This window comes from Bartonella sp. AP40SXNS (assembly GCF_042195825.1).
GTDB lineage: Bacteria > Pseudomonadota > Alphaproteobacteria > Rhizobiales > Rhizobiaceae > Bartonella.
Window position 1 is genome coordinate 57672 of sequence record NZ_JBHIPB010000007.1, and the last position, 57671, is coordinate 115342.

Below are 57671 nucleotides of genomic sequence, written 5' to 3' on the forward strand. Positions count from 1 at the left end.
CCTGCATTTGATGATGTTAAAGAAATGTTGCGTACACAGCTGATAAAAAAGCGCTATCAAGAACTGATTGTTGATTTACGTAGCAAGATAGATGTGAAATACCCTGATCCTAATGTTACAAAAATCATGGAATCGCTTCATCAAAATGGGACGCTGCTTCCCGATGAGACGTCCGATGAAGAAGATACGGAATAGCTAGGAAAATAAGTAGATAGCCTCTTTAATAGATAATTTGCTAGGTTGGTTTTGTTCAAAAAATCTAGCAGTTTTCTATGAGAGGTTATTGATCTGCAATCATTTCATTTTTTTATAGAAAGCATATTGTGGTTTTGAAAGTCTCTCCTTTGTCGCCTCAAAAGATCCAGGAGCTTTCTCCATTATCTGGTGTACGGATATCAACAGTTGAAGCTGGGATTAAATATAAAGGTCGTACAGATCTTCTTTTGATTATATTCGATGAGCCAGCGAGTGTGGCAGGCGTTTTTACACGTTCTAAATGTCCATCTGCTCCTGTAGAGCATTGTCGCGCATCGCTTCCTCATGGGGTTGCTAGAGCTGTTGTTGTAAATTCTGGAAATGCAAATGCTTTTACAGGAAGCAAAGGAAAGCACACAACGAATGAAATAATATATGCAGCAGCGAACGCTTTAAAGGTTAGAGAAGATGAAGTTTTTATAGCTTCCACAGGTGTTATTGGTGAGCCAATGGATGCCTCGGGTATTGTCAATCTTTTACCAAGTATGACAGAGACAGCAGAAGAGGGAAATTGGTTGGAAGCTGCGAAAGCCATAATGACAACGGACACATTTCCAAAACTTGCGACGCGCACTTTTGACTGTGGGGGAGAGTGTGTTACCATTAATGGAATTGCAAAGGGTGCTGGTATGATTGCACCCGATATGGCGACAATGCTGTCATTTGTAGTTAGTGATGCTACTATTTCTTCGGATGCACTCCAATCCATGTTATCAGAGGCAGTTGAGGGTTCTTTTAATTCAATTACTGTTGATAGTGATACCTCAACTTCAGATACGCTTATGTTGTTTGCGACAGGAAAAGAACATTTTCCCTGCATTAGATGTAAAACAGATCCGCGTTATGAAGTGTTCTCAAAGCACTTGAGTGCACTTTTGCACGAGCTCGCATTACAAGTTGTTTGTGATGGTGAAGGTGCTCGTCATTTAATTGAGGTTAATGTAATTGGTGCTACAACAAACGATGCTGCAAAAACGATTGCTTTGTCAATTGCAAATTCACCACTTGTAAAAACGGCTATTGCCGGTGAAGATGCGAATTGGGGACGGGTGGTTATGGCCGTTGGGAAGGCTGGTGTTGAAGTCGATCGTGATCTATTGATGATTTGGTTTGGTGAGCATCGTGTGGCGATCAATGGCGAACGAGATCCTGAATATTGTGAAGAGACAATAGGTACTTATATGCAAGGTAAGCACATCACAATTCGTGTTGATATCGGTTTGGGTAATGGTACAGCGACAGTTTGGTCTTGCGATTTAACAAAAGAGTACGTTATGATCAACAGCAATTATAGAAGTTAATGGATGCATTTTATATTTAACAGCTTATTATTTTTCAGAAAAAATGAAGGATGTAAGTTCTTTTAAGAGCAGGAGGGGTATGATAGATAAAGACAGTTATCTTTATGATCCCTATTGGCGAGTAATATGTATATAAAAAGTTCCATTCTTCTTGTTGTTGCATGCGCATTGTTCGATCAGAATAATCGTGTTTTGCTAACTAAGCGTCCTGAAGGAAAATCACTAGCTGGTTTATGGGAGTTTCCTGGTGGCAAGGTTGAGCAAGGTGAAACTCCGGAAGCATCATTGATTCGTGAACTAGAGGAAGAGCTTGGTATTTATGTTCAACCAAATAATTTACACCCTTTAACATTTGCAAGTCATAGCTATAAAACATTTCATCTCTTAATGCCATTGTATCTTTGTAACCATTATGAGGGCGTTGCACAAGGACGAGAAGGGCAAAATTTAGAATGGGTTTTTATTAATGATCTTGATAAATACCCTATGCCTGATGCTGATAAACCATTGGTTCAGGTATTGAAAAATCACCTTCTTTGATGTGTTATAAGCAGGGAATATTGTTTAAATATAAACCAATATATTGAGTTATAATGATAATATAATTTTTTATGTTGCATGGGGAAGTCCAGAGTCGTAAAAAATTTTCTCATTTCAAAACTGTCTTATTTTAAATTAATCAAAATCATTCTTTTTCATGTTCCAAGCGGGGCGGGGCATGTTAAAATTATTTAAGAAAGAAATAAAATACGTGCTGAAAGAACACTCTCCACTAGCCAAGGGTTATCGCAACATTGAGAATTAGCAAAGTATATAATGATGCCTTTGCACGCTTTATAAGCATAAAAATGGTGGTAGATAATGGATTTATACTTTTCGCGATTATCATTGAGAGATTGTCTTGGATGCACTGAGAGATATTAGGAGTATTTATTTCATAGGATATCAATAATAGAAAAAATTCAAAAAATGCTTTAAAAAAGAACGCTTTGTGTTTATTATTAGAGATTGTTTTACATGACCAAAATCCTAATTATCATATGTAATACATATATTATATAATAACGTATTGTTTTGTAATCATAAGTTTTATTTTTCTTGATGTTATACGATTTCCCAATCAAAAAAATGTTCAATAACGTACGAATAAAAAGAGTGGTATGTAATTTAAAAAATAATTTTAAAAAAATAAAACATACGGTTAATGAATGATTAAATATAAAAGAAAACATGAAAATAAGACTTCTTAGAGAACTATATATCATACATATCTATGGTATGAGAGATGGAGAAAAAGCTACCTAGGTAAGTATATAAATAAGGAATATATTATTTTTGTATATTTAAAAAAACATAAAACTGAATAGAAAAGAAATAATAAATCTGCGTAGTAATCTTTATTTTCATTTTTTTATAATACGCTTATTTCTTTATTGACTTGTAATAAAGGTATTTGAAACAGTGAAATATGATAATATTAAGAACTCTTATTTAAGTTATGTAATACGATTTATAATTGACTATATGATATTTTAATGAAAGTTCTTCAGTAAGACGGTCGATTAGTTTTCTCAGTATTTAAAGATAGGCGAATATTGATAAAGATTTCTAAATGAATATGGATTTTAAGAAAAGATCAAAAATGTTGCTTTTGATTAAGAGGAGCGCGTTCTTTACGTAATGTAGAGCGGCATTGTGCTGCGTATTCACGAGCTTGTTTAAAAGAGGCATTTCGCAATGCTCCAAAACCCGTTTCGTGCCGCACTAGTGAATGGTATAACGTTAAAGCTCCCATGGAAATATGGAAATAATGTAAAATCTATTGAGCATACTATCTTTACGCTTACGAAGGAGTAAGTTGGTCCCAATGTTATTATGATAGCTCTTGGCATTTGAGAACCTTCATAAGGGATATTTTTACTTATACATCAATTTTGCTTGTGATGAACAAGCAAGCGATTTTGATTGATTCAACATAAAAACCGATTTGAAATGAGAGAATTTTACGATATTTAGAATGCTTGACACAGAGTAAATAATGGATAATTATCCTTATAAATCAATCTATTGTATAATAAAAAACATTCAATTAATTTTTTATAGGAGGCATGTATTAAATTTCTTGAATTGGGCGACGTTTTGCGATGGGATATTGATTTTTTTTAGCGATACGCGTAATTGCTTCTTCCAATGGCTCGATCATAACGTCCATAGAAAAACCATTAGCGTGAATAATATTTTCATGATCAACCATAATAGCCACATGACCTTTCCAAAAAACCAAATCGCCTCGTTGAAGTTTATCAGTGTCTGTAAGAAGCTTACCTATAGTTTCTTGCTGCATATCGGTGTCTCGTAAAACTATTTGATCGGTCATCATCATAGAGAGCTGAATGAGTCCCGAACAATCAATTCCAAAACCGCTGACACCACCCCAAAGATAAGGTGTATGAATAAAGGTTTCTGCAACAGTAACATAATCTTCGTATACACGTCCAATGGGGCTGAGATGGCTCGTAATGATAGCTGTTCCATTTTCAAGAATAGAATACGTTGTATCACAGACTTCAATTTCATCAACAACACTGACTTTGCTTCCCATAGATAAAGGGGAGCTTATCGGTCCACGTAAGTCAGCGTGTAAATATTTAAATGTGCGTGGTACTGAAACCACATGCGTTTGTTTTATGGTTGATGAACAAAGAACTTTTGTATCAATATAACCGACATAACCATCCTTGAGTGATTGCCCCCACGACATCGTTTCCCCTTGTTCAAAAATGAGAAGCTCTTCTCCGAATAAGCATTCTGTTTGTCTTTCACTGTTTTTACTATTTTCTTTAAAAAGTCCGGCGACCGCGGTATTAACACGTCTTTTTTTACCTTGAACAAAGCGCTGAGCTGTAATTTCTGTTTCAAGACGTTGATCTGCTAGATCATCTCTGAATGCATAAAGCCTTGGGTCTTTAGAGATCATTTTTTTGCTTTCCATTTTTGGGCATCTCACCTTTAAGAAGACTCACGAAAACTGTCTTGGTAAGATTTTTATCTTCCAATAAAACCAAGAACACAGTGTAAGACCAATTATTCTTTAAGCTGCAAAATTGTCCATTTTTGTGGATATTTGTGTCAAAACTCATTTTTAAAAATATTATAAAGGGCACGGATAGTTTGTGCTGATCCACCAATAGGGTATCCTGGTTTTTCTTTTGGAACCCATCCATAAAGGTCAAAATGCGCAAAATGTTCAGTTTTTTCAACAAAAGAATTAAGAAATAAAGCAGCGATTATAGAGCCAGCAAAGCTATTTCCAGTTACATTGTTAAGGTCAGCAATTGGTGATGATAACATCTCTTGATAAGGTTTCCAAAGGGGCATTTGCCAAAGAGGATCAAAAACAGCGTGAGCAGATTCAGAAATTTGTTGTGCCCATAGTGAATCATTACAATAAAATGCCGGAAGATCTGGTCCTAATGCTATACGGGCTGCTCCTGTTAAAGTAGCCATGCAAAGCATGAATTGTGGACTTTCTTCATCACCATAGGCGAGTGCATCAGCAAGGACAAGTCGCCCTTCAGCATCTGTATTGCCCACTTCAACACTTAAGCCTTTACGACTTTTAAGAATATCACCTGGTCGGTAAGCATTGGCAGAAATTGCATTTTCTACGGCTGGAATCAAAACACGGAGACGGAAAGGCAATTTTGCATCTATGATAAGTTTAGCCAATCCCAAAACGTTTGCTCCACCCCCCATATCTTTTTTCATAAGCAACATGTTATTGGCTGATTTAATATCGAGTCCTCCAGTATCAAAAGTTACGCCTTTGCCCACCAACGTTATTTTAGGATGATGTTCTTGGCCCCAGAGTAACTCAATCAGTCGTGGTGGAGTACTGCCTGCTCGTCCTACGGCATGAATCATCGGAAAGTTATGGGTTAAGAGATCATCTCCACAAATACTTTGGACATGAGCACCATAAATTTTTCCTAGTTGTCGTACTTCTTTTTCGAGAGTATCAGGGTTCATATCATTGGCTGGAATATTAATGAGATCACGGACAAAGAAGACAGCTTCATAAATTCGTTGGAGTTCATTAAGATCAATTGCCTCATTGACATGGATAGATAAAGATTTGAAAGAAGAATTTTGACGATAGCGATTAAATTGATAACTGCCGAATGCCAATCCAAGATAGGTATTTATTTCATCAGAGGTTGTACCTTCTAAATGCCATTGACCAGCAGGAAGTTTTTGAGCAAGAACTCCTGTGATAAAAGGATCGTTACCATTGCCAATTCCAAATAAAACTTTTTTTAAATGCCCCGTTTCGTGAGGAATAAAGAGTATTTGTCCTGCTTTACCAGTAAAGTCATTAACTTTTATCCATGCTGTTGTTGACGCATCAAGTGATAAGTTGGCAAGAGTTCTTTGGTTTACCAAGATGATAGGGCAACTGTTATCGATACGCGTTGAGGTAAAATGAATGGGGTGGTGGTGCATAGTTATGAGATCCTTATAGTCGTCTAAGTGCGACATATTCGACCAAATGATTTTTTCCCTTTCGTAGAATGAGATTGGACCTTGGTCGTGTTGGCAATATATTTTCTTGTAAATTTTTTAAATTAATCGTTTGCCAAAGATCCTCAGCAATTTTTGAGGCTTCTTTTTCATTGAGGTGGGCATAACGATGAAAATAGGATTCAGGATTTTGGAAAGCTGTTTTACGCAAACGTTTAAAACGTTCCAAATACCAGTGACGAATGACTTCTGTTTCAGCATCGACATAAATTGAAAAATCAAAAAAATCAGATACGAAAGGAATGGCTTTCCCATCTTTAGGAAGATCACTGACCTGTAATACATTAATACCTTCAACAATTAAAATATCAGGATGGTCAATGGCAATTGTCTGGTTTTCTAGAACATCATAGGTCATATGTGAGTAAAGCGGAGCACGAATATTTCCGACACCTGCTTTTATAGCAGAAAGAAAGCATAGCAATTTTTTAATGTCATAAGAATCAGGAAATCCTTTACGATTCATACGATTTTTTTGCTGTAAGATTGCGTTAGGATAGAGAAAACCATCCGTTGTGATCAGATCAACTTTAAGACTAGATGTCCAACGTTTCAATAGTTCTTGAAGAATGCGAGCAGTGGTTGATTTTCCTACTGCTACAGAACCAGCAATTCCAATAATAAAAGGCGTTTTCCTCATCTCTTCTTGATGGAGAAACTTCTGACGTTTGTGAAAAAGTTCCTGTACGGCTTCAACATGGCATGATAACAAACGCGATAAAGAAAGATAAATGCGTTGAACTTCCTCAAGATCGATAGGATCATCCATAGAGCGTAAACGCTTAATTTCATCAAAAGTCAAAGTAAGAGGTGTATCTGCACGAAACTCTGACCATTGTTGTGCAGTAAAGACACGGTAGGGTGAATATCGGTCAGAAACGGATTTGACCAGATTATCTTTCTGATTAATTTTTTGTATAGTCGTATCAATCATTTGTATTGGTCGAGAATTTTTTTGCCGCAGCAATCGATTAAGAACGGACATGTGAACGGCTTTGTATTCAAGTAAATTTTGTTTTTCATGCTCTCTTCTTCAAGATAATAGGTCATTTTTTGTTAGCTTATCGTCCAGTCATTCCAATCTACACGGATTTGTTCCAATGAATACCCTTGCGCCAAAAAAGCCCATAAAAGTAGACGCGCTTTTACGGCTGATAAATAACCAGACATGAGCGCACCAGAAGCAATCATATCGATTTCTGAGCCTTTATAGCCATAAGTTATACGAGTTGTGGAGCCATTACAACAACGACTAGCAATAATGATTGGTATTTTTTGTGCATATTGTTGTACGAGGTCTGCTTCTTGAAAACTACAGTGTCCTGCACCAAAACCTGCAATAACAAGCCCAGCATAATACCCACTTTCGAGGCAGAGTTTCATTAATTGTGCATCAGAAGATAAAGAGGAATAGAGGAGTGCAATTTGATGATCATGGTTTTGGGGAAAATCAAACGTTTTTGGGAAAAATTTTCGATCATTGAAATAAATAAGTTTTTCCTCTAAAATAGTTCCTAAAACACCTGCAAGACCTGATTGAAATGTTTCGACTTTGACGGTATGGCTTTTATAGAGCCAATAAGGTGAATGAATTGTATCATTGATGACAACGAGAACGCCTCTGTTACGACTTTGTGGGGCTGCCGCAACATGAGTGGCTGCTAAAATATTAGCTGGGCCATCGGCTCCTGCTTCATGAGGCATGCGCATAGCACCGGTTATGATGAGAGGTTCAGCTTCTTTCCAATAAAGAGAAAGAAAAAAAGCTGTTTCTTCCAGAGTATCAGTCCCTTGTGTTAAAACAATACCTTCTGCACCAGCGTTTATTTGTTGTTTTGCCCACTTAATTATTTCAAAAAGCATTTGAAACGATAAAGATCCACTTGGTATTTGCATTAATGTTTGTGCATGAATATCAGCAACGTTATTTAAAGCAGGAACACTTTTTATGAGGTTATCTGAAGTTAAAGTCGGTTGCATGTGACCAAAACTATCAGCCGTCATTGCAATTGTTCCACCTAAGGTCCCTATGGCTATTTTTTTCATAATTTTCCTCTAAAAAGCACAAACTGTTTATATAAAGCTATTTAGCAGTAATTTGCATTGACAACAATGATATCATTTTTCCATTTTCAACAAATTGAGTTATGCTGAATCATTGTGTTTTGCTGTATATGTTCTTAAATAGGACAATAGTAATTGAGTTTTACATTGTATGAAAAGAAATCAATATTAAAAAGTAAAGTTAATATTAAGGAGTTTCCTTATGACAGAACATAAGCCAGACATAATGTATGGTACAACAATTATTACGGTACGAAAAGGTGGAAAAGTCGTGATGGCCGGTGATGGTCAGGTTTCTCTTGGACAGACAATTATGAAAGGCAATGCACGTAAAGTGCGTCGTCTTGGAAAGAACGGAGTGGTTATTGCTGGTTTTGCAGGTGCTACGGCAGATGCTTTTACATTACTGGAGAGATTGGAAACAAAGCTTGAACAATATCCTGATCAGCTTATGCGTGCCTGTGTAGAACTTGCAAAAGATTGGAGAACAGATCGCTATTTGCGTCGTCTCGAAGCAATGATGCTCGTGGCTGATAAGAAAGTAACTTTGGCTCTAACAGGGCTTGGTGATGTTTTAGAACCAGAAGATGGGGTTATGGCAATTGGCTCTGGAGGAAATTTTGCGCTTTCGGCAGCGCGTGCACTCATGGATTTGGATTTGGATGCAGAAACTATTGCTCGTAAAGCTATGGCTATTGCCGCTAAAATTTGTGTTTACACCAATGATCATTTTACGATTGAAACATTGGATGCAGAATTATCTTCTTTAGAGAAAGCTATTTAAATGTGTGTTGTATTTTCCCCTCGTGAGACTGTTTCTGAACTTGATCGTTTTATTATTGGCCAAAATGATGCCAAACGCTCTGTAGCTATTGCACTGCGCAATCGGTGGCGTAGGCAACAGCTTGATGAGCCGATGCGTGAAGAAGTTATGCCAAAAAATATTTTAATGATAGGGCCAACAGGTGTTGGTAAAACTGGTATTGCACGTCGATTAGCAAAACTTTCTGGAGCACCCTTCGTTAAAGTAGAAGCGACTAAATTTACTGAAGTTGGTTATGTGGGACGTGATGTTGAGCAAATTATTCGAGATCTTGTTGAAATTGCCATTTCTCTTGTGCGTGAAAAGAAACGGGATGAAATAAAAGAAAAGGCCCACGTGAATGCTGAAGAGCGTGTTTTAGACGCCCTTGTTGGTAAAACAGCAAGTCCTACTACTCGTGATAGTTTTCGTAAAAAATTGCGTGAAGGTGAATTGGATGAAAAAGAGATTGAAATTGAAGTCGCCGATAATAATAGCAGTAGTGCTTCAACCTTTGATATTCCTGGTATGCCTGGGGCGCAAATGGGTATTATGAATTTATCAGATATTTTGGGAAAAATGGGCAGTCGTACAAAAGTCCGTAAGACAACAGTAAGAGATGCTTTTAAGCCGCTCATTGATGATGAATCTGAAAAACTCCTTGATCAGGAGCAAATTATTCAAGAGGCGCTTCGTGTTGCTGAAAATGACGGTATTGTTTTTATCGACGAGATTGATAAAATTGCAACCAGGGATGGTGGAGCAAGTGTTGCGGTTTCGCGTGAGGGCGTTCAACGGGATCTTTTGCCTTTGGTTGAAGGAACAACAATTTCTACAAAATATGGGCAAATAAAAACCGATCATATTCTTTTTATTGCCTCAGGTGCATTTCATGTTTCCAAGCCATCTGATTTATTACCGGAACTTCAAGGACGTTTGCCCATCCGTGTGGAGCTCAACCCTTTAACAAGGGAAGATTTACGACGCATTCTAACGGAACCAGAAGCTAGTTTGATTAAACAATATATCGCTCTTATGGCAACGGAAGAGGTTCATTTGGAAATTACAGATGATGCAATTGATGCTTTAGCAGATATTGCTGTAGATTTAAACGCAAGGATTGAAAATATAGGGGCACGTCGTTTGCAAACAGTGATGGAGCGCGTTTTGGATGAAATTTCTTTCACCGCGCCTGATAAAGCTGGAACAACATTTACAATTGATGCTGCTTACGTGAGAAAATCTATTGGCGAGCTTGCTGCTGATATCGATCTTTCACGTTTTATTCTTTGAAAGTTATTGCTTGTTCTGTTTATCTGCGTGCTTCGATAATTTTGAAACCATGGGGTTGTTCGTGTATCAACACTGTGCGGAAAATATTTTTTAATAATGTTTCATAAGGCAGGTGGCGGTTTGCAACAAAAAGCAGACTGCCGCTTGGCTTTAAGCACTTTGCAGCATTTATAATAAAATTTTTTCCTAATGAAACATCTGTTGTTTGTTGTGTGTGAAACGGTGGATTTGAAATGATTGTGTCATATAGATTTGTGATAGGTTCATGTACAAGGTCATGCCAATAAAAATGAATTGGAAAAGGAGTTGTTATGGATTTAAGGTGCTGTTTTGCTGCTCTCAAAGCATTGTAGTCTGCTTCATAAAGGTCGAGAGCAGTGAGTTTTTCACTTCTTTCAAGCGCAACGTGAGAAAGATAACCCCATCCAGCACCAAAATCAGCTGTTTTTCCAGAAATAACTTTGAGCATATAAGAAGCAAGCGCAGCAGATCCTGGATCAATACGACCGTGTGAGAACATACCAGAAGTAGTTTGAAATTTACCAAAAGTAAGCGGTGGTGAGCGCAATTGTACAATATTCTGTTTCTCTATTTGTGGAGGAACTTGCAGCCAAAATACCAGACCATGATTTTTAGACAGTTTATTGGTGATGGGGACAATATTTTTGACCCATTTCATCATTGAAGCAGCACCAGCAGTTTTATTCCCACTGATCACAACCCATCCATTGGGTTTAACGCATTCTAATAAATCAAGAAAACAATTTTGATTAAAACCACGATATTTGCTCAAATGTAAAAATGCACCATCATAGTTGAAAGTTTTATCTATTTGAGGAGAGCAGTGAAATTGAGTATCGACAAATTTTAAAAAATCTGGTCGCCAAGGCGTAATAATTTTTAAATTTTGCGCCCATTTTTGAGCCGGAACTTCTGTTAAACCGAAACTCAGCCAACATTGGCTTGGATCTGGATACGGGAGTTCATGATTTTCAAAAGGCAAAAATAATAACACATAGGGCTCTTTCAAAGAAAAATGCCATTCCAATATTGGGATGGCATTTCATGATTGATAAGAAGAAAGGCTTACTCTTCTTTTTTCTTACGGCGGCGCTTATTTTCAGGTTGTTTTTTTTCATCCACGCACTTTTCTTCATTCATCGCTTTATCACCGGTGATTTCCTTTCCGGTTGTTTGATCAACGACCTTCATTGATAACCGAACTTTTCCACGCTCATCAAAGCCCATTAACTTAACCCAAACTTTGTCGCCTTCCTTAATAATATCGGTTGTTTTGGCGACGCGTTCTGATGCAAGTTGAGAGATATGAACGAGTCCATCACGAGAACCAAAGAAGTTTATAAATGCACCAAATTCTGCAGTTTTTACAACTGTTCCTTGGTAGATAGCACCAACTTCAGGTTCATCAACAATAGAATGGATCCAGCGTTTTGCCGCTTCAATGGTTTTAGCATCAGCAGAAGCAATTTTAATGGTACCATCATCTTCAATATTAATTTTTGCTCCTGTTTGTTCCACGATTTCCCGAATAACTTTACCACCAGAGCCGATAACATCACGGATTTTATCGACAGAAATATTCATAACTTCGATTCTCGGAGAAAATTCACTCAGCTCAGCACGTGCACTGGTTAAAGCTTTCGCCATCTCATTAAGGATATGGATTCGGCCACCTTTGGCTTGTTCAAGCGCAATTTTCATAATCTCTTCGGTAATACCATCAATTTTGATATCCATTTGCAAGGCAGTAATACCATTTTCTGTTCCTGCGACTTTAAAATCCATATCTCCAAGATGATCTTCATCTCCTAAAATATCAGAAAGAACAGCAAAGCGTTCTCCTTCTTTAATCAAGCCCATAGCAATACCAGCAACAGGGCGTGCTAGAGGAACACCAGCATCCATGAGAGCAAGTGACGTTCCACAAACTGTTGCCATAGAAGAAGATCCATTGGATTCAGTAATTTCTGAGACAGCACGAATGGTATAAGGAAAAGATTCTTTATTTGGCAACATGGGGTGAATTGCTCTCCATGCCAATTTGCCATGTCCAATTTCACGACGACCAGGAGAACCAAGGCGTCCTGTTTCACCCACGGAAAATGGTGGAAAATTATAATGGAGGAGGAATGTTTCCTTATACATACCCGTTAAAGAATCAACATATTGTTCATCTTCACCAGTTCCCAATGTTGCAACGACAATAGCTTGTGTTTCTCCGCGGGTAAAGAGTGCGGATCCATGTGTGCGGGGTAAAATACTTACTTCTGATTGGATAGGGCGCACGGTAGAAAGATTGCGTCCATCAATACGCTTTTGGGTATCAAGAATGTTTCCACGAACAATTTTTGCTTGCAACTGTTTAAATACGGTTGCAATTTGATCTGCACTAAATTGACAGTCTTTTTCTGTTTCTGGCATAAATTTATTGAGGATTTCTGTTTTTAGTGCATCAATTGCAGCATAACGTTCTTGCTTATCAGTAATTGTGTAAGCCTTTCGTATATCCTGTTCTGCCATTTTCTGCACCGCTTTTTCAAGTTCAGAAAGATCTTCAGGAACAAAATCACGAGGATCTTTTGCAGCAACTTCAGCAAGCTTTATAATAGCATCAAGGACAGGTTGAAGGCCTTTGTGACCAAACATCACAGCTCCCAACATGATATCTTCCGGTAATTCTTGTGCTTCTGATTCAACCATCAAAACAGCACTTTCTGTTCCAGCAACAACAAGATCAAGTTTTGATTCAGGCATTTCATCGATATGAGGATTAAGAACATATTGTCCATTACAATAGCCAACGCGGGCACCGGCTATAGGCCCCATGAAAGGAACACCTGACAGGGTCAATGCGGCAGAAGATGCAATCATTGCAAGGATATCGGGATTGTTTTCGAGATCATGCTGTATAACGGAAACAATAACTTGTGTATCATTTTTATATCCCTCAACGAAAAGGGGACGAATTGGGCGATCAATCAAACGTGAAACCAAAGTTTCATTTTCACTTGGTCGACTTTCACGTTTTAAATAGCCCCCAGGTATTCGACCAACAGCATAGGATTTTTCTTGATAATTAACGGTGAGTGGAAAAAAGTCCTGGTCTGGTTTTGGGATTTTGGCTGATACAACGGTAGCTAAGACAATCGTTTCTCCATAGGTGGCAATCACTGCACCATCAGCTTGACGCGCTATTTTCCCTGTTTCAAGGGTGAGCGGACGCCCGGCCCATTCAATTTCTATCTTGTGCGTTTTAAACATTTTTTATCCTTAATGACCAGTGTTTAAATCTTTGATTGCTCACATTCTGGTTTCGCGTAGCATACTTCCAAGATCTGGGATGGACAACATACTTTTTATCTTTGTTGCAAGAAAAAAGAAGTAAACTGCTTAAATGCGAAACGATGAGCAGTTCTATCCCATAATAACTTATCAGTTTTTAAAATTTTTAATTAAAAGCAACACGTTGAAAAAATGGATGTTTTTTAAATACCACTTCCATTTTTCTTTTAGCGACGCAAACCTAACTTCTTTATAAGTGTCTGATAACGATTTTGGTCAACTCCTTTAAGATAATCAAGAAGACGCCGACGTTGAGATACCATCTTCAAAAGACCACGACGAGAATGATTATCTTTTTTGTGAGATTTAAAGTGGTTTGTTAAATTAGAAATACGTTCAGAAAGTACAGCAATTTGTACTTCTGGTGATCCTGTATCACCAACTTTATTTGCGTATTCTGCGACAAGAGCTTGTTTACGTTCAGCTGTAATCGACATCGTATTATCCTTTCCAAAAACGAAGAAACATAAGGCCACCCATAGCCGAGATGTCGTTCAGCAAGGGTCTGTGAGAAAACAGGAAAAGTCGAAGACTCTTACCTATTTTCGTTCTTATATAGGAAAGAAGGTTAAAATACTAGTCCTTAACAGCATTTTGAAGTCTTTCTTTAAATAAAAGCTTTTGTTTTGAAATATTGATTTAAATAGAGTTTTATGAGAAGTTTTTTAAAGAATTATGCATCCTTTTGATACAAAGATTATGAGCGTGTATGTGGTAACAAAAGTGATAAATACCGATTTGGAGGAAAAAGATGCAGAGCATTTCAACATTAAAACTTTTTCGTAATTCGGTATTTCGAAATTTATGGTCATCTACTCTTATTTCTAATTTAGGGGGGCTGATACAGGCTGTTGGAGCAGGGTGGTTAATGGCCTTGATTAGTTCTTCGCATTCCATGGTTGGGCTAGTTCAAAGTGCCACAACATTACCACTTGTTATGTTTTCTTTGATGGCAGGGGCCTTAGCTGATAATTTTAATCGGCGTCAAATTATGTTGTGTGCGCAGATTATGATGATGGTCATATCCATGAGTTTATCTATTTTAGCCTATATGGGATTTCTAACACCTTGGCTTTTGTTATGTTTTACGTTTTTGATTGGATGTGGTACAGCTTTTTATAATCCTTCTTGGCAAGCAACGATAGGAGATATTGTGAGCAGGGAAAATATTCCTGCTGCTGTTAGTTTGAATAGTGTCGGCTTTAATTTGATGCGGAGTGTTGGTCCTGCGATTGGTGGTGCCATCATTGCAACTTTGGGGGCATCTGCTGCTTTTTTGTTTAATGCTATAAGCTATATTCCTCTTATTGGTGCGTTGTTTTTCTGGAAGTCGAATTATGAAAACAACTCATTGCCACGAGAAAGGCTGTTAGGAGCTGTCTCAGATGGTTTGCGTTATGTTGCGATGTCACCTAATCTCTTAAGTATTATGGTTCGAGCGTTCCTTTTTGGTATAGGAGCAATTTCTATTTTAGCACTTTTGCCAATTGTTGCGCATAAAGTTCTCGGAGGAAATGCCCTTCTTTATGGTACGTTGCTGGGTTGTTTTGGGTTAGGAGCCATGACAGCAGGTATTATTAATGAATTTGTACGGCATCATTTTCGTTCAGAAACAATTATTGCAAGTGCATTTATTGGTTTTGCCTTTTCTTGCTTTTTATTGGGAATAAGCCGTTCACTGATTATAAGCCATATCGCTTTATTTCCTGCAGGTTTATGTTGGGTTTTGGCATTATCGTTGTTTAATACATCTGTACAACTCTCCACACCACGCTGGGTTGTAGCTCGTTCTTTAGCACTTTATCAAACGGCATCTTATGGGGGGATGGCTATTGGAAGTGCAATCTGGGGAGTTTTGGCTGATGGTTATTCTCCAACAATTGCTTTGAGCATTTGTTCTCTATTCTTGATTTTAGGTGCTCTTGCGGGGGTAAAGTTTAGAATTCAAGAAATTCCTCAGATAGATTTAAATCCTCTTGATCATTTTAGAGAGCCGGAATTATTACTCGACCTCAAAGCAAGAAGTGGCCCGATCATGATAATGATTGATTATCAAATTCATGAAAATGATCTCGAAGAGTTTCTTAAAGTGATGACGCGTCGACGCCATATTCGGTTACGTGATGGTGCGCGTCAGTGGGTTCTTTTACGAGATCTTGAAAGACCTGAATATTGGACAGAGGCTTATCATATGCCAACATGGGTAGATTATTTACGCCATAATCATCGTCGCACAAAAGCGGATGCAGAAGTCAATAAGCGTCTGCGTCATTTAAATTGTGCTCCTAACGGTATAAGAGTGCACCGTATGATTGAACGCCAAACAATACCTCAAGCCAATGAGATGCTTTTAAAAGTTTCCTCTGATCATCTCCCTTAGGGTTAAAACAGTTTTTTTGTAAAATATTAAATTATGTTAATATTATTTTGATCAATTTTTTTGCATAAGTGCAACAACAAAAAAACGGGTATTACAATAGTTAATATATTGACTTATAAATGACTAATTATCATTTTTTATGGTAAATAATAGTCTTGAAAAATTTAAGTTTTTCTCATTTCAAATCTGTTTATCTCACTTTATATTGCATCAATCAAAACCATTTTCTTGTACGTCACAAGTAACAGTGGGTATGATAGAAAAAGGAGGATTTCTAATAAACTATTTCGAGTACCAAGGTTTATTACGACACTTTAAATTAGAAAATAGAATGATGATACCGGCTTATATTTTTATTAAGCGTAAAGATGGGGCCATGCGCAATGAATTTTATATATTTTACGAGCGTTGTTGTGAAATAGGTTCGAATGCATTGAGAAATGTTTCTTAAAAAAGTATGTGAATAAGCAGCACAACAATTTTTATTTTAGGCGTCCTATTTTGAGTGAGAAATAATCATATTAAAAGAGCGAGAAAAATAAAAACGTAAGACAAAGCGTAATCCCTATTATTTAAAAATTAGAGTCGAATGAAAGGGATAATAGTAAGATGAAAAATAGCTTGTTTTTGCTTGCATATTTTTTCAAAATGAAGCTATTTTATCCTTTTAAATATTACTCAACCAGATATATCTTTACTCATATCTGGAATAGAAGGTTGAAACTGTTTACAAAATACCAACCATTTTAATCTTTCTTTCAAAAATGTTACAGTATTAGGGTTGAATATTGCTTTATAAGCAAGAGAAGAAATATAGTATTATCAGATAAATAAAGTCATGAAATAAAAAATATACCAACCATGGAATGAAGAGATATACCAGCTTTTTATTCGATACAAAAAACAACGATAAGCGAGTCCCTAGCTTGACAATTTCTTATTCTTTACAGATATTTTTACAAAACCTTTGCGTGCTTTCGTGATGATTAGAATAATCGATTATAAGCATAATGATGTCATTTTTAGGTGGTCAACGATCAATTTTTATTGGATAGATAGTTGGAAGGGATTATCCTTACAATGTGTTTAAATCCTAAGGTTTGAGTTTTTCTATTCGAAACAATTCTTTTCGCCAAAAAGAGATTATGGAGGTGTGTACTGTAATGATCAAATGAGTGATTTAACATGATATAGATTCTTGAGTTTTTAAGGTTGGATGCAATGCATATGATTCCAACACATTGATTATAAGAATAAATAACTGTTTTTTATATTGAATGTAAAAGTCTAGATATCTTAGGATTATTTCATTTTAAATGTGTTTAGGTTGAATCCATCCAAATCATTCGCTGATTCATTACAAACGGAGGTTAATGTGTAAGTAAAAAGAGATTGAAAAAGGGATATAACATGCCGCTTATGAATCTTTTTAAATGCAAGGACTGTTGTGACATTAGGGGGGACAAAGTGTATGATGGTGTTGGCTTGTATCGTTAACTTAATTTTTGATGTGAATAAGAAAAATGGAGACAATGAAAAGCAAAACATTTTCTTTATTTGAGAGAGAAAAATGATTTTTCCGCAAAAGGGGGAAAGAATCGATTAAATTGTAAAAATCCGCTTTGCTTTAAATAGACCTTTGTCGAGGGTGCCGATAGCAAGAAGTTGTTCCTTATAGAGGACACAAATTTCATCTTCATCAAGAGGTACTTTGTGATGACACAAGGGTATAGAATGCCCCTTCATAACTCTTTGTGCTTGGGTTTCATTAAGGGTATAATGAAAGAGGCAATCCAATGCAGCGCTCGTTTCAATTAAGAGCCCATCAAGTGTTGTGAATTTTTTTTCAAAAGAACGATTATTTTCCTCTGTAGTGTTTTTATTTGGCGGAATGGCTGCTTTTAGTTCCTCCCATGTAATGAGATCTTCTTCATCAAAAGGTGCGACGGCAATACGTCTTAAATCAGCAATATGCCCATAGCAACCGAGATCACGTCCCATATCGCGTGCTAAAGAGCGCACATAAGTTCCTTTTCCGCAGGTTATTTCAAAGGCAGAATGCTCTTTGGTAGGCATTTCTAATAACTTGAAAGTTTCTATTTCCACTTCACGGGGCGGAATTTCAACAACTTCCCCTTCACGCGCTAAATCATAGGCACGATTTCCGGCAATTTTGATTGCTGAAAACTGTGGAGGTGTTTGCAAAATAATACCTGTATATTGAGGAAGAAGAGCAAGTATTTCTTCTCGAGTTGGACGTTTGAGAGATGTTTTGGTTATTTCTCCTTCTAGATCATCTGTTGAGCGCTCTTGCCCCCAAGCAATATGAAAACGGTAAGTTTTTTTGCCTTGCATCACGTAAGGGACGGTTTTGGTTGCTTCGCCCAATGCAATGGGAAGGAGACCAGAAGCAAGAGGATCAAGTGTACCCGCATGTCCTGCCTTTTGAGCATGGAAGAGCCATTTGATTTGTGAAACAGCTTCTGTTGATTTCATTCCTTTTGGTTTATCAAATATGACCCAGCCAGAAACAGGACGCCCTTTTTTCTTATGTTGCCGCGCCATATCTTTAATCCTCATCTGTATCACTATGGTGAAGATCGCGTGCAACCTCAGGCGAGCGAAGGAGGGCATCAATTTTTGAAAAATTATCAAAACTATTATCAAGTCGGAAACGCAGTTCTGGCATATATTTCATTTGTCGCAACGCATGACTGATTTCTCCACGGAGAAAACGACTACGTTTATTGAGGGTATCAACAACATCGGTATGAGAAGCATTTTTAAGAGTGCTGAGAGGTGATACAAAGCAAGTAGCAATTTTTAAATCTGGTGACATGCGTACTTCAGAGACAGAAATAACAATATCTTTTAAGATATCATCAAGCAAAATATCACGCTGTAATATATGCGCTATTGCATGACGTACTTGCTCTGCTACTCTAAGTTGCCGTTGTGATGGCCCTGCATTTTTCATCAAAGTTTTATCCTTGCTACAAGATCTCTTTTTTGACCATTTAGATAAGGAAAAAGAGATATTGCGTATAAAACCTAATAACTTTTCTCATTTCACAACAGAGTAAAGTTATTGGATTATTTTATAATGTGCGATTAATATGTTCGATACGGAAGGTCTCAATGATGTCTCCTGCACGCATGTCTTCATAATTTTCAAAGGCTATTCCACATTCTTGACCACTTTGCACTTCATTGACTTCATCCTTAAAGCGTTTGAGTGTTTTCAGCTTTCCTTCGTGAATAACGATATTATCGCGGATAAGGCGAACACCGGCTCCTCGTTCTATTTTACCTTCTGTAACGCGACAGCCTGCAACTTTTCCAATTTTTGTAATGTTAAAGACTTCTAGAATTTCAGCATTACCAAGGAATGTTTCACGCTGTTCTGGTGAGAGTAATCCAGACATAGCAGCCTTGATATCATCAACAAGATCGTAAATGATGTTATAATAACGAATTTCAATTCCTTGTGTTTTAGCAAAATCACGTGCTTGCTTATTGGCTCGAACATTAAAGCCAATTACAGCAGAGTTAGAAGCTTCCGCAAGAGAAATATCACTTTCGGTAATTCCTCCAGCACCAGAATGTACAATACGCGCACGAACTTCGTCATTTCCGAGTTTTTCCAATGCTGAAGCGATTGCTTCAATTGATCCTTGCACATCCCCTTTTATAATAAGAGAAAATTCCTTAACACCAGTCGTTTGCAATTTTGTCATCATCTGTTCAAGAGAACCACGTGAACCAGTTTGCCGCGCAACAGCTTTATCACGTGCTAATCGTTGACGATATTCAGAAATTTCACGTGCTTTTGCTTCATGTGTGACAACAGCAAAACGGTCTCCGGCTTGTGGTGTTCCTTGCATGCCTAAAATTTCAATTGGTGTAGAGGGAACAGCTTCTTTGACATGGCGGCCATGGTCGTCAATCAAAGCACGCACACGACCCCATTCATTTCCGGCAACGATAATATCAGAAGGGTGTAATGTACCTTTTTGAACAAGAACTGTTGCAACAGACCCACGTCCGCGATCCAATTTGGCTTCAATGATAACGCCCTCTGCAGTTCGTTGAGGATCTGCTTTCAGATCAAGCATTTCAGCCTGAAGAAGGATAGCTTCGAGAAGTTTATCAAGATTTTGACCAGTTTTAGCAGAAACTTCAACGTCCAAAGTTTCTCCACCCATAGTTTCAACAAACACTTCATGTTGTAGAAGTTCTGTACGCACTTTTTGTGCATTCGCAGCTGGTTTATCAATTTTGTTGATAGCAACAATGATAGGGACACCAGCAGCTTTCGCATGATTGATTGATTCAATCGTTTGAGGCATAACACTATCATCAGCGGCTACAACGAGAACAGCAATATCAGTAACACGCGCTCCGCGTGCACGCATAGCCGTAAATGCAGCATGCCCTGGTGTATCAATAAAGGTAATTTTTTGACCGTTTTGTTCTACTTGATAGGCACCAATATGCTGCGTAATACCTCCTGCTTCGCCAGAAACAACATTTGCTTTACGAATAGCATCCAAAAGAGAAGTTTTTCCGTGGTCAACATGGCCCATAATGGTTACAACAGGGGGGCGTTGCTGCATGTTTTGAGGATTATCTGTTATATTAAAGATACCTTCTTCTACGTCAGATTCTAAAACACGTTTAACAGTATGGCCAAATTCAACAGCGATGAGTTCGGCAACATCTGCATCAATAACATCGCCCGGTTTCATCATTTGTCCTTGTTTCATCAAGAATTTAATCACATCAACAGAACGCTCAGTCATACGTTGTGCGAGCTCTTGAATGGTAATCGTTTCAGGAAGAACAACTTCGCGAGAAATTTTTTCTCTTGGTTCTTGATTTTGTGCACGCTTAAACTTTTCCTGTCTACGCCGCATTGCAGCCATTGAGCGCCCACGTGCGCTTCCTTCTTCATCCAGTGCACTATTCAGAGTTAGCTTTCCGCGTCTCCGCTCATCAGCTCCTTTGACAACTTTGGGTATACGTATGTCTGACTTAGCAGGATTAGCACGTCGACTATGCCGTTCTTCCTCTTTATTGTCATCTATTTTGCGTTTTTCAACCACGGTTGTATGTTTAGGTGCAATAGGAATATCTGTCTGTTCAATGAGAGGGGGAACAGGTGGAATCTGTACTGGCGATATTTCTTCTTCTTGTTGGAGATGTATTTCTTTTTCTTTAATTTCTTGCTGTAAAATTTCTTCACGCTCTTTAGCGCGCCTTGCTTCTTCTTCGGCTTGTTCTCGCGTTATTCTTTCTTGGATATGTGCTTCTTCTAATGCGCGAAGTCTTGCTTCCATTTCAGCCGATGAAAGATTGCTTTTGGCTACAGATTCTTGAGGCTTTTTTTCCTCAAAACGTGGTTTAGAGCGCTGAGAAGCCACATGCGGCTTTGTAATGGGCTGTAGGGTTTCAGATTTTTCATCAGGTCGCGTAATTTTACGCCGTTTGGTTTCGACAACGACAGCCTTCGTACGGCCATGACTAAAATTTTGTTTAACCGTACTCGTTTCCAAGACAGACCTCTTGAGAGTTAGTGTCTTCTTGACGGTTGTTTTGTCGTTGTTATTTTCACTCATTGTACTTCCTTCACGGCTTGTGCCGTCATCTCACTAGACTTACTATGCTTGTCGTCACGATAGCTGATCAATTTACATGTTGTTTTGAGAAATCCTCCAGCAGCTTTTGTGTCCAGTAAGGCCGCGTGCATTACAGGATTAGAGCCAAAAGCCACTCGCATTTCATCACTTGTAAATAAAGATATGGTTTTTATAGTCCGATTTGTTTGTTGTTGTATTGAATGGATGGCCTGTGCAATTTTTCGTTTCCCATCTTCTGTTGTTTCTTTAGCATGAAGTACAAGAATAACTTTACCAGAGCGGATAGCAGCGTCAACCTTTGTTGCTCCCATAACAATTGCTCCCGCTTTTCGCGCCATGGAAAGGCTTGAAAGAGCGGCTTTTAGTAAAAGCGTATCAACAACATGCACAAGATTTGGTGCAACTTCAACATCTGTTTTAAAATTTCTATGAAAAGCTTTTTGTTTGATTGCTTTCTCAATAACAGCGTGATGGGCAGAAATCCAAACGCCACGCCCTGGTAAATTCGCTTTAAGATCAGGAACAATTTGGTTATTGGGACCAATAACAAAACGGATCAGTGTTTGTACTGAAGCATTTTTTCTGGTTACAATGCAAGTCCGTTCATTCATTTAAAGTGTATCCACATCCAAATCATCTGTTTTTTCATTTTCTGCAGAATTTTCATCTTCTACAGGACTTTCTGTAACAAGATCAGCTTGGTCTATCCAGCCTGCTTGTACACGTGCGGCTAAAACCATAGCTTCTGCATCTGCGCGTGTAATGTCAAAAGGGGTTAAAATACCAGAAAAATTCTGTGTTTGACCTTCTTTACGTTCTCTCCAACCAGCTAAATCATCAACGGCATAGCCAGCAAAGTCTTCTATCGTTTTTACACCATCCTCACCTACAGCAACCAACATAGCACTTGTCATTCCAGGAAGTGTTCGCAATTCGTCAGAAACTCCGAGTTTTTTACGTTTTTCGTCGAGCTCTTTTTCTTGCCGATCAAGATATTCGCGGGCACGACTTTGGATTTCATTAGCAGTTTCATGGTCAAAACCATCAATAGAAGCAATTTCTTCAAGATCAATATAGGCGATTTCTTCAATAGAAGAGAAACCCTCTGATGCCATAACCTGTCCGATCATTTCGTCAACCTCTAAGGCCTCCATAAACAATTTACTCCGTTCAGTAAATTCTTTTTGACGATTCTCAGATTCTTCTTTTTCCGTTAAAATATCAATGTTCCATCCTGTTAGTTGCGAAGCCAAGCGAACATTTTGCCCACGTCGTCCAATAGCAAGGCTAAGTTGATCATCTGGCACAATAACTTCAATCCGTTCAGCATCTTCATCAAGGATGATTTTAGAAACTTCAGCAGGTTGCAGTGCATTAACGACAAATGTTGCCGCATCAGGCGACCAAGGAATAATATCAATTTTTTCGCCTTGTAATTCAGCAACAACAGCTTGTACACGACTTCCTCGCATTCCAACGCATGCTCCAACAGGATCAATGGAACCATCGCGTGAAACAACGGCGATTTTAGCCCGTGAGCCTGGATCACGAGCAACAGATTTGATTTCTATAATACCATCATAAATTTCAGGTACTTCCATAGTGAAAAGTTTTACCATAAATTGGGGATGGGTGCGTGAAAGGAAAATTTGCGGCCCACGCGTTTCACGGTGTACATCATTGACAAAAGCACGAATGCGATCTCCATAGCGGAATGATTCACGAGGAATTAATTCATCACGGCGCACAATAGCTTCACCGCGCCCTAGATCAACGATGACGTTACCATATTCCACACGCTTAACTGTACCAGAAATAATTTCACCAACTTTATTTTTGAATTCTTCATATTGCTGATCACGCTCTGCATCGCGTACTTTTTGTACAATAACCTGTTTAGCAGATTGTGCTGCGATACGTCCAAAATCCATAGGAGGTAAAAGATCAGCAAAAAAATCACCAATTTTTGCTTCTGCTTGACGTTTGAGAGCATCAGACAAAGTAATTTCCGTTGTATAGTCTTCAACGACATCAACGATTTTAAGCAGGCGCTGTAATTTAATTTCACCTGTTTTAGAATTGATTTCAGCACGAATATTGGTTTCTTGACCATAACGAGAACGTGCTGCTTTTTGAATAGCATCAGCCATCGCAGAAATGACAATTTCACGGTCGATTGACTTTTCACGTGCAACAGCATCTGCAATTTGCAGAATCTCAAGCCTGTTAGCGCTTGTAGCCATCAATTTTCTCCTTCTTTGTGCCACACGATGGGTATTTCCCAGTGATATTATTTTTTGAAATTGAGCGTCTGTATAGAGTCGTTAGCGTTCTCTTCGGCAATGAATTGTTGACTTAAATCTTTATTTTGTTTCAATGCATCGCGAATAAGCTCATCGGTAAGCACTAAATGCGCATTTATAATATCACAAAAGGAAATAGGGGTATACATGGCTTCTCCATAAGCAGCTTTATCAGTGTTTAAAATAAATCCATCTTGCGTGATATTTGTAAGTGTCCCGCGAAATTTTCGGCGCCCATCAATTGTTATTTTGGTTTCAATTTTTGCAAGATGACCTTGCCAATGAAAAAAATCAGATTTTCTTACCAATGGACGATCAATTCCAGGGGATGAGATTTCTAAATGATATTTGCGTTCAATAACATTTTGTACATCAAGGAGGGGAGAAACAGTTCGACTAACCGTTTCACAATCTTCTATGGTCATAGAACCATCGGCACGTTCAACCATAATTTGAAGTGTTAAACCATTTTGACCAAGAAGTTTCACGCGAACCAAACGAAAACCTAAAGGTTTAAGTAGTGGTATGACAAGAGCAGCAACCTGTGCTTCGATACCATCTTCTTCAAACAGGCGCGGTTCGTCAAGATTGCTTATTTTTTCAACTTCATTCATAAATTTTATCCAAGTTGGTTTCATCAGTTTTATGATATTAAAAAAGAGCGGGTCCAACGGCCCACTCTTCATCATAAGACCAAGAATTTAACTATTGATACTCTTAAATTCAAAATTTTTCAAGTTGTTTATGAGAAAAGCGCTTGATCATTTATTTCTTGATAAAGGTAAGATAGGCAGGCGTTCGTCCTTCGCGGAGAGCTTTTGCTTCATAGCGGGTTTCGCTCCATAGTGGATAAGGGAGTTTCCAGTCTTGAGGGCTTTCTGCTTTCCATTCAAAGTGATCATGTTGTGCACAATGGTACAAAGTCCAGTTTACATAACTGTCTATATCGCTAGCAAAGCGAAAAAATTTTCCTATTTTAAGAACACGAGAAAAACGGTTAAGATTTTTTATATTGATGAAGCGTCGTTTCCAGTGTTTCTTTTTCGGCCAAGGATCAGGATAGAAGAGGTCTATTCCATCAAGCGAATTATCAGGGAGCCAATCCAGAAGGCGTGTAGCATCATCATTATAGAGGCGAAGACGATTTTGATGGTTTTGATGCTGTTCAAGAGACGACAATATTTTTGCCATGCCATTGATAAAGGGCTCGACACCGATAAAACCGGTTTTTGGAAAATATGCCATTTCATGAAGTAAATGTTCACCTCCACCAAAACCGATTTCAAGTCGAACTTCTCTTACTTTGCTTGAAAATAAAGATGTAAGGTTTAAGGGAGGAGGGACATTTAAATCAATATTCAAACTGGGGAGAAGCATTTGTATACGTGTAAGCTGATTGTTTCGAAGTTGTTTTCCTTGTCGGCGTCCAAAAAATGCTTCACTCTTACGTATATTATGTTTAATCATGGGATTTGGATCATTGTTTGAAGCGTTTTCACGAGATCAGTTTTTTCCCATGAAAACGAACCATCGTGTTTTGGTTTACGACCAAAGTGACCATAGGCAGCTGTTTTTGCATAAATAGGTTTATTGAGGTCAAGATGTTTTCGAATGCCGGTAGGTGAAAGGTCCATTATTTTGCGGATGGCTTCTTCAATAACCTTTTCATCGACTTTTCCTGTTCCATGAAGATTAAGATAAATAGATAAAGGTTGTGCAATACCAATTGCATAGGAGAGTTGAATGGTGCATCTTTCTGCTAAATGAGCAGCAACAATATTTTTAGCCAGATAGCGTGCCGCATAGGCAGCAGAACGATCAACTTTTGTTGTATCTTTTCCTGAAAAAGCACCGCCTCCATGGGGTGCTGCACCTCCGTAAGTATCCACAATAATTTTGCGTCCCGTTAATCCGGCATCACTTTGAGGACCACCAATGACAAATTTTCCTGTTGGGTTTATATACCAACTACATTGAGCTGAAATGGGAATGTCATGTAAAGCTTGGCGAATGTAAGGTTCAACCACTGTACGCACTTTATTGGAATCCCAACTTTCATCAAGGTGCTGCGTTGAAAGAACAATGGATGTGACCTCTATCGGTTTTCCATTTTTATAACGTATGGTTATTTGGCTTTTAGCATCTGGTCCTAATTTTCCAGTTTCTCCCTCTCCTTTATGACGGGCTGCGGCAAGAAGTTTGAGAATTTTATGCGCATAATAAATTGGCGCAGGCATGAGATCAGGTGTTTCACGGCAAGCATATCCAAACATGATGCCTTGATCACCTGCTCCTTCTTCACCATGCCGATCCGTAGCATTATCAACCCCTCTTGCTATATCAGCTGATTGTGGGCGCAAAAGAACATCAATTTTAACAGTTTTCCAATGGAATCCTGCTTGTTCATAGCCAATGGTACGAATAGCACGGCGCGCTGCTGTACGAAAACGTGTAGGATTAATGAGTGGAAAGCCAGTCTTATCATAGATGAATTCTTTATTTTTATCTTTTTTTAATAGCGTATCGGGAACACGCACTTCACCAGCGATAACAACACGGTTGACACTGACGAGAGTTTCACATGCAACGCGTACTAACCATGGATCAGTACCAGTCTTTTCAGCTTCTTTATAGATCATATCAACGATTTCATCGGAAATACGATCACAAATTTTATCAGGATGTCCTTCCGATACCGATTCGCTCGTAAAAAGATAATCTTGATGCGGCATAGGAACTCCTTCAAAAAAGAAAACCAACGATTTAATCAATTGCTTACTAAAGTCGTCACCATTTGCTAATTCTACAGCAAATAGCCAATGCAAATGTATATGAATAAAAGAGAAAAGATATAATTTTAATTTATAACTTATTTGTCAAATCTTCCTCAGAAAGTGCTTTTGCCAAGTCAATAATTTTTCGACGCACTTTAGCATCAGATATATTTGTAAAAGCGCGCATGAGCTGAATCCCTTCGCTGCTAGAACAAAAGTCTATAAAATTGTGTTCACTTTCAGCAAAACCTTCTACTTGTTGGGAGGTAAGTCCTTTATCAAAAAAGTAAGAAACAGGAACATCCATAATTTCCGCTATCGCTTGAAGACGGCTGGCACCAATACGGTTTGTTCCTTTTTCATATTTTTGGATTTGCTGAAAAGTAATTCCTAATTTCTCACCTAGTTTCTCTTGAGTGAGTCCTAAAATATTACGACGTAAACGGATACGAGTTCCAACATAGATATCTATAGGGTCAGGTTTTTTTCTAGTTTCGGTCATAATGCAACTCTTTATTTCCAGCATTTTTCTTCTAAACCAACATCATATTTATGCGCAGTTGATTTATCATATAATTAAAACAATATGTAATATTTTTTCCCAATATTACTGGTACACGCAACATAATACCGTACAAAGGGCACTTGAATCATTTAAGCTGTTTTGTAAAACCAAAACCAATACGACACAATAGCATAAGGATGAATAAGGTAAAAGTAGAGAAAGTTCTGTATTCATTGCTTCCTATAGGGGTAATGGATGATGGAATTCGTGAATCAATAATGCCCACAGCATTTTGTCGAAGAGCTACAACGATTCGTCCATAAGAATCAATAACAGCTGATATGCCATTATTGGCTGCCCGTATGAGGGGAATTCCCAGTTCAACGGCACGAAGCTGTGCTTGTTGAAGATGTTGATAGGGTCCAGGTGTTACACCAAACCATGCATCATTTGTAATATTAATAATTGCTTGAGGCGGGGAGCCTTTGAAAGTCATTTCATGGGGAAATATTGCTTCATAACAAATCAAGGGTAGATAAGAAAATCCGTTTGGCATTGTAACAATTTTGCGCACACTTGCAGCACTATATCCACCAATATTATCGGCAAGGGTGCGCAATCCAATTTTTTTCAATAAATTCTGATAAGGAAGATACTCACCAAAAGGAACCAAATGAAGTTTATCGGAAGTATTTAAAATATTACCTTGAGCATTAATGACTGCAATTGTATTAAAATATTGTGTTTGGGAATGAGGTAGATCATTGCTGGCGCGTATTGCTCCAACAATAGCCCATTGTTTAGGTTTTAAAAGAGAGGCGATGTGCATTGTGATAGATGATTGATCATAGAGAAGGTAAGGAACGGAAGCTTCAGGCCATACGATAAAATCGGGTTCTGAATTTTGATCGGTTGTTGGTGTTGCACTTAGCTTCATATGCGCTTCCAACATAGCTTCTCGTGTATTATCACGCAATTTTATATTTTGTTGGATGGACGGTTGAACAATGCGCACCCAATAAGCACTTTTTTGATCTTCAGCTGTGTCTTCTATAGTATGAAGACGATAAAACCCAAAACCACAGTGAATGAAGATAAGTGATAAGCAAAGAGAAAGTGCCACTTTCTTTTTTTCATCTGTGAGTAAAACAGTTGGCAAACTGTAGGCTAAGACAGCAAGAATATTCATTCCGTAAAGTCCCACGATTGCATCAGATTGCATGAACATTGGGGTTGGCATGGCTGTATAGCCAAGAGAGTTCCATGGAAATCCTGTGAATAAAAACGCACGCAACCACTCGGACAATCCTAATGCAAAGGCTAAAACAAAAAAGCGTGCTATTCCTTTTGTCCATAATAAACCGACAATGAAACCAGAAAAAAACCAATAAAGAGAAAGGTAGAGTGGAGGGACTAAAATGGCTAATGGGACGGCCCAACCAAAAGAATCTGGATCTGTTAACAAAGCATTGCATAGCCACCAAAGGCCGCAAATAAAATAACTAAAACCAAAGGTTCCACAGCTTAAAGCGTAAGTAAAAAAATGTTTTTTATTATTTTTGGTGGCTTGTATTGAGTCCAGTAAAACAATAAAGAGAGGGAAAGTTAAAAAGCAAAGAGGTGTTAAATAAAAGGGTGGAAGTGCAAAAGAAGTAAGAGCACCACACAGAAATATCCATGCTTGGCGTTTCCAGCCTGTAACAGAGAATAAAAAAACAATGAAATTGTGTAAAAACGCTGAACTATTCTTTAGGGATGGCATTGTTTTCAAGATTCTCATTTTTTGGAATGCGAAAAATGCGCAACCGTTTAATCCGGCGTTTATCAGCTTCTAAAATACGAAATCTATAGCCAGGTACAGCTTCAACAATTTCACCTTTGGCAGGAATGCGATCAAGAATGGAGACGATCAAACCACCAATAGTATCAACTTCATCACCATATTCCCCTACGATAAAATCAGGACCAAGAGCTTTCTCCACATCTTCTAGTTCAGTTCTTGCATCAACGAGCCATTTATTATTGGGTTCACGTACGATAGCATTGTCGACATTATCATGTTCATCTTCGATATCCCCAACGACTAACTCAACAATATCTTCCATTGAAACGAGACCATCTGTTCCTCCATGTTCATCAATAACTAAAGCCATTTGAGTTCGTGTAGTTTGCATCCGTGTTAATAATTTGCTTGCAAGCATAGAACTGGGAACAAAGAGAACTGTTCGGATCAAGTCCAATTCACCGATTGGAGTATGTAAGTCTGTATGGTTTAATTGAAGAAAATCGGATTTTTGTTCGGTTTTTGTTGGATTGATAATAAAGCGAATCATATAGTTAAGAATATCGCGGATATGGATCATGCCGCGCGGATCATCTAAAGTTTCAGCATAAACGGGTATGCGAGAATGACCAATTTTTGCAAAACATTTAAGGGTTTCTCCAAGTGAAGTGTTTATTTCTAATGCTTCGATTTCAGAACGAGGTATCATAACATCATCCACGCGTGCTTCACGTAAACGTAAAATGTTATGCAGCATAGTACGTTCTTCAGGCGAGAAGGGGGCGGTATCTTTTTCATTGTTAGTCGTGAGGGCAACGGTAAGATCATCGCGCAGTGACGTAGGTGCACAATTACGACCACGTAAGAATGAAAATAAATGATTCATCAGAGAATATTTTTCTGTATGATTCGTCTGTTGAGAAGATTTTTTTTCATTGTTAGAAGATGTTTGACTATTATTTTGTGTATTTATTTTGTTGTCCATGGTTTTGAAATCTTCTAAACTTTCTTTCTTATAATAGATAAATAAGAGGCTTTAAATGGTATGCTTGTAATATTAATTTTAAAAGTTAAATTTTATCATTGATAGACAATTATGCGTAAGGATCTCTTATGGAAAGCTTTTGAAGAATTTCTCTTTCGAGCTTTTCCATTTTATATGCTTCATCATCAGTTTCATGGTCATAACCAAGCAGATGCAAGATACCATGAACAATCATATGTGTTAAATGGTCTTGAAATGTTTTTCCTTCTTTCTCTGCTTCGAAAACAACAGTTTCTCGGGCAATAATAATATCACCGAGCATGGGACCAGGTCGATTTCCAGCCTTAAGTGGAAAAGCAGGAAAGGATAATACATTAGTAGATTTGTTTTTGTTGCGCCATTGTGCATTGATTTGTGCCATATGTTCATCATTCGTAAAAAGCAAGCTAATCTCGCTTACAACATTTGCCAATGAAACATGATGCATAGTTGTCATTAATGCTTTTTCAGTGATATTATAAAGCATTTTCTCATCATTCCACCCTGCGCTTTTAATCATTATATCAATAATAATCATGATGAATCAAATTCATTTTTTAATGCATCGCATGCGAATGATTTTTTTTATTTTGTATTTCTGAATCACGATCATAAGCACCAACGATAGCAGCAACAAGTGGATGGCGTACAACATCTTTTTCATCAAAATGCACAATTGCGATACTTTCTACATTTGAAAGAATGCGAATTGCTTCAATGAGACCTGATTTTTGCCCTATAGGCAAATCAATTTGGCTTACGTCACCGGTAACAATCATACGCGTTCCTTCTCCAAGACGTGTGAGAAACATCTTCATTTGCATGGGTGTAGTATTTTGTGCCTCATCAAGAATAACAGCGGCATGGGCAAGTGTTCGTCCGCGCATAAAGGCGAGAGGAGCAATTTCTATGACACCAGAGGCTAAAATGCGTTCTATTTTTTCAGCGGGCATCATATCATAAAGAGCATCATAAAGTGGTCGTAAATATGGGTCGACTTTTTCTTTGAGGTCACCGGGAAGAAAACCAAGATGTTCTCCAGCTTCAACAGCCGGACGTGAGAGAATAATTCGCTCAATGATACCGCGTTCTAGAAGCATTGCAGCATGAGCAACAGCAAGATACGTTTTTCCTGTTCCTGCTGGTCCTATACCAAACACAAGTTCAGTATGCTCCATAGCGCTTATGTAAGCGTCTTGTGTTGGAGTTCTTGCATGAATTATTTTTTTATGGGTACTCAACCTTGCTGGTATACGTTTCGTTGCAGATTTGTGTGCTATTGTGTCTTCTTTCTGCTTCTTTGGTATATTTGCCATAGAAATCGCTCCTTTTATATCTGATAAAGTGAGCTCTTGATGTGTTTTGGCTCGTTCATAAAGCTGCTGCAATACATATTGCGCACGTTTTATAACAGAAATATTTCCACGGATTAAGACTTCATTACCACGCGGATGAATACTAAGTTCGAGTTTTTTTTCGATATAAGCGAGATTTTCGTCAAATTTACCAAAAACTGCTTTTGCATATTTATTATTTTCGAAAATCAAAACAACTTGGCTCAGATCTGAAGCGCTTGTTTGTTTCAAGGTATCAGCCTTTTCAAGGGACGTATTTACTTTTTCTTTAATACGCTTTATTTTTTCGGTTGAAGTTTTCAGTCTATTCTCCATATCTACATAAATATTGCACATTTTGTTAAGTAAACTTTATAAAGACAATTTTTTACAAAAAGTGCACGCTTTAGATGTAATCGTTTTCTTTTAAAATAAAAGAGTTTTCCAAAATATTTATTGTGAACAAGGTGTTAGAGGCATGTTTATCTATTTGTCACTTCACCAACAAAACTGTTTGAGCTTGCATTTTTAATATGAATTTCTATCACGCTACCTGTAGAGGCTTCTGTATCGACGACAACAGGTAAAAGCCAAGGGGAACGTCCTACCATTTGCCCTGAGTGACGTCCAGGTTTTTCGATGAGAACGTTCGTTTTTTGACCAATTTTAGAACGCAAAAACGCATTTTGTTGCTCAAGGAGAAGGATTTGTAAATGTTGAAGTCGGGCATCTTTTACAGATTCATCAACATGATTTTTCATTGTGGCTCCCACTGTTCCAGGACGGGGGGAATATTTAAAAGAATAAGCTGAACTGTATTGCACTTGTTGAATAAGTTTAATGGTTTCTTCAAAATCTTCATCTGTTTCGCCTGGAAATCCTACAATAAAATCACCTGAAAAGGCAATATCGGGTCGTGCAGTCCGAATTTTTTCGATAAGATGAAGATAATGAGAACTTTTGTGTTGGCGATTCATGGCTTTTAAGATGCGATCTGAACCTGATTGAACAGGCAGATGGAGGTAAGGCATTAACATATCAAGATCTCGATGTGCGGCAATAAGGCTATCATCCATATCACGCGGGTGGCTGGTTGTGTAACGCAAACGCTTTAAACCATCGAGTTTTGCAAGATGATAAAGAAGATCGCCAAGACGCCAAGTTTTGCCATCAGCACTTTGTCCATGCCAACCATTGACATTTTGTCCAAGCAGCGTAATCTCTTTAACACCTGCTTCAATAAGCTGGCGGGCTTCTTCAGTAATTTGCTCGACAGACCGTGATATTTCAGCACCGCGTGTGTACGGAACAACACAAAAAGTGCAAAATTTGTCGCACCCTTCTTGTACTGTTAAAAATGCGCTCACACCTCGTTTTCTTACTGCATGTTTATTATGGGGCGGCAAATGAGCAAATTTATCTTCAACAGCATAGTCTGTTTCGATAATTTTTTTCCCTTGTTTGGCTTTTTCTAACAATTCTGGCAGGCGATGATACATTTGTGGACCAATAACAAGATCCACTGTTGGAGCACGGCGCAAGATTTCACTTCCCTCAGCTTGTGCAACACAACCTGTTACACCAACCATAAGGGGTTTATCAGGTGTGCGCTCTTGACGCATAACGCGCAAACGACCGAGATCAGAATAAAGTTTTTCTGCTGCTTTTTCACGAATATGACAGGTATTAACAAGAATAAGATCGGCATCATTGGGAATTTGTGTTGTCACATAGCCTTGCGAACTGAGACTATCAGTCATCCGTTGGCTATCATAAACATTCATTTGACATCCATAAGTTTTGATAAAAACCTTTTTAGGAGCAACAGGAGATGTATTTTTAGGATTTACTTTATTCATAGTGCTTGTCTAAATGTTTTTTACACAAATCTCAATCTATTTGCTTAAAAGTTTTTTGCATGATAATTGCATCACCACGACCATTTTTTGACGCGTAATAGGCAAGACGTTCAGAAATTTTTTGAAATTCAAAGCGTTGATAAAGGTTCAAAGCAGAAAGATTTGTGGCTTCTACTTCCAAGAATAATTTTATGGCGCCCTTGTCGTGAAGATAGTGAACTGTGCTTTCGATAAGAAAGGTACCAATTCCTTTTTGACGATAATGAGGATGAACAGCAATTGTGATGATTTCTGCTTCATCAAGGATGAGACGGCATAGGCAAAAGCCTAAAATTTGATCAGAGTGATCAATGAGAAAAGCTTTGTATCCGAAGATAGAGTGATCTGTTAAGAAATTATCAAAAGCTTGTTTTTCCCAAGAAGGGGTAAAACAATGCTGATGAATTTGATGAAGAGCAGCACTATCATGAACTTGTAGCGGAGCAATTCCAAAATTCTTTTTTGTCAATGAAAATTTGGACATTATTTTTTTCGTGGTAAAGCAAAATCGGTTTGTTGTTTTGCATCAGCACTGCGTAGATAGAGTGGGCGAGGTGAATTTTGTGGTTGTTTGTTTGCAGCAAGATAAGCATAGTTTACAATATCGGCCGCTTCGCAGGGGATTTTTTCTAGGACAATTTTTTCGTATATTTTATGGTTTTTAACATGTTCCACAACGACATCAGCAGCTGGGCCAGTCAGGCGGGTTTTTTTTGGCAAATCTTCGAGGATATTTTCCATTGTTTTTAATCCCGGTTCTCCCAAAGGTTTGAGATTATTATGAAAATTTTGATGATAGAACATCCCTCTCCCTGCTTCAATGACAACAGTAATTGCCGATGCTGTACTTTTATTGTTTATGACTTGTGCTGCTAACGCTTCAAGAGCACTCACTCCAACAGCTTGTATTTCAAGTGCTAATGCCAAAGCGCGTGCTGTTGCAACACCGACACGTACACCAGTAAATGACCCAGGTCCAATATTGACAGCAATACGCTCAACTTGATCAAGCGTCATATTGGCTTGTGTCATTATTTGTGTAATCTGCTCAATAAGTTTTTCAGCATGTCCTTTGTTCATGCGCTCATTGATACGCGCAATAACAGATTTATGACGAATAAGCGCAACAGCACAATAAATCGAAGCAGTATCTATAGCAAGGATAAGCATAAAAATATTTTAGTTGAATAAAACGATAAATAAAAGTCCTGCTGTATTTTTAATCTTTTCATTATCGTATATTTCATTTGTAAGAAAGTTACTAGTGCCAATAAGCAACAATATCTTTTTATGGGATAGAACGAGATGTTGATGTGATTCTTATTGGTTTTTGTTATCAATGAATTGATTTTATAATAATAGTTTATTATTGCCATGTTCAATAATATCCTTGGATATTGTAAGATTTTTTCATTTCAAACTCATAAATTAAAATCTTTTTCTTACACGGCATGAAAGAGAGTTGGCGTGTGGATAAAACTATTGAAGAAAAGAGTAAAATTTCTCTCATAAACCATTTAAATGCAAGAGCTATTGCAACATTGGGAGTTAGCAAGAGTTTGATACTAGAGGCTTGTGACTTTATGAAGCGAAGAGGGAGGTGCATAATGTATTTTATACACTTTATAGGGATTTTACATTATATTATTCACAGGCACAGCCTTGAAAGGGAGTTCATGTGCCTTGAGAGGTATTTTTTTACAAGCACGTGAATGAGCAACATAAATATGTTCTGTTTTAGGTATTTTCTCTTCGTGAGAAGGATGACTTCATTAAAGAACATATTCTATCAGTCTTCTATAAAAAAATTAACTTAATCAGATCTGAAATAAAGAGCATTATTTTGTATGCGTTCCATATTGAATACTATACCGTTGCAAATCACTATAGACTGAAAAGCTTATTGAAAAAGCAAATTCGATAGTTTTCACTTCATATCGTAGCATTTTCAATTTTTTGTATAGAATATAGGATAATAAGCAAATTTTTAGAATTTTTGCTGATTTTATGAAAGAACTGTTTTTGATATTAGTAAATCTTTGATTTATTATATACTCCCTTAAAAAAAGAAACAATTAATGCATATTTCAAAGTATTATATGATTTAAATCATTCAATTGTATCATGATAAGGCTACAAATACCGAGAATAATTATGGAGCAGGTTGAAGCCAAAATAACGCGCCATCCCGCTTTTTTTAATGATCGTATATCAACACCTAAACCTAATGCTGCCATTGAAATGATAGTGAACACCTGAGCAGTAAGTTTGATCGGATTTATAGCCGTTTCAGGAATAAGTCCGCTTGAGCGGATAAGCATCATGATAATAAAGCCGATTATAAACCATGGCACAAGAGTATGTAGACGAAAACGTGTTTGTGCTGAGCGATGATAGATAATTGATAGAATAAAAATAACAGGACCTAACATGAGAACGCGTACCAATTTAACAATTGTTGCAATTTGGACGCTTACAAAAGAGATAGATGCTGTTGCTGCCAAAACTTGCGGTACAGCATAAACAACCATGCCAGCAAGCACGCCATATTGGCTAAATGACAAATTCAAAGATGGATGTAAAAAGGGTAAAAATAAAATAATAAGAATTCCTAAAAGAGCAGTGAAGGCAATTGACGCGGCTACATCGTCATGTTTTGCTTTTATGACAGGTGCAACAGCGACAATAGCTGAATTGCCACAAATAGCATTCCCGCAAGCGACTAACATTGCTAAATGTGTAGAAAGCCCGAAAAGTCGACCAATGACAAAGCTAAGGATAATTGTTATGAATATAACGAATACGATGCTAGCAAGTAAATTCCAACCAGCTGAAAGGACTGCATTAATACTAATGCTTGCACCTAGAAGAACAATAGCAATTTCGAGAAGTGTTTTTGCACAAAAGGTGATACCTTTTTGAAAATATGTTGGCAAAGTAAAACAACTACGGGTAATAGAGCCTAAAAGAATTGCCAAAACAAGGCTTTCAAGCCACGCTTCTGCAAAAAGCTGTTTTTCTACAACTTCTAAGCCATAAGCTAAGGCTGATATGAGTAAACATACTAAAATACCAGGACCAAAGTCGTTTAAAAGTGAGAGATTTTTCTTTATCATTTTAATATTCCCCCGTCATTAAAGAGCTAAAGGTTAAGAAGAAAAAGTTTTAAAGATTTGTTCTTGCTTGTACAGCTGCTGCTAAAGTTCCATCATCAAGATAATCAAGCTCACCTCCTACAGGAACACCATGAGCAAGTCGCGTAATTTTAACTGGAAAATTAGAAAGCTGATCAGTGATATAGTGAGCAGTTGTTTGACCTTCGACAGTCGCATTGACAGCAAGAATAATCTCCGTAATAGGGTTTTGTACAACACGCTGTATTAAGGTGGCAATGTTGAGTTCGTCAGGACCTATTCCATCTAAGGGGGAGAGTCGTCCACCCAACACATGATAACGTGCGGCTAAAGTTTTTGCGCGCTCAAGGGCCCACAGATCAGCAATATCCTCAACAACGATGATTGTTGTATCATCGCGGCGCAAATCTGTACAAATTGAACAAGGATCAACAGTATCGACATTTCCACAAACAGAACAAATGCCGACTTTTTCTATAGCTGCTTGTATTGCTGCTCCCAAAGGCTCCAGCAATGTCTCCTTTTTTTTGATAAGATGAAGCGCAGCACGACGCGCTGAACGTGGACCAAGACCTGGTAACCGTGATAAAATCTGAATGAGACGTTCAATCTCAGGTCCTGCAATGTATTTAGACATATTTTTGTCTCGCGGGAAAAAACCGTTTCATTAAAATGGAAGCTTGAAACCTGATGGGAGTGGTAGCCCTGCTGTCATGCTTTTAGTTTTTTCTTCCATAGCCATTTCAATTTTTGCTTTGGCTTCATTATGGGCTGCCATAACAAGGTCTTCAAGAATTTCAGATTCCTCCGGTTTGAGTAATGAAGGGTCAATTTGGATGGCGGTTATGGTATTTTTGCCGTTTAATGTAACACTGACAAGCCCACCGCCAGCAACACCAACCACTTGTAAATTCGCCATTTCCTCCTGAATCTTCTGCATTTTTTCTTGCATTTCTTTGGCTTTTTTCATCATGCTCATCATTTCACGCATAGGAATAGGTATCCTTATTCATCATTGATATCATTTTTATTTTTAAAAATATCAGCATTTTTAAAGGTATTGGAGAGTAAATCAAGATCATTTTCTTCTTTATTGAGTCGAATATCGACAATTTTTGCTTCTGGGAAATGATTGAGGATTTTTGCGATATCAGGATCTGTTTCTGCATTGGAAAAAAGAGTCTTTTGAATCGCTATACTTTCCTCCTGTAAGGTTGGGCCACCTCCTTCATTAACAAAAGTTATTGTCCAGCGTTTTTCAGTCCATTGAGATATCTTTTTTTCTATATCATGAGCAAGAAATTGTGGGGTATTTTCAGAAAGTCTCAAGGTAATATGCCCAGCTTCAAAAGAAACAGGATGAACAAATTCTTTAACAAGGAGTTTGAAAGGAACGTCATTATGCTGTTCGGCTAATTGAACAATATCGTGCAAAGAATTAATCACGAGAGTTTTAGGTTCAGTAATCTTTTCTGTTGTTTGCGTGACAGAATGCGATAAATTTGCAATCTTTTCAGAAAGATCAGTAGATTGAGAAGTTTCTAGAATTTCTGTTACTTCTTGGGCGCTGATTTTGTCATGGTTTTGATTTTTAACTAAATTTTCTGGTTGTAAGGAATGATCTAATTGGTTTTTCAAAGATGTTTTTAAATCTGATTGATCGGCTAATGTATTTGAAATGCTCGAGGAAGCATGGGCTCCGACCATTGTTTCTTTTGTTATATTATTTGCATTTGTAGATTCTTGATGAGAAGAATTTGTAACGAGTGTGAGAGGTGTTTTTTCTTGCGTAAGCTTTTTTAAAGCTTCATCAAGAGTTGGTAGGTCAGCTGTGTGAGCAAGACGAATTAAAAGCATTTCAGCGGCTTGAAGTGGACGTGCAGTTTGATTAACTTCCTGTAATCCTTTGAGTAACATTTGCCAGTTTCGGGATAAAACAGGAACGGAAAGTTTTTTTGAAAAGTCTAAACTTTTTAAACGTTGTTCTTCAGTTAGTGAGAAATCTTCCACTATTTCTGGTGTAAAACGTAAACGTGTGACCAGATGATTAAAATCGGCTAGTTCTGTCAATATAGTAAGAGGATCAGCACCTGCTTCATATTGACTGCGTAATTCATGTAACGCATTGACAACATCGCCCTTCATGATAAATTCAAAAAGATCAATAATACGTGCTTGATCCGCTAATCCTAACATTGTACGCACCGCAATAGCATTAACATTGCCATTGCTATGGGCAATCGCTTGATCAAAAATGGATAATGCATCACGTGCAGATCCTTCTGCAGCACGGGCAATAATAGAGAGTGCTTGATCTTCTACTTCTACCTTTTCATATTTCGCAATTTGGCGCAAATGTGCACTCAAAGCTTTTGATTCAATACGTCGCAAATCAAAACGTTGGCAACGCGAAAGAATTGTAATAGGAACTTTGCGAATTTCTGTTGTGGCAAAAATAAATTTTACATGGGATGGTGGTTCTTCAAGAGTTTTCAATAAACCATTAAAGGCTTGTGTTGAGAGCATATGTACTTCATCTATAATATAAACCTTATAGCGTGCAGAAACAGGACGATAGCGTATTTGTTCAATAATTTCACGAATATCATCAATGCCCGTATGAGAAGCGGCATCCATTTCTATAACATCAATATGGCGTCCTTCGATAATTTGTGTGCAATGTTCACCAAGAGAGTCCAATACAGTTGTTGGTTGGTCAATATCTTTTGTTTTATAATTAAGCGCACGTGCCAAAATACGTGCTGTTGTGGTTTTACCTACGCCACGAATCCCTGTTAACATCCACGCTTGTGCAATACGACCTTTTTCAAAGGCGTTGGTGAGAGTACGCACCATAGCTTCCTGACCAATGAGGTCAGAGAAGTTTTGGGGTCGATATTTACGAGCAAGAACACGATAGGCTGTTTCTACCGGTAAATTTTCCATGAATATTTCCAACTTCGAAGTTCTTTATGCGTACATTTTGATAATACAAAAGCATAGATCAATACTGTAGTCTCATATAAAAGGATTTTTTCTTAATCAAATTATTTATGGGACAATTTGTTTAAAAACAACAAAATCCCTTTATTTGCTGCATACAAATGCCGCTCTGAAGATTAAAAATACCTCGCTAAAAGACAGCATAAAAAATAATTTCTTCAGCAAAATAGGAGGTTGGAACAATGACCCGTACCAGAACTCGTTGGGGCTGCTTCTTTCCAGACCTGACCCAGTTGGCGAGTAGTTCGTCCACCACCAACCTCCCGAGTTCATATTGTCGATTTGGAATGAAAAATCAAGCTCGGAAACGAAAAATATCCTAAGAACGACAAAGAATTTTCCTTTGCGTTTAATTTATTGACATATAAACAACAAAGAGATTGAGGATTTATCAGTTTTCATAGCAGGAGTTTTTCATATTTATTGGGGATGAAAATATTTTCTTCGTTTAAGATAATCTGAATGTATAATTATAATCATTCGTTCAAACTTGCCTGTAAGAATTTTAGGATAGCTCCGTCTGTTCTAAAATTACGAAGTTGAATCATTAAAATTTGCAACGGCAAAAAAGGAAAATAAAGCATATAGATCGTGCAATGAATTATAATGAGAAATTTAGAGGAAGAATATTGTTTATGAAAATTATAAAATATTGATTCAATGACGTCTCCCCCTTCATACAAAACAGAACACTCTAAACACAATACACTTAAGTTTTACATTTACATGCTTTTACACGAAATATTTTTAACTCTATTTCATCGCATCACTTGTAAAGTGTATACATACTGCTTCTGAGGTATAAATCCATTGAGCAACTCCATCTTTACATTTGTGAAGAAGCACGCCGGCACCATCATTAATATTTGCCAACTTGTGGGTGTTGCAACAGCCCTTGGCACTTAAGATGGTTCATAAAAGCCATTTTACTCCTTTCTTATACAGTTTTATCCCCACACTCATCCCGCTTTTGACGTACAAGGAGATGGTTTTGATTGATTCAAGATAAACAAGTTTGAAATGAAAGAATCTTACGATATTCAGGACTCTCATTCAATATGCAGAACAGAGAATTATATTTATAAATCAGTATCTTGACTTATAAGAAAGTTTCATCATTTCTATTGTGAACGAGAATATCAAATACGTAATATTTTTTCTTTTAACATCTATGAATGTAAATCTTGAGTAGATGTTATCGCTCTTTTTTCTTGAGTGCTGATTTTCTTCATTAAAGACGTTGGGCTCATCACTAGATAAATCAATATATGTGTTCCCATTATTGGAGAAAAGATTTCACATATCTTTTAAGGACTGTACTCATACAAGAGACGATGCAATTTAAAAGCTATAAAATAATAATGGTGGCTGGCACAGATTTATGATTTTATAACTGTAAAAATGGTATTTTATATACACGACATTTTATAGCTTTAAATAATTAAATTTTTTAACGAAAAGAGAAAAGCGAGATAAATTTTTATAAAAAGCTGAATGAGTATGACTTAAAGTGCAGTGAGGAATGCATCTGTAGATGCAAATTTTACTTTTCTGTTTATCTAAGTGATTTGGGTACGATGTGCTTTATAGTACTTAAAATAAAGCAGTTGCGAAGATAGAAGTTATATTCTTATTAAAAAAATAGCTCTGATAGTAGAAAATACAGAACAATTTAAGTCTAGTCTTCTAGTTTTCGCAAAAGTTCTTTAATATCTAACCTTATAAGCATCTTAAGGTTTGCCATATTAGTATAAAAATAATCTTTTCAGCGATTAGTTTTAATGGCTCATTATGCCGTATTTTGAAAAAAACACCTAAAAAAAAGAATAACTCTACTCAAATTTAGATGTTATAGAAATATTGTTAATCATAACCTCCTGTGTCACAATCTGTTCCAACAACTTTTTTGTTCGTAATATTTTTAAAAATATAATGTCCTGACCAAGGAAAACTTATATGAAGAGATTTTATATTTTTTAGGGTAAAGATTTTCTTTTCTTTATCATGGGTTATTTTCTTTTCATCATCAACAAAAATTCTCAATTTGTTTAAATCAGAAGGGGCAGAGTATGATAAAGTAAAGGATACTTTCTTCGGTTTAAAGGTATTACAAGAGTATTCAACTCCTTGCTGGAATGTATAGGATGGTGTGATCACAACACTTTCATCCCGCGCAAAATTCCATTTTTTTTCACCAAAGCCAGCAAATGCAACACTAGAGTAGGCGAGAATATTTGCGGCTAATAATCCTCGCGTGAAGATTTTTTTCATTATCCTCTCCTTTTTTCTAAAGTGAGGTGAATCATAAATCAGTTTTTATAAAGATACAAGTTCAAACTTAACGCTAAAATCAGGGCTAAGTTGCATTTTCTAGTTTTAAACCATGTTTAGAATGATATTAATCTAAAAGATTCGAATGCTCTATTATGTATAATAATTTTAATTGTTTTGAGAGCGAATTTAGAAGTTCGTTATCTTTATTGGAATATTGTCAGAGGAAATGACTTTTCTCAAGAGTCTCTCTTTGAATATATAAAGGGAAATAGATGGTACAAGCGTTTTTATTTTTGGTTACTGTGTTTTTTTACACTGGTTTTTATACGAGTTGAATTGCGGTTTATCATGATATAATTTGTGAGAAAATATTATGAAAATAATTTATATATTCTATTACGAGCTGTTTTTTCTTCTTCAGTGTTTATGAAGGGTGTTGAGTAGAAAAAAACGAGCCCTTTCAAGATGCGTTGCATTATGAAATTTTTACGATGCTTTTTGATATCAACAAAAAATGATAGCAGCTTAATTGCTTTTATATATACGATGTTCGATCGTTTTGTGCTGGATAAGTACCGATAATACGCAGTTCTGCAGAAAAGAAAGATAATTCTTCTAAGGCAAGTTTCATCATCGGGTCTTCAGGATGTCCTTCAATATCAACAAAGAATTGTGTTGCATTGAAATTTCCACCAATTTGATAGCTTTCTAATTTTGTCATATTGATACCATTCGTTGCAAATCCTCCCATAGCTTTATAGAGAGCTGCGGGGACATTGCGCACTCGAAAAAGAAGACTGGTGATGATTTTTTCGCCATTTTGAGGTTTGGGGACATGCCGTTTGGAGCGTGAAAGGATGACAAAACGGGTAATATTATGAGGGTTATCTTCAACATTTCTTTCAAGAATATCAAGTCCATAGAGTTCTGCTGCGATTAAAGGTGCTAAGGCAGCCTGTGAACGTTTAGCATTTTTTTTAATAAATTTTGCAGCTCCAGCGGTGTCAGCAGAAACAACAGGTTTCCAACCGTTGTTTCGTATGATTTTTCGGCATTGTGCAAGGGCATGCGTATGGCTGTGGACGGTTTTAATTTCGTCATATGTAACGCCGGGCAAAACCATGAGTTGAAAATGGATAGGTAAAAAATATTCATCAATAATATAAAGAGACGACTGCGGTAAAAGATGATGAATGTCTGCAACGCGCCCTGCAAGAGTATTTTCAATAGGGATCATAGCAAGATCAGCTTTCCCGCTTTCCACTAAATTAAGAGCGTCTTCGAAAGTAGCAGAGGGAACAGCATCCATATTGGGGAACATATTGGAGCAAGCAATATGGGAATTAGCGCCGTATTCTCCTTGGAAAGAAATTTTATTGGTTTTTTTAAGTATTTTCATGCTAAAATCTCACAAACTCTATCGAGATCATGTTGTGTGTCTACACCTAAGGGAATTGTATCGACTATTTCCACATCAATACGCATATTGTTTTCTAATGCACGTAATTGTTCAAGTTTTTCACGTTTCTCAAGTGGTGAGGGGTTGAATGATACAAATTTTTCAAGTGCTTCGCGCCTATAGGCGTATATTCCAATATGGTGATAAAGAGGACCATCTCCATAGGGTGCTGTGGCGCGAGTAAAATAAAGAGCACGAAGGCGATTTTGAGAAAGCGGTGTCCCAATGATCTTGACAACATTGGGATCTCTTGTTTCATTTTCTTCAATGATTTGAGCACCCAAGGTTGCAATATCAGTAAAGCTATTTTCTAAAGGGCGTAGTGCACGAATGATTTCACGAGGCATGATTGTTGGTAGGTCACCTTGTATATTTAAAATGGCGTTGTAGCGTTGTTCAGGATCAATGCGTACTAAAGCTTCATAAATACGATCAGATCCAGACTTATGATCACCTCGTGTTATGATATATTCATGCCCATAATCTGCAACAGCTTTAGCGATATCATTATGATCTGTTGCAACGATGGTTCGACCTAATGCGGCTTTTTTTGCTTGTTCTGCGACATGAACAATCATCGGCTTTCCAGCGATTTCAGCGAGAGCTTTTTGAGGTAGACGGGTTGAGCCCATACGGGCAGGAATAAGAATAATTGGTTCAAGAGCCATTGCAAGATTCCAAACGTCGTCTGTGATGCATTTAGGATGTTGTGTGTTATAAAGAAAAAGCTTATACTAAAAATGGTAATGAAACCATGAACATTTGAGTTTTTATGAATCGCTGGAGAGTTATCTATTTTGTTTTTGCTTGTTTATGTGTGTTGGTCATTGTTGTGGGAATTTCCACACTCAGCAATATAGTTTATGATCATCCTACATCAGTTCAATATTATCATACAGTTACCAAGAACGATATATTTAAAGAAAAACAAAAAGCACCTGATGTTTCCCTATCACTAAATAGCCGACTTCAACAAGGCAATTTTGAAAATGGCCGTAAAATTTTTCGCCAATGTGCCATATGCCATACTTCTGGACGCAATGAAGCAGGGCGTGTTGGTCCAGTTCTCTGGGAGATTGTTGACCGCCCTTTGGCATCATCAGCAGGTTTTGCTTATTCACGGGCATTGCGTGCGCACTCTGATCAAAAATGGGATTTTGTAACGTTAGATCGTTATCTGCGTTCTCCGCGTGAAGCTTTTCCTGGGACTATTATGTCTTTTCGTGGAATTAAAAATGACCAAGATCGTGCTGATCTTTTGCTTTATTTACGCAGTTTATCCGATCATCCTGTTCCTTTACCAATGGATAATAATAAAGCGAACGAGCCAAATTAACTTATACCATAGATGTTAATTTTAGAAAGAAGTCTGATTTTTTTGTAATTTTAGTTTCACAGTTTTATAAAAAGAGCTCTTATTGATGTTTTGTTAGGGCGAACGCCCCTCACGCAAAACAGAACACATTTAACATTGCATATTTACTCGCTTATTTTAAAGAGATCTTTTATAAAAATGCACTTTTTACACTGTCGTCTGTGGATTGGTTTTCAAGATTTGTGTGCTTCACTTTTTCTACATATACTTGTCTGTGAAATTATTGCTGAAGGATTATCAATTCATGAGCCGCTGCTTTCTGCTTCTGAATGCAATAATTATGTAATTAAAGCTCTCCATGAGGTTTATCTCAATCCTTCTATACACATCAATCCCTATGTACTTTTACATCAATTCCCATGTATTTTTCTTATGAACTGAGACAATTGATTGTTCTTATACGTGCAATAATCCTAAGCTGCATTTTATGATGCTTGATGAATAGACGTTTTCTCTTAAGGTTAGAAGTGTGTGGACAGATCATTGACCTTTTATAGTACCGATCACTAAAATATGACTTAGATTATTTATAGGTTATGGTTTGAAGTGAGCACTTTCATGTGAAACAATTTTTATGTGTGACTAGTAAAATAGTTGAATAGAGTTCCGTTGATTGTATTTTTATCTACGTTGAAAATTTTTTACACAAGAATATTGATGGGAGCTAAGTTTGCACGAGTCTCTGTCTATTTATAGACGATGACATGAAATTATGATGATAATCCATTATAGAGAATTATTTTTTCACAAAAGGTTTTCCATATTTGTGATAAATTTAATAGGTTTCATTGGTTACAATGTTTCGATGACTTACGATAAAATATTAGTATTTCAATACATATTGCGAGAGTGCTAAAAGTTAGTGGAAGAGAGAACATCATCAAGATTCTCCAAGCTTCTTAATAACTATGGCATTTTCTTTATAATTTGAGCGTTTATAAGTAATAATATTAAATTGTGCTAATAATCCATTATAGAGAAGAATCTTTCCTACTAATGGCTCTCCGATGTTTGTGATCATTTTAATAACTTCCATTGCTTGTAGGGTCCCAATAACACCGGGTAAAACACCGATAATTCCAGCTTCAGCGCATGTTGGAATAGTATCGGGAGCAGGAGGCGTGGGAAATAAATCGCGATAGTGAGGATTATTGTCTTTATATGGCATAAGGACGGTTAATGAGCCATTAAAACGTTCTACAGCACCACTTATTAAAGGTTTTTTACATTGGGCAGCGTGATCAGCAAGAAGATAGCGTGTCGTAAAATTATCACTTCCATCAACAATGATGTGGTAAGCATTGAGCAGTTTATCCACATTACTGTTATCTAAGCGTAGGGTGTGTTTTTCAACTACAACATGGGGATTTATTGCTTTTATAGTGGTTTCAGCACTGTCTGTTTTGCTTTTGTTCATTGCACTTGTTTTATGAATAACTTGGCGTTGTAAATTGGAAAGTGAAACAATGTCATTATCGATAATTCCAAGGGTTCCAACACCTGCGGCAGCCAAATAGGTTAAGACAGGAGCACCGAGACCACCAGCGCCCACAACAAGGACACGTGCTTTTTTTAGCTTTTGTTGCCCTGCACCACCAATCTCAGGCAAAATGATGTGGCGTGCATAGCGTTCGATTTCTTCGTTGCTTAATTTTGTATCTGTTTCTTGTGTCATAAATTTTCTCTTGTCATAGTTCTTTTATTGTTTACTAAGTTTATGATGCATAGACCAGTCTGCTTTTAGGATAGGGAGGATTTATTTATGAAAATTGCCATTCAGATGGATCATATTTCAACAGTTCGGATTCAAGGAGATACGACATTTGCACTCGCTTTAGCAGCACAAGAACGTGGACATTCTCTCTTCCATTATACACCAGATCGTTTATCTCTGTGCGATGGTTGTGTGATTGCACGACTAGAGCCATTGATTGTACATGATAAAGAGGGAAGCCACTATCAATTAGAAAAGCCTGTTCGCACAGAATTAACAGATATGGATGTGGTTCTTTTACGCCAAGATCCCCCTTTTGATCTCAATTATATCACCACGACTCATTTGTTAGAACGTATTCATCCTAAAACACTTGTTGTGAATGATCCGGCATGGGTACGCAACAGTCCAGAAAAAATTTTTGTTACTGAATTTTCCGATTTGATGCCAGAAACACTAATTACCAAAGATATTGAAGAAATAACAGCTTTTAGAAAGACATTTGGCGATATTATTGTTAAACCACTTTATGGGAATGGGGGCGCTGGTGTTTTTTATTTAAAACAAGATGATCGCAATTTAGCATCATTGTTGGAAATGTTTGCAGAAATTTATCACGAACCTTTTATTGTTCAGCGCTATTTAGAGGTAGTACGAAAAGGAGATAAAAGGATTATTTTGCTTGATGGTGCACCTGTTGGAGCTATTAATCGAATTCCGACAGAAACAGATGTGCGCTCTAATATGCATGTTGGAGGTCGCGCGGAAAATGTTGAGTTAACAAAACGTGATTATGAGATTTGTGAACGCATTGGTCCAGCCTTAAAGGAACGAGGTCTTCTTTTTGTGGGGATTGATGTGATTGGAGATTATATAACAGAAATCAATGTGACGTCTCCTACGGGAATTCGTGAAATTAAACGCTTCTGCGGTACAGATGTTGCTCATTTGTTTTGGGATGTTATTGAGTTCAAGCGTTCAAATGAATTTATTTGACAGAAGATAAAAACATGGTTTTAAAAAAATGATCCATATTGTTTTTTTATATTTGTTATGGTGCAAATGTGAACTACAATGACCGTATGATATGAATTAAGAGGCTTTGTCCTCAATTTTTAGGGAGTTTATAGATGAGCAGAGTATTATCAATTGGAGTGGGATTGATTTTTGCGCTACTGCTGTCAGCAAATGGAGGCAATGCACGCGATCAAATACAGATTACTGGTTCATCTACAGTTTTACCTTATCAAAAGATTGTTGCTGAGACATTTGGAGAAATTTATCCCCATTTTAAGGTTCCTGTTATCGAATCGGGTGGAACAGGAGCTGGTATTAAGGAGTTCTGCCGTGGTATTGGGGAGAACACTGTTGATATTGTTAATGCTTCGCGAGCAATGAAATCGAGTGAATTACAGTCTTGTTTTGATGCTGGTGTAAAAGATGTTGAGGAAATACGTATTGGGTATGATGGCATTGTTTTTGCAACAGATATTAAGGGGCCTGATTGGAAATTACAGCCAGTAGATGTTTATAAAGCCCTTGCTGCTCGAATTATTATAGACGGAAAATTGCAACCGAATAATTTTTTGAAATGGAGTACAGTTAATAGTGCTCTTCCTGATTGGACGATAGCAGCGTATATTCCTGGAGAGAAGCATGGGACACGTGAAGTTTTTGAGGAAAAATTACTTATTGAGGGGTGTAAAGAGAGTGGGGCAGTTGAGGTGATGAAGTCTTTAGGAATGGATGATAAGGAGATACACACTGCTTGTATTGCGGTACGTAAGGATGGAAAAGCGGTTGATATTGATGGTGATTATTCTGAAACATTTGCGCGTCTAACTTCTAATAAAACAGGGGTTGGTATTTTTGGTTTGTCTTTTTATCAAAATAATGCTGATAGGCTAAAGGTTGCCGATATTAACGGTTTTGCGCCAACAGTTGAGACGATTTCTAGTGGACAATATCCAGTTTCTCGTCCACTTTTTTTCTATATTAAGAAAGCACATTTAGGTATTATTTCAGGTTTGCGAGAGTATGTTGATTTTTTTCTTTCTGATCAAATGATTGGTCCAGAGGGTCCTTTGGCTGAATATGGTTTGATTGTTTCTCCTGAAAAGGAACGTCAAGCACAGCGTTCTGATTTTTCTGCTGGTCGAGTAATGACATTGAAATAATTTGCAGGGAAAATTTGTTGGATTTCTGGGATAGGAAATTTGGGTGCTATTTTTTTATAAAAACTGAAAGATAAAATGCGCATTTCCTTCATTATTTTGCTGTTATTAATTCTTGGATTTTGTGGCTTTTGTATTTCTTATATGCGCGCACGCTTTCTTGAATACAGACGACATAAAATGCATTCTCGTGCGTATTATTATGGCTGGTGGACATTTTTGATTACTGTTATTCCAGCTTTTATTTTTTTAATTTTTTGGGATTCTGGGAGTACAATTTATTTAGAATATAATGCCTCTCAAGAGCTTGAGGCATATAGTGCGCATATAATAGAGCCTGTAAATCATGATCTACTTTGGGAGACTCTTCGAAGTCTTGCCAAAATGCTTCATCACTTTGAAGGGGATCTTTCTACCGCTTCCTATAAGACAGTGCAGGCACAATTATTCGCGAAGGGATTTGTTTTACCTGATGAAGTATCGGATGATGTGTACAAAATGGCACAGTCATGGGTATTTTCTTCTGAAAAGCTTCAGTTCATTGGTTATGGTTTCCTTTTTGCTATTGCATTCTTTGGTTTTATCTGTGGAATAATGCAAATTGCTCCTCATCAGCGTGCGCGTAATAAGGTTGAATCTTTGATTATTATTGGACTGGTTTGTGCTTCTATCGTTGCTATCTTGACGACAATAGCCATTGCACTTTCTATGTTTTTTCAGACAATAAGCTTTTTTCAGTCTGTATCTTTTTCAAATTTCTTTTTAGGAACGGTTTGGGATCCGCGTTTTTCCGCGAGCGGTTCAAGCGGTGAAGTAGGACAATTTGGTTTAATACCACTTCTTGCTGGTACGCTTTATATTGCATTTGTTGCCATGCTTTTTGCTGTACCTATAGGATTATTTTCAGCTCTTTATATGGCCGAGTATGCTTCTTCGCGATTGCGAGCAATTGTGAAGCCATTGTTAGAAGTTCTTGCTGGCATTCCAACGATTGTTTATGGCTTTTTTGCTTTGAAGGTTGTAGGACCATTTTTACGAGATCTCTCTGCTTCTCTCTCAGACGGGGTTAGTTTTATTATGGCGCAAAGTGTTTTGACTGCTGGAGTTGTGATGGGAATTATGTTGATTCCTTTTGTTTCCTCTTTGTCGGATGATGTTATAACAGCTGTTCCACGCATTTTACGTGAAGGTTCTTATGGTTTAGGAGCAACACAATCTGAAACAATTAAGAAAGTCGTTATACCGGCAGCGCTTCCAGGGATTATGGGAGCAATTTTATTGACAGCATCGCGTGCAATTGGTGAAACAATGATTGTGGTTTTGGCGGCGGGTGTTGCTGCAAACTTAACACTCAATCCTTTCGAAGCAATGACGACGATGACAGTTAAGATTGTTAATCAATTGACTGGTGATTTTGAGTTTAACTCTCCACAAACTTTGGTGGCTTTTGCATTAGGAATGACACTCTTTGTCATGACACTTTTGATGAATATTCTAGCTCTTTATATTGTGCGTAAATATCGGGAACAATATGAATGAATGAAAAAATTCTTTTGCCTCGTCGCAATATTAGCCTCAAACGTCGGTATTGGGCTGAACGTCGTTTTCGTGCCTATGGTTTGATTGCCATTTTTATTGGTTTGTTTTTTTTATTTGCGCTTTTATGGTCTATCATTAGTCAAGGTTATACAGCCTTTTTGCAGAGTCAAATGACATTATCGATTTATTTGGATGAAAAGATTATTGATCCAGGTGGTCAACATAAAACAAATCCACAGGTCCTCATAATGGCGAATTATCCAATTCTTGTACGCAATGCGTTAGCCAAGAAACTTGATATCGATCAAAATGATCGAGCCTCTCTGCGGGATGTTAGCCGTATGTTTTCAAGTGGTGTACGTGTTCAACTCCGTGAAATGGTGACAAAGAATCCAAGACTGATTGGCACAATGCAAAAAATCAAAGTTTTGGCAGCTGCGGATATCGATTCTGCTTATAAGGGGCAGATTGATCTGCATGTAGCAGAAAAAAACCGTAAAGTTTCTAATCGGCAAATAGAATGGATAAAGCGTTTAGCGCATGATGGTACGCTTTATAAAACATTTAATGTTGGTTTTTTTACACTTGGCGCTTCAAGTCGTCCTGAGACTGCTGGGTTAGGGGTTGCGATTATTGGTTCTCTTTATATGATAGGCATTGTTTTATTGGTTTCACTTCCGATAGGCATAGCAACGGCTCTTTATTTGGAAGAATATGCACGTAAAAATAAATTTACAGATTTTATCGAAGTTAATATCAATAATCTTGCAGCTGTTCCTTCGATTGTCTTTGGTCTTTTAGGACTCGCGGTTTTTATTAATTTTTTGGGATTACCACGTTCCGCTTCTTTTGTTGGAGGTCTTGTTTTAGCGCTCATGACTCTCCCCACGATTATTATTGCAACACGTTCTGCTTTGCGTGCTGTTCCTCTCTCTATTCGTGCAGCAGCTTTAGGTTTGGGGGCATCAAAAACACAAATGATTTTTCATCATGTTATTCCTTTAGCTGCGCCTGGTATTTTGACAGGTACAATTATTGGAGTAGCTCAGGCTTTGGGTGAAACTGCGCCTTTGCTTTTGATTGGAATGGTTGCTTTTGTTGTTAATATTCCTACGACTCCCATGGATCCAGCAACAGCGTTGCCTGTTCAAATTTTTATGTGGGCAGGTGAAGCAGAGCGCGCTTTTGTTGAAAAGACGTCAGGGGCTATTATTGTATTAATGATTTTTCTTGCGATCATGAATATTTCTGCGGTTTTTTTACGTCGACGATTTGAACGCCGCCAATAATTTTAATAAAATAACAATTTCGATAAGATTTTTGTAAGGTGAGTTTTTGTAATGAAGATTAAAATGCGTGGTCAGGATGTGAAGGTTTCTTATGGAGACAAAGAGGCACTCCATGGTATTACACTTGATATTCCTGAACATCAAGTGACTGCTTTGATTGGTCCATCAGGATGCGGGAAGTCAACTTTTTTGCGTTGTTTTAACCGTATGAATGATACAATTGAAGGTGCTAAAATAACGGGTCTTATTACCTTAGATGGGGAGAATATTTATGATCAGAGGATTGATGTTGTAGAATTGCGTGCTCGTGTTGGAATGGTTTTTCAAAAGCCCAGCCCTTTTCCAAAATCTATATTTGAGAATGTTGCGTATGGTCCACGCATTCACGGTTTGGTTAAAACACGCTCTGAATTGCATGATGTGGTTGAAAAGAGTTTGAGGCAGGCAGGTTTGTTTGAAGAAGTAAAAGACCGTCTTCATGATCTTGGAACAAGTTTATCAGGGGGACAACAACAGCGTTTGTGTATTGCACGTGCTATTGCGGTTAGTCCTGAAGTTATTTTGATGGATGAGCCTTGTTCAGCTCTTGATCCCATTGCGACAGCACGGATTGAAGAGCTTATCGATGCGTTACGGCAAAATTATACAATTGTTATTGTAACACATTCCATGCAACAGGCCGCACGTGTTTCTCAATATACGGCTATGTTTCATTTAGGGCATTTGGTAGAAGTTGGTGCAACTGAAATGATCTTTACTTCACCAAAAGAGCAACGGACGCAAGATTATATTACGGGGCGTTTTGGATAGGTGAATTGAGGAGTGTAAGATATGTCTATGAAACATACTGTCCGTTCTTATGATGCAGAACTAAAATATTTAAGAGTAAGGATTACAGAAATGGGGAGCCATGCAGAAAGGATGATTGAACGTTCTGTCGCATCGGTTGTGTGTAGTGATCTTCAACTTGCAACGACAGTGATTGCCGATGATGTGTTTTTAGATGAAGCAGAACGTGACATTGATGAAAAAGCGGTTGCTATTATATGCAAACGCCAGCCGATGGCTGTTGATTTGCGTGAAATTATTGGAGCCATTCGTATTTCTTCTGATCTTGAGCGGATTGGGGATATGGCCAAAAACATTGCTAAGAGGACTGTTGCACTTTCAGAAATACGTCAATCTGCATCCTTTTATCATGGACTTGAAACAATTACAGCTTTAGCGCTCAATCAATTAAAAGAAGTGTTAAATGCTTATACGAGTCGCTTATTAGAGCGTATTGACGCTGTGCGGGAGCGTGATGAGAAGATTGATGCTTTGTATACTTCTCTTTTTCGTGAACTTTTGACGTATATGATGGAAGATATGCGCAATATTACGGTTTGTACGCACTTACTGTTTTGTTTAAAAAACATTGAACGAATTGGTGATCATGTTACCAATATTGCTGAAATGTTGCATTATATCATAACGGGTTATCATATGTCTTCTGATCGTCCTCGCGATGATCTTACTTATAAAGTTGGGGTAGGTGAGAAGAAAATAGATTAAAATTTTTCTTATATGTATAAAATAAGTTTGTAGATATATGAGTATTTTCTTAGAGTGCAGCTATAGAAAGAATAAGATAACCATCTTATGGAAAAGCACAAAGAAGTAACAAAGAGTTTTTTCAGAGAAGCATGGCAGATTTCTAACTCTTGATTTGACATATTTGTATATTGAATGATACCATCATTCACACTGTGGCTGGAGGGGAGTTTTCTAGGGGAATTTCCTTTCAGATCATTTTGTTAAAATTTTATATTCAAAGGGGATATCTGTATTATTTTTTTCGTATGTAGAAGAAGTGGATAGTGTTATTGTATTGTAATTGAAACGTCTGGGTTATTATGGCCTATATTGAATCGTGAAGAATAACAATATCGATCTGTAAATTAAGAGTTTTTTATTTTTTATTTTGCATAGATACTTTTTGATTACCTCTTGTATTAAAGTTTTACTGAGTGGTAACAATTAGCTATGTACTTTATTGAGAGATACATTTAAAGCTCATTTCAAAATTTGAATAGCTTAGAGATTATAGGAATGTGTTGCATAAGATGAAAAAAAATCGTTGGAATGTTTTTGTTACCTGTTGTGTAGCGCCGTTAGTTATTGTGGGATGTGCTTCAAATCATTTAGATACTGGAAAAATAAATAATAAGACAAAAACGGTTACGTATCCATTGACAGAGCGTCAATGCCTTATGCGAGCGATGTATTTTGAATCAAATCGCACAAGCCGTGAAGGAATGATTGCCGTTGGGACGGTTGTTATGAATCGTGTTAATTCAACCGCCTATCCTAAGACGATTTGTGGTGTTGTTGGTCAATATAAGCAGTTTGCTCCTGGTGTTTTAACACGTCCTATGACGGAGAAAGCATCTGTTGCTCGTGTAAGAGAAGCGGCTGATGCCGTTTTACGGGGTGAACGAGATAAGAAAGTTAAACACGCTAAGTTTTTTCATACCGCTGGTTTGTCTTTTCCGTATAAAAACATGCACTATGTTCATGTTGCAGGGGGAAATGCTTTTTATGAAAAACGATCGCGTGATGGATCACTTCAAATTCCTACAAATAATCGCCCTTATGATGTTGCTTATGCGTTTGCCCAAGAACGTTCTGGTAATACGCCAAGCTTTGTGGATGAAAGTTTAGAAAGTAGAGGAATAAGAACAGAAAAGAGTATATCTTCTTCTACACAGGTAGCACAGTCCAAGACGGACCATCCTACGTCTTTTGCGATGGTACAGCTTGATAAAGTTCCCATTCCCGCCTATGCGCCTCAACATCTAGCTAGGAAAGAAGAAAATAAACCGATTATGGCGTTACCTTCATCAGATCAGTTAAATGCAATTGTTGCAATGTTAGAAAAACGGTACACAAACCGATAATTTTTGCACGACCAAGGAAGTGTTTTTACAATCCATTGCAGTTTATGAATTAAGTGAACTCTTTAGCGATCATGATATCCATAATTATACGTGGAGAAAGTAAATTCAAAAGATATTAAATAACAATTTATAATATGACGACATAAAGAACGCATTCTATTTAAAGAAGGGTATTGGTAATGTACTTTGATATTCATGAGACAATTTCGCCTGAAATGCTTAATCGTCTTGCAGAAATTACAGTGAAAGTGGGGTTGAATTTACAAGAGGGGCAGGATCTTGTTTTAACTGCTCCAGTTTCAGCCCTCCCTTTTGTTCGGCGTATCGCATATCATGCTTATAAGATTGGTGCTGGTGTCATTACACCAATTTTTAGTGATGATATGTTATCACTTACACGTTTTGAAAATGCTCATACGGCTAGTTTTGATTGTGCTCCTTCTTGGCTCTATGAGGGAATGGCGAAGGCTTATGAAAATGGGGCAGCACGTTTAGCGATTGTTGGTGATAATCCTTTGCTTTTGTCCAATCAAGATTTTGACAAGGTTGCGCGTTTGAATAAGGCGACTTCGTTAGCTTACCAGCCTGCTCTTAAAAAAATATCTAATTTTGCTATGAATTGGTCGATTGTTGCATATCCAACAGCAGGATGGGCTGAGGCGATGTTTCCTTCTTTACCACTTAATGAGGCGATTAAGAAATTAGCAAATGCAATTTTTGCTGCTTCACGGGTTACAGATGAGGACCCAGTGCATGCATGGAGTGTCCATAATGCAGCTTTGAAACAACGGTCATCTTGGCTTAATGAGCAGCGTTTCTCTGCTTTGCATTTTACAGGACCAGGTACCGATTTAACAGTTGGTTTGGCAGATGATCATGAATGGCATGGTGGTGCATCTGCGGCTCAAAATGGTGTTGTTTGCAATCCTAATATTCCGACTGAAGAAGTTTTCACCACGCCTCATGCTCATAAGGTTGAGGGTTTTGTTCGTTCGACCAAGCCTCTTTCTTATCAAGGAGCACTGATTGATAATATTGAGATGCGTTTTGAAGCAGGGCGTATTGTTGAGGCTCGTGCATCAACAGGTCAGGAAGTTTTGCAACAGGTTTTGCAAAGTGATGAAGGGGCTAGTCGCTTAGGTGAAGTTGCTCTTGTGCCCCATTCTTCACCAATTTCTAAGAGTGACCTCCTTTTTTATAATACCTTATTTGATGAAAATGCTGCATGTCATATTGCTTTAGGGCAGTGTTATTCCAAATGCTTTTTAGATGGGGCATCATTGACGTCAGAAGAGATTGCAGCACGTGGTGGAAATAAAAGTGTCATTCATATTGACTGGATGATTGGTTCTGGTGAAATTGACATAGATGGCATTACCCAAGATGGTGTAAGAGTTCCTGTATTTCGTAAGGGTGAATGGACTTAATTCTGTTATGCTGTAAAACTTCGTCATTTAAGGTGGGGTGGTATGCAAGTCTCATTGATACGCTAAGTATTTTAGAGTGTGTGGTATATATTCAAGGCAGGGTTTGGCCATAAAGCCTTTAGTTAAATGACTCACATGAGTAGAAAGCCAAGTAAAATCCACTCATCAAGAATTTGTTTAGTAGATGTAGAGGAAGTCTTCGTTCTTTGAGGAGGGGGGGGGAAGAAGCCAATTTATCAGTCATACGATTGGAAAGTGTATAATTATTAAAGAAGAGTAATGCCTGAGCTTCCTGAAGTAGAGACAGTTCGTCGTGGACTTGAGTCCGTTGTAACTGATGCAAAGATAGTATCTGTCAAACTTAATCGTAGAGATTTGCGTTTTCCTTTTCCTGAGGCGTTTTCTGAGCGCCTTATCGGCAGAAAAATTATAGAACTTGGTCGACGTGCGAAATATTTATTATTTCATCTTTCTCATAATGAAACGATTTTAAGCCATTTAGGAATGTCTGGTTCATGGCGTATAGAGAATGACATTTTGAGAAAAGCTTTTTCAACGAGAAATAAATTGGTTAAGCATGACCATTTTATCATGGATATTCAGACAAGGGATGGTGAATTTTATCATCTTATTTATAATGATGTGCGTCGCTTTGGGTTTATGCTTTTAGTCGATACGGACAAGCTTTATGAACATCCGCTTTTAAATAAGCTAGGGCTTGAACCTATGAGTAATTCGTTTTCTGGTCGTTATTTACAAAAGGCTTTTGTTAATAAAAAAATGTCTCTCAAGGGCGTTTTACTTGATCAGTCTATTGTTTCGGGTCTTGGGAATATTTATGTTTGCGAAGCACTTTGGCGGAGTCGTTTATCTCCACAACGTAGTGCATTTACATTGGCATCAAAAACGACACGTGCACGTGAATTTGCAGATTCTTTAGCACAAAATATACGCAATGTGATTTCTGAAGCCATTTTGTCCGGTGGCTCTTCTTTACGTGATTATATGCATATAGATGGTTCACTTGGTTATTTTCAACACGCTTTTTCAGTTTATGGACGAGAAGGCAAGGAATGTTTGGAATGTGGAACGCCTATTATACGTATTTTACAGGCTGGGCGTTCAAGTTTTTACTGCTCACAGTGTCAAAAATGAATAAGGTGTCTTGCAAAATCCTACAAGAGGCTTAAAGTCAGGTTCTTACAATTATACGAATATACGAGGCTTGAGAGGTTTTTTTATGTTGAATAAAGTATTAACACATCTTGATGAGAATATAGGAAAGAGCCTTGAACGCCTTTTTTCTCTTTTACGTTTCCAATCGATTTCTACAGACTTGGCTTATAAGGATGAATGTCGTAAAGCAGCTGATTGGTTGGTAGAAGATTTAAAAACAATAGGTTTTGAGGCTTCACGGCGTGATACACCAGGTCATCCAATGGTTGTTGGACATCATCCAGGGCCTTCAGATGATTGTCTGCATGTGTTATTTTATGGACATTATGATGTTCAACCTGTTGATCCATTAAATTTATGGGAAGATGATCCATTTAATCCTTCATTAAAGGAAAAAGATGGAGAAAAAGTTATTTGTGCTCGTGGCGCTTCAGATGACAAAGGTCAGCTCATGACCTTTGTTGAGGCATGTCGTGCATTTAAGAAAGAAACGGGGCAACTTCCCATTAAGGTTACTGTTTTATTTGAGGGAGAAGAAGAAAGTGGTTCTCCTTCTCTTGTTCCTTTTTTAAAAGAAAATAGGGATGAACTTAAGGCTGATTGTGCATTGGTTTGTGATACAGCAATGTGGGATGCCGATACACCATCTGTTTGTATTGCTCTTCGGGGTATTTTAGGAGAAGAGGTTACGATTACAGCAGCCGATCGTGACTTGCACTCTGGTGCTTATGGAGGGGTAGCTGCTAACCCTATTCATATTTTAACAAAAATCTTAGCAGGACTTCATGATGACAATGGTCGTGTAACGCTTCCAGGTTTTTATGATGGAGTTGAAGAAACACCTTCACAGATTTTGCAATCATGGAATG

At 37.5% G+C, this 57671-nt stretch carries 49 protein-coding genes and 1 other RNA gene (2 of these 50 cut by a window edge); 17 read left to right on the forward strand and 33 right to left on the reverse strand.

Going from position 1 to position 57671, the window contains the following annotated elements; genetic code table 11:
• The 3 genes from ACFILZ_RS06180 to mutT all read left to right on the forward strand — a co-directional run.
• Nucleotides 1-195 carry the 3' end of a peptidylprolyl isomerase gene (locus tag ACFILZ_RS06180; protein ID WP_375610552.1) on the forward strand. Its footprint begins 759 nt before the window's first position, so 195 of the gene's 954 nt are visible here — the last part of the coding sequence; its start codon lies off the left edge, out of view; it ends in the stop codon at nucleotides 193-195.
• Nucleotides 196-323: 128 nt separating this feature from the next.
• Nucleotides 324-1556, forward strand: coding sequence for a bifunctional glutamate N-acetyltransferase/amino-acid acetyltransferase ArgJ (gene argJ, locus ACFILZ_RS06185; RefSeq protein WP_375610551.1), 1233 nt, complete (start codon nucleotides 324-326; stop codon nucleotides 1554-1556).
• Nucleotides 1557-1682: 126 nt separating this feature from the next.
• On the forward strand, nucleotides 1683-2096 hold the full coding sequence (gene mutT, locus ACFILZ_RS06190; RefSeq protein ID WP_375610550.1) for an 8-oxo-dGTP diphosphatase MutT: 414 nt from the start codon (nucleotides 1683-1685) through the stop codon (nucleotides 2094-2096).
• A 1096-nt stretch (nucleotides 2097-3192) separates the two neighbouring features.
• On the opposite strand, the gene ACFILZ_RS06195 is transcribed toward mutT, so the two are convergent.
• The 5 genes from ACFILZ_RS06195 to ACFILZ_RS06215 form a co-directional block, all read right to left on the reverse strand.
• Nucleotides 3193-3321, reverse strand: coding sequence for a hypothetical protein (locus ACFILZ_RS06195; protein WP_375682358.1), 129 nt, complete (start codon nucleotides 3319-3321; stop codon nucleotides 3193-3195).
• A gap of 348 nt (nucleotides 3322-3669) precedes the next feature.
• Entirely contained in the window at nucleotides 3670-4533 is an 864-nt protein-coding gene (locus ACFILZ_RS06200; protein ID WP_375610577.1) for an NlpC/P60 family protein, read from the reverse strand.
• Between the two features lie 152 nt (nucleotides 4534-4685).
• Nucleotides 4686-6059 carry a M17 family metallopeptidase gene (locus ACFILZ_RS06205; RefSeq protein WP_375610549.1) on the reverse strand — a complete coding sequence of 458 codons (1374 nt, stop codon included), beginning with the start codon at nucleotides 6057-6059 and terminating at the stop codon, nucleotides 4686-4688.
• A 13-nt stretch (nucleotides 6060-6072) separates the two neighbouring features.
• Complete coding sequence (gene coaA, locus ACFILZ_RS06210) at nucleotides 6073-7071, reverse strand: type I pantothenate kinase (protein ID WP_375606822.1); 999 nt, start codon at nucleotides 7069-7071, stop codon at nucleotides 6073-6075.
• Between the two features lie 122 nt (nucleotides 7072-7193).
• Complete coding sequence (locus ACFILZ_RS06215; protein ID WP_375606777.1) at nucleotides 7194-8183, reverse strand: asparaginase; 990 nt, start codon at nucleotides 8181-8183, stop codon at nucleotides 7194-7196.
• 220 nt (nucleotides 8184-8403) lie between these two features.
• Here ACFILZ_RS06215 and hslV point away from each other — a divergent pair, with 220 nt between their 5' ends.
• Nucleotides 8404-8985, forward strand: coding sequence for an ATP-dependent protease subunit HslV (hslV, locus tag ACFILZ_RS06220; protein ID WP_012754621.1), 582 nt, complete (start codon nucleotides 8404-8406; stop codon nucleotides 8983-8985).
• Nucleotides 8986-10296 (forward strand): ATP-dependent protease ATPase subunit HslU, encoded by a 1311-nt coding sequence (hslU, locus tag ACFILZ_RS06225; RefSeq protein WP_375606778.1) that lies wholly within the window; start codon nucleotides 8986-8988, stop codon nucleotides 10294-10296.
• 19 nt (nucleotides 10297-10315) lie between these two features.
• On the opposite strand, the gene ACFILZ_RS06230 is transcribed toward hslU, so the two are convergent.
• The 3 genes from ACFILZ_RS06230 to rpsO all read right to left on the reverse strand — a co-directional run bounded on the left by ACFILZ_RS06230 (nucleotide 10316) and on the right by rpsO (nucleotide 14096).
• The gene (locus ACFILZ_RS06230; RefSeq protein WP_375610548.1) at nucleotides 10316-11311 is read right to left on the reverse strand and encodes a class I SAM-dependent methyltransferase; all 996 of its coding nucleotides are present in this window, start codon (nucleotides 11309-11311) and stop codon (nucleotides 10316-10318) included.
• Between the two features lie 71 nt (nucleotides 11312-11382).
• The gene (gene pnp / locus ACFILZ_RS06235) at nucleotides 11383-13578 is read right to left on the reverse strand and encodes a polyribonucleotide nucleotidyltransferase (RefSeq protein WP_375610547.1); all 2196 of its coding nucleotides are present in this window, start codon (nucleotides 13576-13578) and stop codon (nucleotides 11383-11385) included.
• Nucleotides 13579-13826: 248 nt separating this feature from the next.
• On the reverse strand, nucleotides 13827-14096 hold the full coding sequence (rpsO, locus tag ACFILZ_RS06240) for a 30S ribosomal protein S15 (protein WP_005774142.1): 270 nt from the start codon (nucleotides 14094-14096) through the stop codon (nucleotides 13827-13829).
• Nucleotides 14097-14410: 314 nt separating this feature from the next.
• Here rpsO and ACFILZ_RS06245 point away from each other — a divergent pair, with 314 nt between their 5' ends.
• A complete protein-coding gene (locus ACFILZ_RS06245; protein ID WP_375610546.1) occupies nucleotides 14411-16039 on the forward strand; it encodes an MFS transporter in 1629 nt (542 codons plus the stop codon).
• Between the two features lie 1602 nt (nucleotides 16040-17641).
• Here ACFILZ_RS06245 and truB read toward each other — a convergent pair.
• The 24 genes from truB to ACFILZ_RS06365 form a co-directional block, all read right to left on the reverse strand.
• The gene (gene truB, locus ACFILZ_RS06250) at nucleotides 17642-18604 is read right to left on the reverse strand and encodes a tRNA pseudouridine(55) synthase TruB (protein WP_375606823.1); all 963 of its coding nucleotides are present in this window, start codon (nucleotides 18602-18604) and stop codon (nucleotides 17642-17644) included.
• Between the two features lie 4 nt (nucleotides 18605-18608).
• Nucleotides 18609-19016 carry a 30S ribosome-binding factor RbfA gene (gene rbfA / locus ACFILZ_RS06255; RefSeq protein ID WP_375606782.1) on the reverse strand — a complete coding sequence of 136 codons (408 nt, stop codon included), beginning with the start codon at nucleotides 19014-19016 and terminating at the stop codon, nucleotides 18609-18611.
• Nucleotides 19017-19137: 121 nt separating this feature from the next.
• Entirely contained in the window at nucleotides 19138-21657 is a 2520-nt protein-coding gene (gene infB / locus ACFILZ_RS06260) for a translation initiation factor IF-2 (RefSeq protein ID WP_375606783.1), read from the reverse strand.
• Nucleotides 21654-22289, reverse strand: a complete 636-nt coding sequence (locus tag ACFILZ_RS06265; protein WP_375606784.1) for an RNA-binding protein — start codon at nucleotides 22287-22289, stop codon at nucleotides 21654-21656. The genes infB and ACFILZ_RS06265 overlap by 4 nt, the downstream gene beginning before the upstream one ends.
• Complete coding sequence (gene nusA / locus ACFILZ_RS06270) at nucleotides 22290-23921, reverse strand: transcription termination factor NusA (RefSeq protein WP_375606785.1); 1632 nt, start codon at nucleotides 23919-23921, stop codon at nucleotides 22290-22292.
• Nucleotides 23922-23968: 47 nt separating this feature from the next.
• The gene (rimP, locus tag ACFILZ_RS06275) at nucleotides 23969-24595 is read right to left on the reverse strand and encodes a ribosome maturation factor RimP (RefSeq protein ID WP_375606786.1); all 627 of its coding nucleotides are present in this window, start codon (nucleotides 24593-24595) and stop codon (nucleotides 23969-23971) included.
• A 151-nt stretch (nucleotides 24596-24746) separates the two neighbouring features.
• Nucleotides 24747-25448, reverse strand: a complete 702-nt coding sequence (locus ACFILZ_RS06280; RefSeq protein ID WP_375610545.1) for a tRNA (guanine(46)-N(7))-methyltransferase TrmB — start codon at nucleotides 25446-25448, stop codon at nucleotides 24747-24749.
• Nucleotides 25445-26713 (reverse strand): methionine adenosyltransferase, encoded by a 1269-nt coding sequence (gene metK / locus ACFILZ_RS06285; protein ID WP_375606788.1) that lies wholly within the window; start codon nucleotides 26711-26713, stop codon nucleotides 25445-25447. The genes ACFILZ_RS06280 and metK overlap by 4 nt, the downstream gene beginning before the upstream one ends.
• Nucleotides 26714-26843: 130 nt before the next feature.
• Nucleotides 26844-27257 carry a helix-turn-helix domain-containing protein gene (locus ACFILZ_RS06290; protein ID WP_375606789.1) on the reverse strand — a complete coding sequence of 138 codons (414 nt, stop codon included), beginning with the start codon at nucleotides 27255-27257 and terminating at the stop codon, nucleotides 26844-26846.
• Nucleotides 27258-27405: 148 nt separating this feature from the next.
• The gene (lnt, locus tag ACFILZ_RS06295) at nucleotides 27406-29040 is read right to left on the reverse strand and encodes an apolipoprotein N-acyltransferase (protein WP_375610544.1); all 1635 of its coding nucleotides are present in this window, start codon (nucleotides 29038-29040) and stop codon (nucleotides 27406-27408) included.
• Nucleotides 29003-30028, reverse strand: coding sequence for a hemolysin family protein (locus tag ACFILZ_RS06300; protein ID WP_375606791.1), 1026 nt, complete (start codon nucleotides 30026-30028; stop codon nucleotides 29003-29005). The genes lnt and ACFILZ_RS06300 overlap by 38 nt, the downstream gene beginning before the upstream one ends.
• A gap of 109 nt (nucleotides 30029-30137) precedes the next feature.
• Nucleotides 30138-30605, reverse strand: a complete 468-nt coding sequence (gene ybeY / locus ACFILZ_RS06305) for an rRNA maturation RNase YbeY (RefSeq protein ID WP_375606792.1) — start codon at nucleotides 30603-30605, stop codon at nucleotides 30138-30140.
• Between the two features lie 19 nt (nucleotides 30606-30624).
• Nucleotides 30625-31725: a PhoH family protein gene (locus ACFILZ_RS06310; RefSeq protein ID WP_375610576.1), complete on the reverse strand. Its 1101-nt coding sequence runs from the start codon at nucleotides 31723-31725 to the stop codon at nucleotides 30625-30627.
• Nucleotides 31726-31883: 158 nt separating this feature from the next.
• Nucleotides 31884-33260, reverse strand: a complete 1377-nt coding sequence (miaB, locus tag ACFILZ_RS06315; protein WP_375606793.1) for a tRNA (N6-isopentenyl adenosine(37)-C2)-methylthiotransferase MiaB — start codon at nucleotides 33258-33260, stop codon at nucleotides 31884-31886.
• Nucleotides 33261-33291: 31 nt separating this feature from the next.
• The gene (rimI, locus tag ACFILZ_RS06320) at nucleotides 33292-33783 is read right to left on the reverse strand and encodes a ribosomal protein S18-alanine N-acetyltransferase (RefSeq protein WP_375610543.1); all 492 of its coding nucleotides are present in this window, start codon (nucleotides 33781-33783) and stop codon (nucleotides 33292-33294) included.
• Nucleotides 33783-34469, reverse strand: a complete 687-nt coding sequence (tsaB, locus tag ACFILZ_RS06325; RefSeq protein ID WP_375610542.1) for a tRNA (adenosine(37)-N6)-threonylcarbamoyltransferase complex dimerization subunit type 1 TsaB — start codon at nucleotides 34467-34469, stop codon at nucleotides 33783-33785. Before tsaB ends, rimI begins: the two co-directional genes overlap by 1 nt.
• Before the next feature lie 917 nt (nucleotides 34470-35386).
• The gene (locus ACFILZ_RS06330; protein ID WP_375610541.1) at nucleotides 35387-36415 is read right to left on the reverse strand and encodes a YeiH family protein; all 1029 of its coding nucleotides are present in this window, start codon (nucleotides 36413-36415) and stop codon (nucleotides 35387-35389) included.
• Nucleotides 36416-36464: 49 nt separating this feature from the next.
• Nucleotides 36465-37070 (reverse strand): recombination mediator RecR, encoded by a 606-nt coding sequence (gene recR / locus ACFILZ_RS06335; protein ID WP_375610540.1) that lies wholly within the window; start codon nucleotides 37068-37070, stop codon nucleotides 36465-36467.
• A 30-nt stretch (nucleotides 37071-37100) separates the two neighbouring features.
• The gene (locus ACFILZ_RS06340) at nucleotides 37101-37424 is read right to left on the reverse strand and encodes a YbaB/EbfC family nucleoid-associated protein (RefSeq protein ID WP_375610539.1); all 324 of its coding nucleotides are present in this window, start codon (nucleotides 37422-37424) and stop codon (nucleotides 37101-37103) included.
• A gap of 14 nt (nucleotides 37425-37438) precedes the next feature.
• Nucleotides 37439-39379 carry a DNA polymerase III subunit gamma/tau gene (locus tag ACFILZ_RS06345; RefSeq protein WP_375610538.1) on the reverse strand — a complete coding sequence of 647 codons (1941 nt, stop codon included), beginning with the start codon at nucleotides 39377-39379 and terminating at the stop codon, nucleotides 37439-37441.
• Between the two features lie 223 nt (nucleotides 39380-39602).
• Nucleotides 39603-39700: signal recognition particle sRNA small type (ffs, locus tag ACFILZ_RS06350), an RNA gene on the reverse strand.
• Between the two features lie 1599 nt (nucleotides 39701-41299).
• A complete protein-coding gene (locus tag ACFILZ_RS06355) occupies nucleotides 41300-41707 on the reverse strand; it encodes a hypothetical protein (protein WP_375610537.1) in 408 nt (135 codons plus the stop codon).
• Between the two features lie 538 nt (nucleotides 41708-42245).
• Nucleotides 42246-43109 carry a prephenate dehydratase gene (locus tag ACFILZ_RS06360; RefSeq protein ID WP_375606800.1) on the reverse strand — a complete coding sequence of 288 codons (864 nt, stop codon included), beginning with the start codon at nucleotides 43107-43109 and terminating at the stop codon, nucleotides 42246-42248.
• Nucleotides 43106-43837 (reverse strand): 3-deoxy-manno-octulosonate cytidylyltransferase, encoded by a 732-nt coding sequence (locus ACFILZ_RS06365; RefSeq protein WP_375610536.1) that lies wholly within the window; start codon nucleotides 43835-43837, stop codon nucleotides 43106-43108. Before ACFILZ_RS06365 ends, ACFILZ_RS06360 begins: the two co-directional genes overlap by 4 nt.
• Before the next feature lie 104 nt (nucleotides 43838-43941).
• On the opposite strand from ACFILZ_RS06365, the gene ACFILZ_RS06370 reads away from it, so the two are divergent.
• On the forward strand, nucleotides 43942-44505 hold the full coding sequence (locus tag ACFILZ_RS06370) for a c-type cytochrome (RefSeq protein WP_375610535.1): 564 nt from the start codon (nucleotides 43942-43944) through the stop codon (nucleotides 44503-44505).
• A gap of 919 nt (nucleotides 44506-45424) precedes the next feature.
• On the opposite strand, the gene ACFILZ_RS06375 is transcribed toward ACFILZ_RS06370, so the two are convergent.
• Complete coding sequence (locus ACFILZ_RS06375) at nucleotides 45425-46219, reverse strand: molybdopterin-synthase adenylyltransferase MoeB (RefSeq protein WP_375608045.1); 795 nt, start codon at nucleotides 46217-46219, stop codon at nucleotides 45425-45427.
• Nucleotides 46220-46306: 87 nt separating this feature from the next.
• Here ACFILZ_RS06375 and gshB point away from each other — a divergent pair, with 87 nt between their 5' ends.
• The 10 genes from gshB to ACFILZ_RS06425 all read left to right on the forward strand — a co-directional run.
• The gene (gene gshB / locus ACFILZ_RS06380; protein ID WP_375608046.1) at nucleotides 46307-47254 is read left to right on the forward strand and encodes a glutathione synthase; all 948 of its coding nucleotides are present in this window, start codon (nucleotides 46307-46309) and stop codon (nucleotides 47252-47254) included.
• 134 nt (nucleotides 47255-47388) lie between these two features.
• Nucleotides 47389-48435, forward strand: a complete 1047-nt coding sequence (locus tag ACFILZ_RS06385) for a substrate-binding domain-containing protein (RefSeq protein ID WP_375610534.1) — start codon at nucleotides 47389-47391, stop codon at nucleotides 48433-48435.
• 75 nt (nucleotides 48436-48510) lie between these two features.
• Complete coding sequence (gene pstC, locus ACFILZ_RS06390) at nucleotides 48511-49971, forward strand: phosphate ABC transporter permease subunit PstC (protein ID WP_375610533.1); 1461 nt, start codon at nucleotides 48511-48513, stop codon at nucleotides 49969-49971.
• The gene (gene pstA, locus ACFILZ_RS06395; protein WP_375610532.1) at nucleotides 49968-51260 is read left to right on the forward strand and encodes a phosphate ABC transporter permease PstA; all 1293 of its coding nucleotides are present in this window, start codon (nucleotides 49968-49970) and stop codon (nucleotides 51258-51260) included. Before pstC ends, pstA begins: the two co-directional genes overlap by 4 nt.
• A gap of 51 nt (nucleotides 51261-51311) precedes the next feature.
• On the forward strand, nucleotides 51312-52070 hold the full coding sequence (gene pstB / locus ACFILZ_RS06400) for a phosphate ABC transporter ATP-binding protein PstB (RefSeq protein WP_139412809.1): 759 nt from the start codon (nucleotides 51312-51314) through the stop codon (nucleotides 52068-52070).
• Nucleotides 52071-52091: 21 nt separating this feature from the next.
• Nucleotides 52092-52814 (forward strand): phosphate signaling complex protein PhoU, encoded by a 723-nt coding sequence (phoU, locus tag ACFILZ_RS06405; protein WP_375610531.1) that lies wholly within the window; start codon nucleotides 52092-52094, stop codon nucleotides 52812-52814.
• Nucleotides 52815-53365: 551 nt separating this feature from the next.
• Entirely contained in the window at nucleotides 53366-54199 is an 834-nt protein-coding gene (locus ACFILZ_RS06410; protein ID WP_375610530.1) for a cell wall hydrolase, read from the forward strand.
• A 179-nt stretch (nucleotides 54200-54378) separates the two neighbouring features.
• Complete coding sequence (locus tag ACFILZ_RS06415) at nucleotides 54379-55626, forward strand: aminopeptidase (RefSeq protein WP_375610529.1); 1248 nt, start codon at nucleotides 54379-54381, stop codon at nucleotides 55624-55626.
• A 279-nt stretch (nucleotides 55627-55905) separates the two neighbouring features.
• Nucleotides 55906-56781 (forward strand): bifunctional DNA-formamidopyrimidine glycosylase/DNA-(apurinic or apyrimidinic site) lyase, encoded by an 876-nt coding sequence (mutM, locus tag ACFILZ_RS06420; protein ID WP_375606811.1) that lies wholly within the window; start codon nucleotides 55906-55908, stop codon nucleotides 56779-56781.
• A gap of 85 nt (nucleotides 56782-56866) precedes the next feature.
• Nucleotides 56867-57671 carry the 5' portion of a M20/M25/M40 family metallo-hydrolase gene (locus tag ACFILZ_RS06425; RefSeq protein WP_375610528.1) on the forward strand. Its footprint extends 590 nt past the window's final position, so 805 of the gene's 1395 nt are visible here — the first part of the coding sequence; the start codon lies at nucleotides 56867-56869; its stop codon lies off the right edge, out of view.

Coding starts and splice junctions, on each gene's coding strand:
- miaB (WP_375606793.1), bottom strand. CDS start 33,260: ATGAATAAAGTAAATCCTAAAAATACATCTCCTGTTGCTCCTAAAAAG.
- ACFILZ_RS06415 (WP_375610529.1), top strand. CDS start 54,379: ATGTACTTTGATATTCATGAGACAATTTCGCCTGAAATGCTTAATCGT.
- ACFILZ_RS06375 (WP_375608045.1), bottom strand. CDS start 46,219: ATGACACAAGAAACAGATACAAAATTAAGCAACGAAGAAATCGAACGC.
- coaA (WP_375606822.1), bottom strand. CDS start 7,071: ATGATTGATACGACTATACAAAAAATTAATCAGAAAGATAATCTGGTC.
- ACFILZ_RS06300 (WP_375606791.1), bottom strand. CDS start 30,028: ATGGACAACAAAATAAATACACAAAATAATAGTCAAACATCTTCTAAC.
- truB (WP_375606823.1), bottom strand. CDS start 18,604: ATGGCGCGGCAACATAAGAAAAAAGGGCGTCCTGTTTCTGGCTGGGTC.
- ACFILZ_RS06365 (WP_375610536.1), bottom strand. CDS start 43,837: ATGGCTCTTGAACCAATTATTCTTATTCCTGCCCGTATGGGCTCAACC.
- pstA (WP_375610532.1), top strand. CDS start 49,968: ATGAATGAAAAAATTCTTTTGCCTCGTCGCAATATTAGCCTCAAACGT.
- ACFILZ_RS06205 (WP_375610549.1), bottom strand. CDS start 6,059: ATGCACCACCACCCCATTCATTTTACCTCAACGCGTATCGATAACAGT.
- ACFILZ_RS06200 (WP_375610577.1), bottom strand. CDS start 4,533: ATGATCTCTAAAGACCCAAGGCTTTATGCATTCAGAGATGATCTAGCA.
- infB (WP_375606783.1), bottom strand. CDS start 21,657: ATGAGTGAAAATAACAACGACAAAACAACCGTCAAGAAGACACTAACT.
- ACFILZ_RS06265 (WP_375606784.1), bottom strand. CDS start 22,289: ATGAATGAACGGACTTGCATTGTAACCAGAAAAAATGCTTCAGTACAA.
- ACFILZ_RS06360 (WP_375606800.1), bottom strand. CDS start 43,109: ATGAAAATACTTAAAAAAACCAATAAAATTTCTTTCCAAGGAGAATAC.
- ACFILZ_RS06370 (WP_375610535.1), top strand. CDS start 43,942: ATGAATCGCTGGAGAGTTATCTATTTTGTTTTTGCTTGTTTATGTGTG.
- metK (WP_375606788.1), bottom strand. CDS start 26,713: ATGCCGCATCAAGATTATCTTTTTACGAGCGAATCGGTATCGGAAGGA.
- hslU (WP_375606778.1), top strand. CDS start 8,986: ATGTGTGTTGTATTTTCCCCTCGTGAGACTGTTTCTGAACTTGATCGT.
- tsaB (WP_375610542.1), bottom strand. CDS start 34,469: ATGCTTATCCTTGCTATAGATACTGCTTCGATTTATTGTGCTGTTGCG.
- recR (WP_375610540.1), bottom strand. CDS start 37,070: ATGTCTAAATACATTGCAGGACCTGAGATTGAACGTCTCATTCAGATT.
- ACFILZ_RS06410 (WP_375610530.1), top strand. CDS start 53,366: ATGAAAAAAAATCGTTGGAATGTTTTTGTTACCTGTTGTGTAGCGCCG.
- ACFILZ_RS06245 (WP_375610546.1), top strand. CDS start 14,411: ATGCAGAGCATTTCAACATTAAAACTTTTTCGTAATTCGGTATTTCGA.
- pnp (WP_375610547.1), bottom strand. CDS start 13,578: ATGTTTAAAACGCACAAGATAGAAATTGAATGGGCCGGGCGTCCGCTC.
- ACFILZ_RS06385 (WP_375610534.1), top strand. CDS start 47,389: ATGAGCAGAGTATTATCAATTGGAGTGGGATTGATTTTTGCGCTACTG.
- ACFILZ_RS06215 (WP_375606777.1), bottom strand. CDS start 8,183: ATGAAAAAAATAGCCATAGGGACCTTAGGTGGAACAATTGCAATGACG.
- hslV (WP_012754621.1), top strand. CDS start 8,404: ATGACAGAACATAAGCCAGACATAATGTATGGTACAACAATTATTACG.
- pstB (WP_139412809.1), top strand. CDS start 51,312: ATGAAGATTAAAATGCGTGGTCAGGATGTGAAGGTTTCTTATGGAGAC.
- phoU (WP_375610531.1), top strand. CDS start 52,092: ATGTCTATGAAACATACTGTCCGTTCTTATGATGCAGAACTAAAATAT.
- mutT (WP_375610550.1), top strand. CDS start 1,683: ATGTATATAAAAAGTTCCATTCTTCTTGTTGTTGCATGCGCATTGTTC.
- gshB (WP_375608046.1), top strand. CDS start 46,307: ATGAAAATTGCCATTCAGATGGATCATATTTCAACAGTTCGGATTCAA.
- ACFILZ_RS06330 (WP_375610541.1), bottom strand. CDS start 36,415: ATGATAAAGAAAAATCTCTCACTTTTAAACGACTTTGGTCCTGGTATT.
- rpsO (WP_005774142.1), bottom strand. CDS start 14,096: ATGTCGATTACAGCTGAACGTAAACAAGCTCTTGTCGCAGAATACGCA.
- ybeY (WP_375606792.1), bottom strand. CDS start 30,605: ATGATTATTATTGATATAATGATTAAAAGCGCAGGGTGGAATGATGAG.
- rbfA (WP_375606782.1), bottom strand. CDS start 19,016: ATGAAAAATGCAGGGCCATCACAACGGCAACTTAGAGTAGCAGAGCAA.
- ACFILZ_RS06345 (WP_375610538.1), bottom strand. CDS start 39,379: ATGGAAAATTTACCGGTAGAAACAGCCTATCGTGTTCTTGCTCGTAAA.
- ACFILZ_RS06355 (WP_375610537.1), bottom strand. CDS start 41,707: ATGAAAAAAATCTTCACGCGAGGATTATTAGCCGCAAATATTCTCGCC.
- ACFILZ_RS06290 (WP_375606789.1), bottom strand. CDS start 27,257: ATGACCGAAACTAGAAAAAAACCTGACCCTATAGATATCTATGTTGGA.
- rimP (WP_375606786.1), bottom strand. CDS start 24,595: ATGAATGAAGTTGAAAAAATAAGCAATCTTGACGAACCGCGCCTGTTT.
- lnt (WP_375610544.1), bottom strand. CDS start 29,040: ATGAGAATCTTGAAAACAATGCCATCCCTAAAGAATAGTTCAGCGTTT.
- pstC (WP_375610533.1), top strand. CDS start 48,511: ATGCGCATTTCCTTCATTATTTTGCTGTTATTAATTCTTGGATTTTGT.
- ACFILZ_RS06280 (WP_375610545.1), bottom strand. CDS start 25,448: ATGATTAAACATAATATACGTAAGAGTGAAGCATTTTTTGGACGCCGA.
- nusA (WP_375606785.1), bottom strand. CDS start 23,921: ATGGCTACAAGCGCTAACAGGCTTGAGATTCTGCAAATTGCAGATGCT.
- mutM (WP_375606811.1), top strand. CDS start 55,906: ATGCCTGAGCTTCCTGAAGTAGAGACAGTTCGTCGTGGACTTGAGTCC.
- ACFILZ_RS06340 (WP_375610539.1), bottom strand. CDS start 37,424: ATGCGTGAAATGATGAGCATGATGAAAAAAGCCAAAGAAATGCAAGAA.
- rimI (WP_375610543.1), bottom strand. CDS start 33,783: ATGTCCAAATTTTCATTGACAAAAAAGAATTTTGGAATTGCTCCGCTA.